This window comes from Burkholderia sp. Tr-20390, assembly GCF_017104595.1.
GTDB lineage: Bacteria > Pseudomonadota > Gammaproteobacteria > Burkholderiales > Burkholderiaceae > Burkholderia.
The window spans coordinates 1-57,671 of the sequence record NZ_JAAGPC010000014.1; the positions used below are offsets into that span (position 1 = coordinate 1).

Annotated in this window: 49 protein-coding genes (1 of these 49 running past the window's edge); 16 read left to right on the forward strand and 33 right to left on the reverse strand. The window is 64.5% G+C overall.

The genetic code is table 11. From position 1 onward, the window contains the following. The 7 genes from G3N98_RS06400 to G3N98_RS06430 all read right to left on the reverse strand — a co-directional run. On the reverse strand, positions 1-878 hold an 878-nt coding region (locus G3N98_RS06400), incomplete at its 3' end, for a protein-glutamate O-methyltransferase CheR (protein WP_206147660.1). Further along, positions 875-1,387, reverse strand: coding sequence for a chemotaxis protein CheW (locus G3N98_RS06405; RefSeq protein ID WP_089432330.1), 513 nt, complete (start codon positions 1,385-1,387; stop codon positions 875-877). The genes G3N98_RS06405 and G3N98_RS06400, both read right to left, overlap by 4 nt. Beyond that, entirely contained in the window at positions 1,384-3,060 is a 1,677-nt protein-coding gene (locus tag G3N98_RS06410; protein ID WP_089432329.1) for a methyl-accepting chemotaxis protein, read from the reverse strand. The genes G3N98_RS06405 and G3N98_RS06410 overlap by 4 nt, the downstream gene beginning before the upstream one ends. 124 nt (positions 3,061-3,184) lie before the next feature. Beyond that, positions 3,185-4,318 carry a hybrid sensor histidine kinase/response regulator gene (locus tag G3N98_RS06415; protein ID WP_206147661.1) on the reverse strand — a complete coding sequence of 378 codons (1,134 nt, stop codon included), beginning with the start codon at positions 4,316-4,318 and terminating at the stop codon, positions 3,185-3,187. 479 nt (positions 4,319-4,797) lie between these two features. Continuing rightward, positions 4,798-6,381, reverse strand: a complete 1,584-nt coding sequence (locus tag G3N98_RS06420; protein WP_089428076.1) for a Na+/H+ antiporter — start codon at positions 6,379-6,381, stop codon at positions 4,798-4,800. A 243-nt stretch (positions 6,382-6,624) separates the two neighbouring features. Beyond that, a complete protein-coding gene (locus tag G3N98_RS06425; protein WP_206147662.1) occupies positions 6,625-8,058 on the reverse strand; it encodes an aldehyde dehydrogenase family protein in 1,434 nt (477 codons plus the stop codon). A 29-nt stretch (positions 8,059-8,087) separates the two neighbouring features. Beyond that, on the reverse strand, positions 8,088-9,728 hold the full coding sequence (locus G3N98_RS06430) for an acetolactate synthase large subunit (protein WP_089428078.1): 1,641 nt from the start codon (positions 9,726-9,728) through the stop codon (positions 8,088-8,090). Positions 9,729-10,079: 351 nt separating this feature from the next. On the opposite strand from G3N98_RS06430, the gene G3N98_RS06435 reads away from it, so the two are divergent. Together G3N98_RS06435 and G3N98_RS06440 are read left to right on the forward strand one after the other, a co-directional pair. Beyond that, entirely contained in the window at positions 10,080-10,397 is a 318-nt protein-coding gene (locus G3N98_RS06435; protein ID WP_206147663.1) for a type II toxin-antitoxin system RelE/ParE family toxin, read from the forward strand. A 3-nt stretch (positions 10,398-10,400) separates the two neighbouring features. After that, positions 10,401-10,700, forward strand: a complete 300-nt coding sequence (locus G3N98_RS06440; RefSeq protein ID WP_021157290.1) for an addiction module antidote protein — start codon at positions 10,401-10,403, stop codon at positions 10,698-10,700. 48 nt (positions 10,701-10,748) lie between these two features. On the opposite strand, the gene G3N98_RS06445 is transcribed toward G3N98_RS06440, so the two are convergent. The 5 genes from G3N98_RS06445 to andAc all read right to left on the reverse strand — a co-directional run bounded on the left by G3N98_RS06445 (position 10,749) and on the right by andAc (position 15,537). Further along, positions 10,749-12,035, reverse strand: coding sequence for a DUF445 domain-containing protein (locus G3N98_RS06445; RefSeq protein WP_175236991.1), 1,287 nt, complete (start codon positions 12,033-12,035; stop codon positions 10,749-10,751). Between the two features lie 170 nt (positions 12,036-12,205). Further along, positions 12,206-13,426: an anthranilate 1,2-dioxygenase system ferredoxin--NAD(+) reductase gene (gene andAa / locus G3N98_RS06450; protein ID WP_206147664.1), complete on the reverse strand. Its 1,221-nt coding sequence runs from the start codon at positions 13,424-13,426 to the stop codon at positions 12,206-12,208. Next, on the reverse strand, positions 13,416-13,742 hold the full coding sequence (andAb, locus tag G3N98_RS06455; RefSeq protein WP_006479527.1) for an anthranilate 1,2-dioxygenase ferredoxin subunit AndAb: 327 nt from the start codon (positions 13,740-13,742) through the stop codon (positions 13,416-13,418). Before andAb ends, andAa begins: the two co-directional genes overlap by 11 nt. A 20-nt stretch (positions 13,743-13,762) precedes the next feature. Continuing rightward, complete coding sequence (andAd, locus tag G3N98_RS06460) at positions 13,763-14,248, reverse strand: anthranilate 1,2-dioxygenase small subunit AndAd (RefSeq protein WP_059521536.1); 486 nt, start codon at positions 14,246-14,248, stop codon at positions 13,763-13,765. A 17-nt stretch (positions 14,249-14,265) separates the two neighbouring features. Then, positions 14,266-15,537 (reverse strand): anthranilate 1,2-dioxygenase large subunit AndAc, encoded by a 1,272-nt coding sequence (andAc, locus tag G3N98_RS06465; protein ID WP_089443061.1) that lies wholly within the window; start codon positions 15,535-15,537, stop codon positions 14,266-14,268. A 213-nt stretch (positions 15,538-15,750) separates the two neighbouring features. On the opposite strand from andAc, the gene andR reads away from it, so the two are divergent. Next, positions 15,751-16,710 carry an anthranilate 1,2-dioxygenase regulatory protein AndR gene (andR, locus tag G3N98_RS06470; RefSeq protein WP_089474369.1) on the forward strand — a complete coding sequence of 320 codons (960 nt, stop codon included), beginning with the start codon at positions 15,751-15,753 and terminating at the stop codon, positions 16,708-16,710. Positions 16,711-16,860: 150 nt separating this feature from the next. On the opposite strand, the gene G3N98_RS06475 is transcribed toward andR, so the two are convergent. Next, positions 16,861-17,751: a LysR family transcriptional regulator gene (locus tag G3N98_RS06475; protein WP_206147665.1), complete on the reverse strand. Its 891-nt coding sequence runs from the start codon at positions 17,749-17,751 to the stop codon at positions 16,861-16,863. 91 nt (positions 17,752-17,842) lie between these two features. Here G3N98_RS06475 and G3N98_RS06480 point away from each other — a divergent pair, with 91 nt between their 5' ends. Genes G3N98_RS06480 through catC form a run of 3 tightly spaced genes read left to right on the forward strand, consistent with a single transcriptional unit; the run spans position 17,843 to position 20,243 of the window. After that, positions 17,843-18,976, forward strand: a complete 1,134-nt coding sequence (locus G3N98_RS06480; protein WP_089428086.1) for a muconate/chloromuconate family cycloisomerase — start codon at positions 17,843-17,845, stop codon at positions 18,974-18,976. A gap of 32 nt (positions 18,977-19,008) precedes the next feature. Then, positions 19,009-19,911: a catechol 1,2-dioxygenase gene (gene catA / locus G3N98_RS06485; protein ID WP_089428087.1), complete on the forward strand. Its 903-nt coding sequence runs from the start codon at positions 19,009-19,011 to the stop codon at positions 19,909-19,911. Between the two features lie 41 nt (positions 19,912-19,952). Then, positions 19,953-20,243: a muconolactone Delta-isomerase gene (gene catC, locus G3N98_RS06490; RefSeq protein ID WP_105830058.1), complete on the forward strand. Its 291-nt coding sequence runs from the start codon at positions 19,953-19,955 to the stop codon at positions 20,241-20,243. A 331-nt stretch (positions 20,244-20,574) separates the two neighbouring features. On the opposite strand, the gene G3N98_RS06495 is transcribed toward catC, so the two are convergent. The 15 genes from G3N98_RS06495 to tssB form a co-directional block, all read right to left on the reverse strand. Next, positions 20,575-20,889 (reverse strand): hypothetical protein, encoded by a 315-nt coding sequence (locus G3N98_RS06495; RefSeq protein WP_206147666.1) that lies wholly within the window; start codon positions 20,887-20,889, stop codon positions 20,575-20,577. 55 nt (positions 20,890-20,944) lie between these two features. After that, positions 20,945-21,475, reverse strand: coding sequence for a type VI secretion system lipoprotein TssJ (tssJ, locus tag G3N98_RS06500; RefSeq protein WP_206147667.1), 531 nt, complete (start codon positions 21,473-21,475; stop codon positions 20,945-20,947). A 13-nt stretch (positions 21,476-21,488) separates the two neighbouring features. After that, entirely contained in the window at positions 21,489-22,592 is a 1,104-nt protein-coding gene (gene tssG, locus G3N98_RS06505) for a type VI secretion system baseplate subunit TssG (RefSeq protein WP_241025785.1), read from the reverse strand. 17 nt (positions 22,593-22,609) lie between these two features. Next, positions 22,610-24,424: a type VI secretion system baseplate subunit TssF gene (gene tssF, locus G3N98_RS06510; protein ID WP_206147669.1), complete on the reverse strand. Its 1,815-nt coding sequence runs from the start codon at positions 24,422-24,424 to the stop codon at positions 22,610-22,612. Between the two features lie 9 nt (positions 24,425-24,433). Beyond that, on the reverse strand, positions 24,434-26,017 hold the full coding sequence (gene tssA / locus G3N98_RS06515) for a type VI secretion system protein TssA (protein ID WP_206147670.1): 1,584 nt from the start codon (positions 26,015-26,017) through the stop codon (positions 24,434-24,436). Positions 26,018-26,025: 8 nt separating this feature from the next. After that, positions 26,026-29,826, reverse strand: coding sequence for an ImcF-related family protein (locus tag G3N98_RS06520; protein WP_241025780.1), 3,801 nt, complete (start codon positions 29,824-29,826; stop codon positions 26,026-26,028). Next, the gene (locus G3N98_RS06525; RefSeq protein ID WP_241025781.1) at positions 29,792-31,093 is read right to left on the reverse strand and encodes a hypothetical protein; all 1,302 of its coding nucleotides are present in this window, start codon (positions 31,091-31,093) and stop codon (positions 29,792-29,794) included. Before G3N98_RS06525 ends, G3N98_RS06520 begins: the two co-directional genes overlap by 35 nt. 3 nt (positions 31,094-31,096) lie before the next feature. Further along, a complete protein-coding gene (locus tag G3N98_RS06530) occupies positions 31,097-31,354 on the reverse strand; it encodes a PAAR domain-containing protein (RefSeq protein ID WP_206147671.1) in 258 nt (85 codons plus the stop codon). Between the two features lie 61 nt (positions 31,355-31,415). Next, entirely contained in the window at positions 31,416-33,326 is a 1,911-nt protein-coding gene (locus G3N98_RS06535; RefSeq protein ID WP_346779072.1) for a hypothetical protein, read from the reverse strand. A 322-nt stretch (positions 33,327-33,648) separates the two neighbouring features. Continuing rightward, positions 33,649-34,440, reverse strand: a complete 792-nt coding sequence (locus tag G3N98_RS06540) for a DUF3304 domain-containing protein (RefSeq protein ID WP_124576231.1) — start codon at positions 34,438-34,440, stop codon at positions 33,649-33,651. A 123-nt stretch (positions 34,441-34,563) separates the two neighbouring features. Next, entirely contained in the window at positions 34,564-35,328 is a 765-nt protein-coding gene (locus tag G3N98_RS06545; RefSeq protein ID WP_206147673.1) for a hypothetical protein, read from the reverse strand. Further along, positions 35,321-36,313, reverse strand: coding sequence for a DUF4123 domain-containing protein (locus tag G3N98_RS06550; protein ID WP_206147674.1), 993 nt, complete (start codon positions 36,311-36,313; stop codon positions 35,321-35,323). The genes G3N98_RS06545 and G3N98_RS06550 overlap by 8 nt, the downstream gene beginning before the upstream one ends. After that, on the reverse strand, positions 36,313-38,664 hold the full coding sequence (gene vgrG / locus G3N98_RS06555; protein WP_206147675.1) for a type VI secretion system Vgr family protein: 2,352 nt from the start codon (positions 38,662-38,664) through the stop codon (positions 36,313-36,315). The genes G3N98_RS06550 and vgrG overlap by 1 nt, the downstream gene beginning before the upstream one ends. A 76-nt stretch (positions 38,665-38,740) precedes the next feature. Further along, a complete protein-coding gene (gene tssC / locus G3N98_RS06560; protein ID WP_206147676.1) occupies positions 38,741-40,291 on the reverse strand; it encodes a type VI secretion system contractile sheath large subunit in 1,551 nt (516 codons plus the stop codon). 73 nt (positions 40,292-40,364) lie between these two features. After that, entirely contained in the window at positions 40,365-40,877 is a 513-nt protein-coding gene (tssB, locus tag G3N98_RS06565) for a type VI secretion system contractile sheath small subunit (RefSeq protein WP_206147677.1), read from the reverse strand. A gap of 576 nt (positions 40,878-41,453) precedes the next feature. Here tssB and tssK point away from each other — a divergent pair. The 6 genes from tssK to tssE all read left to right on the forward strand — a co-directional run bounded on the left by tssK (position 41,454) and on the right by tssE (position 49,133). Then, positions 41,454-42,803 (forward strand): type VI secretion system baseplate subunit TssK, encoded by a 1,350-nt coding sequence (gene tssK, locus G3N98_RS06570; RefSeq protein WP_206147678.1) that lies wholly within the window; start codon positions 41,454-41,456, stop codon positions 42,801-42,803. After that, entirely contained in the window at positions 42,803-43,558 is a 756-nt protein-coding gene (locus G3N98_RS06575; protein ID WP_206147679.1) for a DotU family type IV/VI secretion system protein, read from the forward strand. Before tssK ends, G3N98_RS06575 begins: the two co-directional genes overlap by 1 nt. Next, on the forward strand, positions 43,555-45,333 hold the full coding sequence (locus tag G3N98_RS06580) for an OmpA family protein (RefSeq protein ID WP_346779073.1): 1,779 nt from the start codon (positions 43,555-43,557) through the stop codon (positions 45,331-45,333). The genes G3N98_RS06575 and G3N98_RS06580 overlap by 4 nt, the downstream gene beginning before the upstream one ends. Positions 45,334-45,427: 94 nt before the next feature. Continuing rightward, positions 45,428-45,913 carry an Hcp family type VI secretion system effector gene (locus G3N98_RS06585; RefSeq protein ID WP_006750272.1) on the forward strand — a complete coding sequence of 162 codons (486 nt, stop codon included), beginning with the start codon at positions 45,428-45,430 and terminating at the stop codon, positions 45,911-45,913. Positions 45,914-46,005: 92 nt separating this feature from the next. Further along, positions 46,006-48,714 (forward strand): type VI secretion system ATPase TssH, encoded by a 2,709-nt coding sequence (tssH, locus tag G3N98_RS06590; RefSeq protein ID WP_206147681.1) that lies wholly within the window; start codon positions 46,006-46,008, stop codon positions 48,712-48,714. Then, positions 48,711-49,133, forward strand: a complete 423-nt coding sequence (gene tssE / locus G3N98_RS06595; protein ID WP_206147682.1) for a type VI secretion system baseplate subunit TssE — start codon at positions 48,711-48,713, stop codon at positions 49,131-49,133. Before tssH ends, tssE begins: the two co-directional genes overlap by 4 nt. A 10-nt stretch (positions 49,134-49,143) precedes the next feature. On the opposite strand, the gene G3N98_RS06600 is transcribed toward tssE, so the two are convergent. Further along, positions 49,144-49,929 carry an NAD(P)H-dependent oxidoreductase gene (locus tag G3N98_RS06600; RefSeq protein ID WP_206147683.1) on the reverse strand — a complete coding sequence of 262 codons (786 nt, stop codon included), beginning with the start codon at positions 49,927-49,929 and terminating at the stop codon, positions 49,144-49,146. A gap of 86 nt (positions 49,930-50,015) precedes the next feature. Between G3N98_RS06600 and G3N98_RS06605 the strand changes: the two genes are divergently transcribed. Together G3N98_RS06605 and G3N98_RS06610 are read left to right on the forward strand one after the other, a co-directional pair. Further along, positions 50,016-50,909, forward strand: a complete 894-nt coding sequence (locus G3N98_RS06605; protein WP_089474367.1) for a LysR family transcriptional regulator — start codon at positions 50,016-50,018, stop codon at positions 50,907-50,909. Between the two features lie 164 nt (positions 50,910-51,073). Next, entirely contained in the window at positions 51,074-51,478 is a 405-nt protein-coding gene (locus G3N98_RS06610) for a DUF2471 family protein (protein ID WP_039344831.1), read from the forward strand. Between the two features lie 195 nt (positions 51,479-51,673). Here G3N98_RS06610 and G3N98_RS06615 read toward each other — a convergent pair whose 3' ends face one another. After that, on the reverse strand, positions 51,674-53,707 hold the full coding sequence (locus G3N98_RS06615; RefSeq protein ID WP_206147684.1) for an NADPH-dependent 2,4-dienoyl-CoA reductase: 2,034 nt from the start codon (positions 53,705-53,707) through the stop codon (positions 51,674-51,676). A gap of 85 nt (positions 53,708-53,792) precedes the next feature. Here G3N98_RS06615 and G3N98_RS06620 point away from each other — a divergent pair, with 85 nt between their 5' ends. Further along, positions 53,793-54,893, forward strand: coding sequence for an AraC family transcriptional regulator (locus G3N98_RS06620; protein WP_206147685.1), 1,101 nt, complete (start codon positions 53,793-53,795; stop codon positions 54,891-54,893). Here the strand turns inward: G3N98_RS06620 and G3N98_RS06625 are convergent. Then, the gene (locus G3N98_RS06625; RefSeq protein WP_206147686.1) at positions 54,890-55,780 is read right to left on the reverse strand and encodes a LysR substrate-binding domain-containing protein; all 891 of its coding nucleotides are present in this window, start codon (positions 55,778-55,780) and stop codon (positions 54,890-54,892) included. The two genes, G3N98_RS06620 and G3N98_RS06625, sit on opposite strands and share 4 nt — an antisense overlap. Before the next feature lie 155 nt (positions 55,781-55,935). On the opposite strand from G3N98_RS06625, the gene G3N98_RS06630 reads away from it, so the two are divergent. Then, positions 55,936-56,355 (forward strand): ester cyclase, encoded by a 420-nt coding sequence (locus tag G3N98_RS06630; protein ID WP_175236986.1) that lies wholly within the window; start codon positions 55,936-55,938, stop codon positions 56,353-56,355. A gap of 49 nt (positions 56,356-56,404) precedes the next feature. On the opposite strand, the gene G3N98_RS06635 is transcribed toward G3N98_RS06630, so the two are convergent. Beyond that, a complete protein-coding gene (locus tag G3N98_RS06635; RefSeq protein ID WP_206147687.1) occupies positions 56,405-56,869 on the reverse strand; it encodes a DUF126 domain-containing protein in 465 nt (154 codons plus the stop codon). Next, positions 56,862-57,671 carry the 3' portion of an aconitase X gene (locus G3N98_RS06640; protein ID WP_206147688.1) on the reverse strand. The gene runs 438 nt beyond the window's last position, so the window shows 810 of its 1,248 coding nt (coding positions 439-1,248); its start codon lies off the right edge, out of view — the gene reads right to left on this strand; it ends in the stop codon at positions 56,862-56,864. The genes G3N98_RS06635 and G3N98_RS06640 overlap by 8 nt, the downstream gene beginning before the upstream one ends.

Consider the following 57,671-nt stretch of genomic DNA (forward strand, 5'->3'; position numbering starts at 1 on the left):
GCCGCCGGCCGGGCCGCGTATACATCGCCCGCCGCCGCGGCGGGCTCGCGATGAAACGCGAACGCCAGCGGCACGCGCGCCGAGCGCATCCCGTGCCGCATCGCGACGCCCGTTTCCGCCGGCCCGACGAACAGCATGCCGTCGTCGGCCAGACGCGCGTCGAGCGAGCGGATCACGCGATCCTGCGCGTCGCGATCGAAGTAGATCAGCACGTTGCGGCAGAACACGAAATCGTAGCGAATGCCGGTATCCACGGCCGGTTCGACGAGGTTCGACTGACTGAACTGCACGCACGCGCGCACGCGCTCGTCGAGCAGCCAGCCATCGCGGGTCGGCGTGAAGTGCCGCGCGCGAAACTCCGTCGCGGTGCCGCGGAACGCATTGCGCCCGTAGCAGCCGAGCCGCGCCTGCTCGATCGCGCGCGTGCTGAGGTCGATCGCGTCGATCGTGAAGCTGGCCGGGTCGAGCCCCGCGTCGAGCAGCGCCATCGCCGCCGAATACGGCTCCTCGCCCGTCGAGCACGGCGCGCTCAGCACGCGGATCACCCGGCCGGGCAGCGCGGCGAGCCGCTCCGTCGCGAGCCGCGCGAGCGTCGCGAAGGCCTCGCGGTCGCGGAAAAACCAGGTCTCGGGCACGACGAACAGCTCGATCAGCGCACGCCGCTCGTCGGCCGATGCGTTGAGCTGCTGCCAGTAGGCGTCGAGCGCGTCCTGCGTGACGGGCGGCCGCGCCGCCGACGGCAGGCGCTCGCCGTCCGCCTGCAGCGCGTGCACGCGTTCCGTCAGCGCGCGGATCAGGAAATCGTTGCCGAGCGAATCGGGGTCGATGCCGGTCTCGCGCAGCAGCCAGCCGCGAAATCGCGATTCGGACTCTTTCATGCGGACTCTCCTCCGTGGCCCGGCAGGCCGTCGAACAGATACAGGCGCGCGACGTCGTCGACCAGGTCGGATACCGATACCTGCTGCACGACGCCATCGGGCGTATTCGCGACGGGCCCGAGCCAGCGCGTGCGTGCGGTCGAGATGCCGCTCGAGCGGAACGCCGCGCGGTCGATCCGCATCGTCTGCGTCGCGCGCTCGACGATCAGCCCGATCGTGCGCTCACCGCCCGCTTCGTCCGCGCGGTAGCGGACCATCACGAGCCGCGTCGAGCGCAGCGCATGGGCGCGGCGCCCGAGCGCCAGCATCGGCACGTCGATCACCGGCACCGGCTGGCCGCCGCGCATCAGCAGCCCGGCGATCCAGTCGGGTGCGCCGGGCACGGCCTTCGTGACCGCGAGCGGCAGCACCTCGTCGATGCCGGCTGCGTCGAGCGCATAGCGCCCGCCATCGAGCTCGAACATCAGGAACAGCGCGTGGGCGCCGTTCTGCGGGTCGGCGCGCGTCACGCGTCGACCTTGAAGCGCGACACGCTGGTGCGCAACTGGTTCGCGACGAGCGTCAGGTCGTCGATCGCCTGCGACGACTGGCGCAGCGACTCGGCCGTCTGTTGCGCAGCCTCCGACAGCTGCGACAGCGCCTGCGTGATCTGCTCGGCGCCGTTCGCCTGCGTCTGCATCCCTTCGTTGACCATCTGGAAGCGCGGCGCGAGCGTCTGCACCTCGGCGATGATCTGCGACAGCTGCCCGCCGACCTGCTGCACGTCGAGCATCCCGCGGCGCACCTCCTCGGAGAACTTGTCCATCCCCATCACCCCCGCCGACACCGCCGACTGGATTTCCTTCACCGTCTGCTCGATGTCGTAGGTCGCCACCGCCGTCTGGTCGGCGAGGCGGCGGATCTCGGTCGCGACGACCGCGAAGCCGCGGCCGTATTCGCCGGCCTTCTCGGCCTCGATCGCCGCGTTCAGCGACAGCAGGTTGGTCTGGTCGGCCACCTTGGTGATCGTCGCGACCACCTGGTTGATGTTCAGCGCCTTCTCGTTGAGGATCGCGAGCTTCGCGTTCACCGAACCGGCCGCGTCCATCACGCTGCGCATCGTCTCGCCCATCCGCGTGAGCCCGCTCTGGCTCACGCCCGCGAGCGTCGCCGACTGCTCGGCCACGCCGGCCACCTCGTTCATCGTGCGCAGCAGGTCGCGCGACGTCGCGAAGATCTCGCGCGAGGTCGCGCCGATCTCGGTCGTCGTGGCCGCGGTTTCGTTCGCGGTCGCCTGCTGCTCGCGCGACGTCGCCGCGATCTCGGCCACCGACGTCGTCACCTGCAGCGACGATTGCTGCGCGCGGGCGACGAGCTCGGTCAGCTCGTCGGCCATCCGGTTGAAGCCCGTCTCGAGCGTGCCGAATTCGTCGCGGCGGCGCAGGTCGAGGCGGCGCGTCAGGTTGCCGGTGCGCATCACGTCGTGCACCTCGACGAGCCGCGCCATCGGGACGGTGACCGAGCGGTACAGCAGGTAGCCGAGCCCGAGCGCGGACAGCAGCATGATCGTCAGCGCGCCGACGAGCACGACTTCCGTGTCCTGCACGGATTCGCGGATCAGCTTCGCGGACTGCTCGGCGAACTTGCGGTTTTCCTGCACCAGCACGTTCGCGTTGCGCACGACCTCGGTCCACGCGGGCAGCACTTTCGCGTACGCGGCGACGGCCTCCTCGCGCGACACGCGGCTCTTCTGCACGGCGTCGTTCAGCAGCGGCACGTAGTGGTCGAACGCGCCGCGGAACGCCGCGAAGCGCTGCCGGTCGTCGTCGCGGAACGTCGTGCTCTGATAATCGACCGACAACGCCTCGACTTCCTTCAGCGCATCGGCGATTTTCGCGAGATCGCGATGCACGCTGTCGGGATCGGTTTCGACGAACGTCGCCTGCTGCAGCAGCATGAACGATTCGTTGACCGAACCGCGCAGCGACGACGCAAGGTAGACGCCCGGCAGCGAGTCGCGCTCGATGCTGACGGCTTCGCTGTTGATCGCGCGCAGTCGCTCGTAGGACACGCCGGCTGTCACCAGCATCAGCACGAACAGCACGCCGAAGCTGAGCAGGATGCGATTGCCGAGCGTCAGCCGGGCAGCGCCGATCGTCGGATGCAGGCTTTCATTGGTCGCGCGGGGCGTCACGGTGGCCATGTTCGTTATGGGCTTTATAAAATCAGCGTTGAAAAAATCCACGCCCGCCGGCGCGCCGGACGGCGCGCCACGAGCACATCAGGGTCTCTCGGGCAGCGCGGCGCCGGCAGGCCGCGCCGCGACATCACCGCTCCGCTTGCGCCGGCAGCCGAAGCGCGACCATGAAGCCGCGCGCCGTATTGCGCATCAGGATCTGGCCGCGATGCCGCGCCGCCGTCGCGCGGACGAACGCGAGCCCGAGGCCGAAGCCGCCGCGCGCCGCGCCGTGCGCGGATTCGAGCTGCACGAACGACTCGGTCGCGGCCGTGCGCTGCTCCGGCGCGATTCCCGCGCCGGTGTCCTCGACACCGATCAGCCAGGCGCCGTCCTCGCTGGCCAGCGTGCAGTGCACGTCCGTGCCGGCCGGGCCGTACTTCAGCCCGTTGTCGATCAGGTTCGCGACCGCGCGCGTCAGCATCATGCGGTCGCCCATCGTCACGCATTCGGTATCGGGCACGTGCGCGGCGACCCGGCTACCCAGCCCGGCCGCCTTCTCCCACAGCTGGTCGACGGCGTCGAGCACGATCTCGTTGAGACTCACGACCTCGTGCGCGCGGCGCTCCGACTGCGCGCGGGTCAGGTGGATGAAGCCGTCGGCCAGCGCGAGCGCGCGCCGTGCATGGCCCGCAATGCGCTCCATGATCGCCGGCATCTCGCCGTGCTCGGTCCGGTAGACGTCGAGCAGCGCGAGGATCGACGTCTGCGGCGAACGCATGTCGTGCGACAGGAAATCGAGCGCCTCGTCGCGCTGCCGGGACATCAGGTAAGAATTCGAGTGATAGCGGATGCGGGCAGCCAGCTCCATCGCGTCGGGGAGCTTCACCAGATAGTCGTTCGCGCCGGCGATGAACGCCTCGCGCTTGACGATCGGCTCCTCCTTCGCGGACAGCACGATGATCGGCACGCGAGCGGTGCCGGCGTCCGCGCGCCACGCGCGGACCAGATCGAGGCCGTCGATCTCCGGCATCACGAGATCCTGCAGGATGACCGTCGGCTTCACGTCGCGCGCGACCGCCATCGCCCGGTGCGCGTCGGTGCACACGTGCAGGTCGATGTCATGTTCGCTGCGCAGCGCGCGGCGGATCACCTCGCCGACGAACGGTTGATCGTCGACGAGCAGGACCGATAACCCCGATTCAAGACAATCCGAGGCATTATCACCGCTCGATTCTTTCATAAATACAGTTTCAAACGCCGATTCTCCAATCGATTCTTTCATAGGAGTTGTTTATCAGACTTGGACGCTATCTTAATTCAGCGGTTGAAAACCCCGCCTGATTCCGCCGACTTGGCCTGTCGGCACCGCCTTGCAGGGTTTCGGACGCCGATTTCTCCCCGTTGGCGGCCGTATTACCTCCGCATCCTTTCTCTCAATAAACATAACCGGCTGATTCTAAATGAAATTAGAACACAGCATCTATCTCAATCCGGTTTAGTTTTGCCAAATATGCAGAAACAGACGGAAACAGTTAAATCGGATCATTTCCGGATTCGAAACACGATAACGTTTGCGAGACCCGCGCGATAAGGCTTGCATGCGCTGCAAGGCTGGCTGCCGCCGCATTTGAGGGCCGGATGAATATCAGCCAATCGGGGGCGCTCGAAAGAAAAAAAGCGCGCCGGGCAACGATCGGCCGGGCGCGCTTCGGGCCGGCTGACGCCGGCCGCTCGATGGCGATGTGACGGAGGTGTGCGGCCTTACCCGCGCGCGTGCTGCGCGGACACTTCCTGCAGGTCGAGGTCGCGTTCGAGCGCGTGCAGCATCTCGTCGTGGATGCGCCCCGAACGGTGCAGGCGCAACAGTTCCGCGCGCCCGGCCCGGATCGCGGCCAGCACGACGTCGTAGTGCGCGGCACGCACTTCAGCCGGATACGTCGGCTCGTTCTTCGCCCTTTCCGTCAATTCCGCGCGATACGTGTACTGCTCGAGCAGGCGCGGATGGATCACGACCCCGTTCTCGTCGCGCACGAGCGGCTGGATCGCCGCAAGCTGCGCCGCCTCGACGTATGCCCACGTCTGCGGCTCGGTCAGGTGGTGCGACGCGCGTTCTTCACGCTGCGGCAGGCGCAACAGCCGGATCAGCGGCCCGATCGTCGTGCCCTGCAGCAGCACGGTGACGAGGATCACCGCGAACGACGCGACCAGGATCACGTCGCGGCCGGGCATCGCCTCGGGCAGCGACAGCGCGATCGCCAGCGTGACGACGCCGCGCATCCCGGCCCAGCTCATGATCGTCGCGGCCTTCCAGTCGGGCGCTTCGCCGCGCCGCGCGATCCCGCGCACCGGCCACTTCAGCGCCTCGACCGCGTAGATCCACACGAAGCGCGACACGATCACCGCCGCCAGCACCGCGAGCATCGGCGGCACCATCGTGGCGAGCACCTGCTCGAAACCGCCGAGCCGGTGGATCGCGCCGCGCAACGACAGCCCGATCAGCACGAACACCATCGCTTCGAGCAGGAACACGATGACCTGCCAGAACGCGGTGCCGCGCGTGCGCACCGCCGCCGAGAACACCTCGTGCTGATGCCAGCCAACGATCATGCCGGCCGTGACGGTGGCGATCACGCCGGACACTTCGACCATTTCCCCGGCGATATACGCGATCCAGCCGGCGATCACCGCGACGGTGATCACGAGATAGTCGTCGTCGAGCAGCTTCAGGAACCACACGACGAGCTTGCCGACCACGAAGCCGACCACCACGCCGCCGAGCCCGAGCTCCGCAAAACCCACGACCGCGTGGCCGAGGCTGAAGGTGCCCGACAGCGCCGCGACGACCGCGAAGCGGAACAGCACGAGGCCGGCCGCATCGTTCAGCAGGCTTTCGCCTTCGAGCAGCACCATCAGCCGGCGCGGCAGCGCGACGCGCTCGAGCACGGCCTTCGCCGCCACGGCGTCGGGCGGCGACACGATCGCCCCAAGTGCGAAGCACGCGGCCCACGGCAGCGACGGCGCCACCCAGTGCACGGCAAAGCCGACCGCGAACGTCGTGAACACGACCGCGCCGATCGCGAGCAGCAGGATGCCGCCCACGTTGCGCTTGAACTCCTCCCACACCGAGAAGTACGCGCCGTCCATCAGCAGCGGCGGCAGGAACACCAGCAACACCAGTTCCGGATCGAGATTGATCGGCGGCAGGCCGGGAATGAACGCGATGCCGATGCCGCCGATCAGCAGCGCGGCCGCGGGCGGCAACCGTAGCCGCTTGGCGATGCATTCGAGCGCGACGATCGCGAGAAATGACAACAAAACCAGCTTGAATGCCGAGACGGGGGACATGAATCGACCTCGTGAAGAATGAATTCGCGCGTTCCGGTGTCGTACCCCGGTCGGCAGTTTCGCGCGATTACATCACGAGGCGAGGCCCGTAGTCGAGCGCGTTCGAGCCGCCCGCCGTGCGAGGCGGTCACGATGCGGGCCCGGCGCCGGCCCAATGCGTGCGGCGCCATGAAAAACGGCACGCGGGCCGGCCCGATCGCCCGCCCGCGTGCCGTCGCGGCACCCGCGCCGCCTGCCCGCTCGTTACCGGCGCCGCACGACCATCAGTCGCGGCTCGGTCATGTCCTCGATCGCGTAGCGGATCCCTTCGCGGCCGAGGCCCGAATCCTTCACGCCGCCGTACGGCATGTTGTCGACGCGGAACGACGGCACGTCGTTGATCACGACGCCGCCGACCTCCAGCTCGTCCCACGCGCGCTGCGCATGCGCGAGCGAATCGGTGAACACGCCGGCCTGCAGCCCGAAGTCGCTGTCGTTCACGCGCGCGAGCGCGTCGTCGAACCGGTCGAACTTCTCGAGGATCGCGACCGGGCCGAATGCCTCCTTCCGGTACAGGTCCTGCTCGTACCCGACGTTTTCCAGCAGCGTTGCCTCGAACATCGCGCCATCGACCTTGCCGCCCGCGACGATCTTCGCGCCCGCCGCGACGGCCGCGTCCATCCAGCCCGACAGCCGGCGCGATTCGGATTCGGAGATCATCGGGCCGACGAACGTCGACGGATCCTTCGGGTCGCCCATCTTCAGCGAGCGCGTCTTCGCGATCAGCTTGTCGCGCAGCGCGTCGTACAGGTCGGCATGCACGAGGATCCGCTGCACGCCGATGCAGCTCTGGCCCGACTGGTAATACGCGCCGAACGCAAGGCGCTCGACCACGTAGTCGAGCTGGTCGCGCTGATCCACATCGACGATCGCGGCCGCGTTGCCGCCGAGTTCCAGCACGACTTTCTTCTTGCCAGCCTTCTCCTTCAACGCCCAGCCGACGGCCGGCGAACCCGTGAACGACAGCAGCTTGAACCGCTCGTCGGTCGTGAACAGGTCGGCGCCGTCGCGATGCGCGGGCAGCACCGAGAATGCGCCCTTCGGCAAGTCGGTTTCCGCGAGCACTTCGCCAATGATCAGCGCGCCGATCGGCGTGCGGCTCGCCGGCTTCAGCACGAACGGACAGCCGGCCGCGAGCGCGGGCGCGACCTTGTGCGCCGCGAGATTCAGCGGGAAGTTGAACGGCGAGATGAACGAGCACGGGCCGATCGGCACGCGCTTCGTGTAGCCCGTATAGCCCTGCGCACGCGCGGAGATCTCGAGGTTGATGATCTCGCCGTCGATACGCACCGATTCCTCGGACGCCACACGGAACGTATCGATCAAGCGCGTCACTTCGCCCTTCGAATCGTTGATCGGCTTGCCGGCCTCGATGCACAGCGCCTCGGCCAGCTCGTCGAAGCGCTCGCGAAAGCGCGCGACGCAATGGTCGAGCACGGCCTGACGCTGGTAGGCCGGCAACTCGCGCATCGGCTTCGCGGCATCGACCGCCGCGCCGATCGCCGCGTCGATGGCCTTCGCATCGGCCAGCGCGACGCGTGTCGCGACCTTGCCGCTGAACTTGTCCGTCACGTCCAGATCGGTGTTCGCGTAGACGGCTTCGTTGGCGAGGTAGTACGGATAGGTTTCCTTCAACATGGAACGACTCCTTCCTGTGAACGTGGCATTCAGAGTTGCGCCGACAGGCGCTTGATCTCGCGGTTCAGCACGCGCTCGTTGTCCGAATAGTCGATCGGCACGTCGATCACGTGCACGCCCGGCGACGAGAAACACTCGCGCAGCAGCGGTTCGAGATCGTCGGCCGATTCGACGCGATGCCCGTGCGCACCGTAGCTTTGCGCATACGCGACGAAATCGGGGTTCTGCAGCGTCATCGCGAAATCGGGGAAATTCATGTTCTCCTGCTTCCAGCGGATCATCCCGAACGCGTCGTCGCGCAAGATCATCACGACGAGGTCGAGCTTCAGCCGCACCGCGGTTTCGAGCTCCTGCGAATTCATCATGAACCCGCCGTCGCCGCACACGGCGATCACCTTGCGCTGCGGATGCACGATCTTCGTCGCGATCGCCGACGGCAGCCCCGCCCCCATCGACGCGAGCGCGTTGTCGAGCAGCAGCGAATTCGGCTCGTGCGCGCGCCAGTAGCGCGCGAACCAGATCTTGTACATCCCGTTGTCGAGACAGACGATGCCGTCGACCGGCATCGCGTTGTACAGATCGTTGACGATCCGCACCGGATACATCGGGAAGCGCGAGTCGTGCTGCCCTTTCTGCAGATGCGCGTCGAAATGCTCCTTGATCATCCGGAAGCGCTCGAAATCCCAGTGCGATTGCGGCGTCACCGCTTCCTTCATCTGCCACACCGCGTTCGCGATGTCGCCGACCACCTCGATCTGCGGGAAATAAACAGGATCGACCTGCGCGCCGAGGAAGTTCACGTGGATCACGGTCTTGTCGTCGGTACGCATGAAGAACGGCGGCTTCTCGATCACGTCGTGGCCGACGTTGATGATGCAGTCCGCATGCTCGATCGCGCGGTGCACGAAATCGCCGTCGGACAGCGTCGCGTTGCCGAGCCACAGCGGATGCGTCTCGTCGATCACGCCCTTGCCCATCTGCGTCGTGAAGAACGGGATGCCTGTCTTGTCGACGAATTCGAGCAGCATCTTGCAGGTGGTCTTGCGGTTGCCGCCCGCGCCGATCATCAGGAGCGGATGGCGCGCGGCCTGGATCGCGTCGACCGCATGCGCGACCGCCTTCTCCTCGGCCACCGGCCGCCGGCTGTAGCTGCGCGGGATCGGCTTGCCGTCGCCCTCCTCGTGCGCGATGTCTTCCGGCAGCTCGAGGTGCGCGGCGCCCGGGCGCTCTTCCTCCGCGCGGCGGAACGCCTCGCGTATGGCCGACGGGATGTTGCCGATCGACACGATCTGCCGCGTGAACTTCGTGAGCGGCTGCATCATGTCGACCACGTCGACGATCTGGAAGTGGCCCTGCTTGCTGGACTTGATCGGCTTCTGCCCGGTGATCATCAGCATCGGCATGCCGCCGAGCTGCGCATAGGCGGCGGCCGTCACGAAGTTCGTCGCGCCGGGCCCGAGCGTGGCGATACACACGCCGGTGCGGCCCGTCAGGCGGCCGTAGGTGGCGGCCATGAACCCGGCCGCCTGCTCGTGCCGGGTCAGCACGAGCTTGATCTTCGATCGCCGCAGCGATTCGAGCAGATCGAGGTTTTCCTCGCCGGGAATGCCGAACACATACTCGACGCCTTCGGCTTCCAGCGCCTTCACGAACAGATCCGATGCTTTCATGGGGACTCTCGGTTGATGCCGCCTGCCCGGCCTACGGACACGCAGCGTTCAGAACGCGCGCCGGCCTACGGCACGCGGACGCTTTACCTACTGGACACAAACCACGGCACTGCCCGCCGCGCAGCACGCGCTGCATGGCGGCGCCTCCGGATACCGGAGGACAAACGGATCCGCCCGCGCGCGGCAAACACGCACGGGCGGCAAGGACGTTTTTGATTGTAGACGGATTCGGAAGATCCCGACTTCGGCCGAACGGCCATTTGGCACACAAGCAAAGCGCGTGGCCCTACTGTAGCGGCATCGAAATTCAACCCATCAAACATGTGAACCATGGTTGACACATTGCAATCCATGCCCTACAGTGCGCCTACGTTCAGCATCCGGACCACCGGCGTCTTCGACACCTGGTTTGCCGGCCTGCCGGATCGCGTCGCGAAGCGCCGCATCCAGGCACGCATCGACCGCCTCTCGATGGGCAATCCGGGCGACTGGAAGTCCGCCGGCTCGCCGGTCGTCGAGATGCGGATCGACCACGGCCCAGGCTATCGCATCTACTACGTTCGGCGCGGAACGATCTGGGTCATCCTGCTCTGCGGCGGCGATAAATCGACGCAACAGGCCGACATCCGCGCCGCGCACGCGATGCTCGCGCATCTCGACATGGAGTAACCGATGGACAAGATCAGCACCCGGCCCTGGGATTCGGCCGATCATCTGAAAACCGAAGACGACATGGCCGACTACTTCGAAGCGTGCCTGCAGGAAGCCGGCGACGATCCGGCCTTCATCGCGCATGCGCTCGGCGTGATTGCACGGGCACGCGGCATGTCGCAGGTCGCGCGCGATGCGGGCCTGTCGCGCGAAGGGCTGTACAAGGCGCTGTCGCACGACGGCAACCCGAGCTTCGGCACGATCCTGAAGGTCATCAAGGCGCTCGGCCTGCAGCTGCACGGCGCGAAAGCGCACGCATGACGCGCGGGCGCGGCCCGTCTCGCCCGCCGCGCGATACCTGTGGCCGTGTCAGTGCAGCCAGCCGGCCGCCCAGCGCGGCACCAGCGACACCAGATACAACCCGAGCCCGATCAGGCCGCCGACCAGCGTGCCGTTGATGCGGATGTATTGCAGGTCCTTGCCGATGTTCAGCTCGATCTGCCGCGACATCTCGCGCGCGTCCCAGTTGCGCACCGTGTCGCGGATGTGGCGCATCAGGAAATCCGCGAAATCCGGCGCCATCTCGTGCACGGCCTTCTCGACGTGCTCGTTCAGCGACGCACGCAATGCCGGGCTCTCCGCGAGCCGCGCACCGAGCCAGCCGCCGAGCATCGCGGCCTGCCGGTGCAGCGCCGAATCGGGGCGCGCGAGATCGGCCTTCAGCCACGCGCGCAACTGGTCCCACAGGTCGCGCACATAGTCGTTGAATGCAGCGCCGTCGCGGACATAGCGCTTGATCTCCTCGCCCTTCTCGATGAACGCGGGATCGTGCTTCAACCGCTCGGTCAAGCGCACGACCGTCCGGTCGAAACGTTGCCGCAGCTCATGCTCGGGATCGGCCGCCACGCCTTCCAGCACGCGGCTCACCGCGCTCGCGAGCATCCGCGCGCCGTTCTCGCCGAACCACTGCGTCGGCATGATCTTCTCGACCTTCGGGTACTGCGTCTTCAACCATTCGACGATGAAACCCGCGATCACCTCGCGGTTCTCCTCCTTGTCGAGCACGTCGACCACCTGTTCGATCGCGTCGTCGAGCAGCGCCTGGTGGCGGCCGTCCTTCGTCAGCGTGTCGAGGATCGCGCCGGCCGATTGCGACAGGTCGATCCGGTCGATCACCGCGCGAAACGCGTCGTGCACGAACGACTGGATCCGCGCGTCGTCGGTCATGTCGAGCGCGAAACTCATCAGCTTCGTCACGTAGCCGCCGAGCGCCTCGGTGTTCGCCGGCTCGCCGAGCCACGCGCCGAGTTTCTGCGCGGGATCGTGCTGGCGGATCTGCGCGGCGAGTGCGTCGGGGCCGAGGAATTTCTCGCGCACGAACACCGCGAGGTTGTCGGCGATCTTGTCCTTGTTCTTCGGAATGATCTCGGTGTGGCGCGACACGAACGGGATCGGCACGCGGCGAAACAGCGCGACGACCGCGAACCAGTCGGCGAGCGCACCGACCATCGCGGCCTCGGCCACGGCCTTGACGCCGTCGACCCACGGGCCGCGCGGCAGCAGGATCGTCGTGACGAACACCGCGACGGCGGCCAGCAGCAGCCACAGCGCGCGGCGCTTGCTGCGTTTCAGTTCGAGAGCTTTGTCTGGCGTCATGGGCAACGGGTCGGGCGAACGATGCCGCTAATATGCACCGGTTGCGGGGCTGCCGACAAACATTGCGGCACCCTTTGCGCGGGCAGCGCCCCGCCAGAGCCGACCGGCGGAGCGCGCACGGCGCCGGCCGGCATCGCTGCCGCATGCCGGCCCGGACGACCCAGCGCCCGCTACATGAACGTCTTCAGGTTCACCGCCGGATCCGCAAGCTTCACCGGCTCCGGCACCGCCCCCGCCGCGATCAACCGGCGCGATGCGCCGATGTCACGCCCCAGGTTCGCCGCCGCCACCGCGACGATCCTGCCGTCATTCCCCAGGCCGAACACCGTGAACGGCCCGTTCGCCGGATCGCCGCGCACGACGATCGTGCGCTCGCTGCCGAACAGCCCGAGCATCTGCAGGTTGCAGTCGTACTGATCGGACCACAGCCACGGCAGCTCGGCATAGGTCTCGTCGGCGCCGAGCAGGTTCGCGGCCGCAACCGCCGGCTGGTTTTCGGCCACCTGCCACGATTCGATCCGCACGTGACGCCCGAGCAGCGGATTGAAGTGCATCGTCACCTCGCCCGCCGCGAAGACCGCGGGATCGACCGTGCGGCAGCCCGCGTCGACGCGAATCCCGTTGTCGACCTCGAGCCCGGCCGCCTGCGCGACCTCGACATTCGGCACCACACCGATGCCGACCACGACGAGGTCGGCCGGCACGTCGCCGTGATCGGTCTCGACGATCGCGCCGCCGCCCGGTGCGCGACGGATCGCGCGCGGCAGCGTCGCCATCTGGAAGACCACGCCGCGCGCATCGTGCAACCGATGCGCATACGCACCGACCACTTCCGGCAACGCACGCTGCAGCAGGCGCGGCGCCGGATCGATCACCGTCACGTCACACCCGAGCTGGCGCGCCGCCGCCGCGACCTCCAGCCCGATGAACCCGCCGCCGAGCACCGCCACGCGGCGGCCCGGCGCAAGCTGCGCGCGCAACGCACGTGCATCGTCGACCGTGCGGACGTAATGCGGCGTGACGCCTGCATCGATCTCACCACCGAACATGCGCACCCGCGAACCCGTCGCGAGCACGAGCCGCGCATAAGCCAGCGTCGTGCCGTCGTCGAGCCGCACGCGCTGCGCATCGCGCTCGATCGCATCGACACGCGTCCCCAGCCGCAACTCGATGCGCTGCGCGTCGTACCAGGCCGCATCGCGCACGAACGCACGCTGCTCGCCGCCGTCCGTCAACAGCGCATCCTTCGACAGCGCAGGCCGGTCGTACGGCAGCGCGCGCTCCGCGCCGATCATCACGATGCGCGCCGCCGGGTCGCGCTCGCGCAGCGCTTCGGCCGTGCGCCGCGCAGCATGCCCGGCGCCGACGATCACGAACGGATCAGCCGACATTGACTTCCACCTGCCCGTCGACGATCCGGATCGGATAGGTCCGCACCGGCTCCGTGATCGGCGCGCATTTCGGCGCGCCGGTGCGGATGTCGATCAGCCCCTGGTGCAGCGGGCATTCGACGCAGCCGTCCTCCACGTAGCCTTCGGACAGCCGCGCATGGCCGTGCGTGCAGAGGTCGTGCATCGCGAACAGTTCGTCGCCGATCCGGAACACGGCGATCGGTTTCTGGCCGGCGACGCGCGCGGCCGGTTCGTCTTCGGAGAATTCGTCGAAGGCGCCGAGCGGATGCCACTCGGCGAGCGTTGCTTCGGTCATGTCGGTTCCTTGCTTCCGTATCAGATCGGGGTGGCGAGCAGCGTCTGCACGCGCGACGTGTCGTAGATCACCCGCTTGGTCTTGTAGCGCAGCCCGTCCGGCGTGCGCACGACCGTGTCGTAGTACTTGCCGGCCTGGTACACGTTCGACTCGCCGTTGCTGCGCGTCTGCACGACGACGTAGTTGCTCTCGGTGTCGATCTCGCCGTCGCGTTCCGCGACGATCGTCAGGCCCGATGTCATGTGCCGGTACGTATGCTCTTCGTAGATGTTCGCGTGCCGCAGCGACACCACGCGGTCGCGCAGCATCCGCTGGTTCGTGCAGTGGACGATCCCGACCGGCAGCCCGAGGTCGGCGTTCTCCTTTGGCACGATTTCGTACGTGCAGTCCTCGGTGAACATCGTCGGCCACGCTTCGAGCCGGTTGTTGTCGAGGTGCCCGATATAGCGGTTCTGGAGCATGTAAATCTCGAACCACGTCTTCATGTCTTCCGTCAGGTTTTCCATCGTTCCGCGCTCCCGCTTCAATAGCCCATCAGCTTCTGGTAGCCGACCCAGAACTTGCGGATCAGGCTTTCGGTGATCACCGTGTCCTGCTGGTCCGGATTGCCGCGCGACATCTCGATCACCGACGTCGCGTCGCCGTCGCGCACCGTGCCGCGCTGCACGAGCTCGGTCGCCTCCGTGTCCTCCATCGAGATGTAGCCGGCCGGCCCGACGAGGTTCGCCTGCTTGATGCGCAGCGCGCGCAGCTCCGGCGTATCGTCCGCGTAGCCGAAGAAGTGGAAGATCAGTTCGAAGTTGTCCGGGCCTTTCGGCAGGATCTGCCGCGCGACCAGCGTGTTGTGGATCTGCTGGATCACGAGCTGCGGGAAGATCGGCTGGATATGGTTCGTGCAGTCCTCGTCGTATTCCGACACGAGGTCGAGAATCGATTCGTCTTCCAGATGAAAGCCTTCGTCGAACGAACGAATGTTCTGCTGCTTGTAGGCGGCCGACGTGTCGTCGCCCGTCTTCGTCACCGTGATGATGCTGTGCAGCCCGTGGTTCGCATCCGGAATCGAGCGCGCCTTCATCCCGACGCGGAAGATGTTGAAGGTCGTATGGAACAGGTGCAGCATGCTCGCGTGATACGGGTCCTTCACGTTCTCCATGTACAGCTTCCAGTTCGACTTCGAATACTGGCGGGTACAGCCGAGATACTCGATCGGCTTGTGGAAGATCCGGTCGATCCACGGGCGCATCTGCTCGCCGAGATAGTCGGGCAGCGGCATCACGTCGTCGCTGAAGGTGGCGAACACGAGCCCGCGATAGCTGTCGACGCGCAGCTTGCGCAGCCCGTGCTGCTTCGGGTCGAAGTCGGCCGGCATCCCGGACATCCCCTTCTGGCCGCGCCGAAACGGCACGCCGAGCAGGTTGCCGGAATTGTCGAAGCTCCACTGGTGATAGACGCAGGTGTGCGAGCTCGCATTGCCGCGCGACTTGCGGCACACCTGTGCGCCGCGGTGCGCGCAGCGGTTCACCCACGCGGAAAGCGTGCCGTCCTCGGTGCGCGTGACGACCACCGGCGTGTCGCCGACGAACGTGCTCTTGAAGTCGCCGGCGTTCGGGATTTCCGCTTCCAGCGCGACGAAGTTCCACGTCGGGCCGCGGAAGATGCGTTCCTGCTCGCGATCGTAGACCGCGCGCGAGCTGAACACCTTGTACGGCACGCGCGAGCCGTCGTCGTGCGGAAAGCTCACGTCGGACGCGTCGTCGCGCGCGGCGAAAACGACGGGCGATTCTGTCTGCTCCATGTCGGACTCCTTGTCGATCCGTTGCGTTGAATGCATGGAGCCGATTTTTGAAAAGCTAATATTCGCCGTCTATCCGGAAAGTGCGATTGCGGCGGCGCAATATCCACTTTCGGCGGATTTCTGCGCTAGCATGACGGCACACACGACCCGGCGCACGATCGCGACCCATTGATCGGATCGAAGCGCACGCCGTCCACACCAAGGCTGATGCCCATGTCCCCAACGTCGTTCGAGCCGCTCGCGCTGCGCGCGCACCGGCTGTTCGAATCCCGCGATCTCGACGAGACGCGCGAGCGGATCTCGCGCGTGATGCAGCCGCATGCGCTGCTGCCGAACGGCCGCACGCGGGGCGCGTCGCACATGGATTTCGTCCGGCTCGGCGGGCTCGGGATCGGCACGATCGCGTTCGGCGACGCGATGCGCGTGCAGGTCGACGCGGTCGACGGCTACTATCTGCTGATGTTCTGCCTGTCCGGCCAGGCCGAGGTGCGCGCGATGGGGCGGCAGCTCGGCGTCGACGGCCAGACCGGCGTGCTGTGTGCGCCCGGCGAACGCTTCGACGCGGTGCTGTCGGCCGATTGCGAGCAGTTCGTGCTGCGCATCGACGCGGCGACCGTCGGCTCGCTGACCGGCGACCCGCGCGCGACGCTCGATCCCGTGCTGCACGTCAGCGACGCCGCGCTCGCCGCGTGGCGCCAGCAACTGATGCTCGTCGCGCGCTCGCCCGAACTGCTCGAACGCGCGAACGCGAACCCGCGCGTCGCCTCCCAGCTCGAGCACCTGCTGATCGACCTGCTGATCGAAGGCCACCCGCCGTCCGTGCTGCAGGCGTCGCACCGCGACCCGGCGCCGGGTTTCGTGCGGCGCGCGCAGGAATTCGTGAATGCGCACTACGCGCAGCCGCTGCAGCTCGCCGATATCGTCCAGGCCGCCAACGTGCCGGAACGGACGCTGCGCGACGCGTTCCTGCAGTTCCGCGGGATGAGCCCGATGCAATACCTGCGCGCGACGCGGCTCGACCACGCGCGCGAGCTGCTGCGCGGCGCGATATCCGACCGGCGGATCGCCGATGTCGCGCTCGATTGCGGGTTTACGCACCTGGGGCGGTTCGCGATCGCGTATCGGGAAAAGTTCGGGGAATCGCCGTCGGAAACGCTCGACGGGAAGCGGTAACGTCGTCGCACATGCTCGCGCGGCCGGGGGCTTGCGTAACCGCCGAAACACTCGCGCCACAGCGCATGACATCGCGGCGCCCTCCCCCCATCTGCCAGTGTTTGCCGAAACAGACCGTTAGTTGCAATTCGAAGAAGTTAATGACAATCGTCAACCCGCCGGGACGATCATCTCCCGCGCAATCGCACAGAAGGCGGCCGTCACCGCGCTTTCGCCGTGCAGCCGGCGGCTCATGATGATCGGCGACGTCGCGGCCGGCTCCGGCAACCGCCGGTAGACCACGCCCTTCACGCGCACGCCCTCCACGCTCTCCGGCACCAGCGACACGCCGACCTGCGCGGCCACGAGCCCGAGCGCCGTTTGCAGCTCGCGCACCTCGTGAACGGCCGCCGGCACCAGCGCGCCGTCGCGCAGCGCCGAGAGCTGCTGATCGGCGAAGCTCGGCCGCGGCGTGCTCGGATAGACGATCAGCGTCTCGTTCGCGATGTCCGCGAGCGTCAGCGGCCGGGCCGGATCGGCGAGCCGATGCCCGACCGGCAGCGCCGCGATCAGCTTTTCCTCGATCAGCGCCTCGCGCACCAGCTGGTCGTCGTCGAAGCGCAGCCGGCCGAAGCCTACGTCGATCCGCCCGCCTTTCAACGCGCCGAGCTGTTCGAGCGTGAACATTTCGATCAGCGACAACTCGACGTCCGGCTGCGCCTCGCGAAACGCGCGGATCACGTCCGGCAGCGCGCCATACAGCGTCGACGGCACGAACCCGATCACGATCCGCTCCGACAACTGCGCGAGCCGCCGCGTCAGCGGGCCGAGCTCGTCGGCCTGGTCGACGAGGCGCTTCGCCTGCGCATAGAACACGCGCCCCGCATCCGTCAGTTTCAGCGGCCGCGCGCCGCGCTCGAACAGCGGCAGCCCGATCTCGTCCTCGATCGCCTGGAGCTGGCGGCTGAGCGGCGGCTGCGTCATGTGCAGCCGCTCTGCCGCCCGCGTGATGTTCATTTCCTCGGCGACGGCGATGAAGTAGCGGAGCTGACGCAATTCCATTTCATGCCTCAAAGGTATGGAAGTAGTCGGAAAGAGTGTTGGACGACGCGGGGCGGGAATTCCTACCATGTGCACCAACAGGAGGAATCGCATGATAGCAACTGCCGCCACCATCGAACGCATCGAGACCCTGCTCGTCGACGTGCCAACGATCCGGCCCCACAAACTGTCGGTCGCCACGATGAATTGCCAGACCCTCGTGCTGGTGCGTGTTCGATGCACGGACGGTATCGAAGGCGTCGGCGAGGCGACGACCATCGGCGGTCTCGCATACGGCGAGGAGAGCCCCGAAAGCATCAAGGTCAACATCGACACCTACTTCGCACCGCTGCTGCAAGGCATGGACGCGACTCGCCCGGGCGCTGCGCTGGCGCGCGCCCGCAAGCTGTTCCAGGGCAACCGCTTCGCGAAGTGCGCGATCGAGACCGCGCTGTTCGACGCGCAGGCGCGCCGCCTCGGCGTGCCGCTGTCCGAGCTGTTCGGCGGCCGCCGGACCGATGCTGTCGATGTTGCATGGACGCTCGCGAGCGGCGACACGCAGCGTGATATCGCGGAAGCCGAAGCGATGCTCGACGCGCGCCGCCACCGCGCGTTCAAGCTGAAGATCGGCTCGAACGCGGTGGCCGACGACGTCGCGCACGTGATCGCGATCAAGCGCGCGCTCGGCGAGCGCGGCGACGTGCGTGTCGACGTGAACCAGGCATGGAGTGAAACCGACGCAATCTGGGCCGGCGCGCGCTTGGCGGAAGCCGGCGTGAGCCTGGTCGAGCAGCCGATCGCCGCGACCAACCGCGCGGGGCTGAAACGCCTCACGCAACTGGCGCAAGTGCCGATCATGGCCGACGAGGCGCTGCACGGCCCCGTCGATGCATTCGCGCTCGCGCAGGATCGCGCGGCCGACGTGTTCGCGGTGAAGATCGCGCAATCGGGCGGCCTGCAGGGTGCGGCGAGCGTCGCGTCGATCGCGGCGGCGGCGGGCATCGAACTGTACGGCGGCACGATGCTCGAGGGCGCGGCCGGCACGATGGCGTCCGCGCAGCTGTTCAGCACGTTCGACTCGCTGAAATGGGGCACCGAGCTGTTCGGCCCGCTGCTGCTCACCGAGGAAATCCTCGTCGAGCCGCTGCGCTACGCGGATTTCAAGCTGCACCTGCCGGCAGCGCCCGGCCTCGGCATCACCTTCGACTGGGCCCGCATCGAACGGATGCGACGCGACGCCCGCTGATCCCCACACGACAACCGAAACCGGAGACACAGATGAACAAGCAAGCCATCGACGCACTGCTGAAGACCTTCGACGACGCCGCCGAGAAGCCGGGCAACCCGCGCGTGCGCGCGATCGTCAACCGGATCGTGAAGGACATCTGCTACACGATCGAGGACTTCGACGTGCAGCCGAGCGAATTCTGGACGGCGCTGAACTACCTGAACGAAGCCGGCCGCGAATTCGGGCTGATCGCCGCGGGCCTCGGCCTCGAGCGCTTCCTCGACGTGCGCATGGACGAAGCCGAGGAAAAGGCCGGCATCCAGGGCGGCACGCCGCGCACGATCGAAGGACCGCTGTATGTCGCCGGTGCGCCGGAATCGGTCGGCCATGCGCGTCTCGACGACGGCACCGATCCGGGCCAGACGCTGATCATGCGCGGCCAGGTGCTCGGCCAGGACGGCGCGCCGATCGCGAACGCACTGGTCGAGGTATGGCACGCGAACCATCTCGGCAATTACTCGTACTTCGATCAGTCGCAGCCCGCGTTCAACCTGCGCCGCTCGATCCGCACCGACGCCGAAGGCCGCTACAGCTTCCGCAGCGTGCTGCCGGTGGGCTACAGCGTGCCGCCGGGCAGCAAGACCGAGCAATTGCTCGACCAGCTCGGCCGCCACGGCCATCGTCCGGCGCACATTCACTTCTTCGTTTCGGCGGACGGTTATCGTAAGCTGACGACGCAGATCAACATCGATGGCGATCCGCATCTGTGGGACGACTTCGCCTTCGCGACGCGCGACGGGTTGATCCCGCCGGTGAAGCAGGCCGAAGGCGCGGAAGGCAAGCCGTATGGCGTCGACGGGCAGTTCGCGCTGATCGATTTCGATTTCTCGCTGCTCAAGGACAAGCAGGACGTGCCGGGCAGCGAAGTCGAGCGGGCCCGCGCGCAGGCGTGAGGCCTTCCGATTCGACGAACCGACAACGCAAGGAGTGCAGGATGCTGTTTCATGTGGAAATGACCGTCCGTCTGCCGACGGACATGGATCCGGTCAAGGCGGCCACGCTGAAGGCCGAAGAAAAGGCGATGTGCCAGCGGTTGATGAACGAAGGGACCTGGCGGCATCTGTGGCGGATCGCCGGGCAGTATGCGAACGTCAGTATTTTCGATGTGGAAAGCGTGCAGCAGCTGCATGACGTGCTGAGCCAGCTGCCGCTATTTCCGTATATGGAGATGGAAGTGCGGGCGCTGTGCCGGCATCCTTCTTCGGTGCGGGAAGATGATCGGTAAGCGGAGCTGCCAGCGCAGGTAGCCGCATCGCGGCCTCAGCTAAACGCTAAACGGGCAACCCGCAGTTTCATCCGGGGTCGCCCGCTTCATGCTGTGATTCACAGGTGCGGAGCGTATCGCAGCGCTCGCCCGTTGCCCAACACCATTTCGCGACTTCTGCGTACTCACCCTGTCGATAACTTGGTAGATGCACAACTTCGCGATGCGTCGTGCGACGGTCGCCTACATCGGCGTCTCGCCAAGATCGTCGATGTTCTTTCTGCCGCTACCGTTCATGACGCACGTGAAAACATCCTTCAACTGCGGCATCGACGCCACACCACCTGTGTTGTCAAGCTAACAGATACATCGCCGAGATCGCAAGCGCGACCATTGCCAAACAATGAAGCGCCAATCCTTGGACAGCAACCTCAAGACTGAATGACCTTCGACGTCTTACAAGTCGAACTAGCGCAGCAATGGCCCACACAAAAGAATAAGAGAAAGCACCAAAAATTATGAAAATGTCTCCTATTCCGACTGCCAAATCATTCCATCCACCTTGGTGCACTGCAGTGTGGTTCCATAAAATCGCAGCAACGACTACGAACACTTCAATACCAAAGGCGTATACCCAGTATTTCGGAGTTCTTTCTTTTCCGTTCATTCAACTCAACCTCATTTACAGCAGTTCAATCACGTCGACGAGCCAGCGTCTCTCGTCACCTTTCCCTCTTTTTTGACACATTCTCACTGCCAAGCAGAAGTTGATCGGTCAAGTCGATGCTCAACGGTCTATCCGGGCTTAATTTCGTCTTTTCCATTACGTATTTCCATCCGTCACCATTGCCTGGATTACGAAAGAACGCAATTACCGCGACGTATTTCGTATCGGCCTGCATTGGCTGCGATAGACTTGCTGACGCTGCGGGATTCAGCACGACCGCCATCGCGGCACGAATATCCTGTGCAAGCACTATCTTGTCGTTCTTCAGCAGATCGTCGTACGAAGCCGCATCGAACGCCCTGCGATCCTTCAGTTGATAGACGCGCACGGCAACCGACGTGGGCCGTCCTACGTCGTCCGGATTCAATGCGGCACGCGCAGTCAGATCGACATCAAGCACCTTCACCTGCTTGAAAAACACGGCACGATACGCATTCGACGATGCATCCGACACGGATTGCCACGCACCGCAACCTGACAGCAGCAACACGGCAGCGGCAGTGGCCGCACTCATTCGATAGAACATAAACACTCCGGAATCAGATCGTGCGCGGCACGAGGTGCGGATTGGGTCGCGGCGCGGGCAACGCCTCATAGACACCCAAGGCGATGTCGATCAGTCGTTCATCGACTGACGGCAACACCGTCGTCCAGCCGAGACGCGGTGCCGGGCTGGCACGCTCGCTCCCGACAGCCGGCTTCGGCACGAATCGTGACGACACTTTCATCCGCAAATGCACATCGGCCTTGATGCCGACATACAGCTGGATGAATGCGATCACCTCCCGATGCAACCATGCGCCCGGTAACAGATCCTGGGCCTGCTGCGCATCGGCAGGCCGCAACGTCAAACGCACCGCCCGGCTGCGATACGCGAGACGCCTGCCGAGCACGTAACCACCACCGAGCCCGCTGCGTTTCCCGTCCGACAACCCATCCTTATCCGGCTTCACCGACGTCAGCGGTTTCGGTCGCCCGGTACTCGTCGTCACTGCCCAGAATTCGTCGACGCGAACATCAGCGCCCGGCGCGGCGAGCGCCACCACGCGGGCCAGCCCTTCCGATGTACGCGTCCGCTGAATCAACAGCCCCAGCAACGCAAGCATCCGCGAGTTCGGCAGGCCTGCCCGCGAAGGCTTGTCGCCCCACCCGAATCCCGCCAGACACAACAGGTTTTGCGAATAATCGTCGACACCGCCGGCCCGGAAGCGCTCCGGATAACGATATTTCTTCCACGCGCGATAAAGCAGCGTCACCATCCGGTGGTTGAACGGATCGAGAAACGCCTCGACCGCTTCGTGCCCTTCCTCCCGCAACACGATCTCGTCGATCATGTGTGACGGCATGGCCGCATCGACGCCATAGAGACCCATGAAAGTCGTGCGTACGGTCGGCGGCGCATCGAGGTGCTCGTCGTCGAATTCGACAGCGGCCACCTCACCCGCCGGAAAACCCAATCGGGGGCGCGGCCGGAATCGCACCGGCTCATGCTCCGGCGTATCACATGTGCCGAGGCCGGGGCGTCCGGGCGCACATGCCTCCAGCAGACGACAGAACTGCATGAATGTCATCCTCGGCGCCCGCTCGAACAGCTTCACGGCCACCGCCGGCAGGCTTTTCGGTTCAACGGCTTCAGCACTCATCCGATCGATCGAACGACTCATAGCGCTGCCCTCTGAGCCTTGCTGCGCGGCCATTCCGTCCGCGAGCGGGACGGCAGGCTGACGATCGCCAGCTTCGTGAACAGATTGATCTCGGCATACGCACCAAAGAACCGGTGCAGCAACTCACCGAACAGCATCACGTCGCCTTCACCGGAAAACGTATGTGCATCGAGCGTGACTTCGATCAAGACACCTCTCTCGACCGCTCCCCCAGACACCTCCTCGATCATTTCCTGCGACACGTGCAGGATGCCGGCGAGCCGCCGCCGGTTCAGCTCTTCGTTCGTCCAGTCGTACAGCGCCAAAGCGCCGCGCAACACCTCCGCGTTCATCATCGACAGGAAGTTCGGCGCAAGCTGCGACAGCACGCGCCACTGGAAGCGATCTTCGGTCGGCGGATACAGCGGTAACGTCGGCGATACGAGATTGCGCACACCCGCGACGTTCGGCGTGCTGGCCGCCAATTCGTCGAGACTCGCTTCGCGCAACCCCTTGCGCGGCAGCAGCCCGTTCGTGCCTGTCACACGCAGCGACAGGCTTTCCTCGGGCAGCGTGTCCATCGTTTCCCACGCGTGGCCGCCGAGAATCACCCACATTTCGTGCAGCCCCGACACACCCGAGCGCACGCGCGTGTGGAAATAGCGTTCCGGCGCCTCATGTCGCAACATACCGCCGCGGTGCCGGAACGTCGCGAACGGCACATATTCGTATCGCTCGGCCGAGTCGTGATCGAACGTCGCGATCGCGTCGACCGAATACGTCTCGACATGCTCGCCCTGATGGCCGGCCGGTACCACGCGATATTCGGTTTCGTGATGGTCGATTTCGATCGGCTCGGCGTCCAGTTCGAACAGGTTGATGACCGGCGAACAGAACAACCGCACGTTCTCCGCGTTGAAACGCTGGTCCGACGGATATGCGTCCTTCAGGAGGATTTCCAACTCGAAGCGAGTCGATTTCTCGGGCAGTGTCGAGATATCCAGTCCGCATAGATCGACGAACAGGAATTTCTCACGGAACGTGAAGTATTCGAGCAGCAGCTGATATCCGGAGAACGCCGCATCGGCCTTGGGCCACAGCCGTTCTTCCGTCGAAAAACCCGCCGGCTCGATCGTCACGCCGGTGAGCGCCACCGGTTCGCCGTCACGGACTTCCGGGACACGCCAGTCAATCGCATCGACCTGACGCGTCAACGCAAGATGCATCGCGAACGCGGTCGGCAGGTCCGCATTCAAATGCAACCGAAGCCGCGACAGGTCCGTTTCGCTGCGCAGTGCGGAACCGTGCAGCAAGAAACCGAGACGAATCACCGAGCGACCGTCGTGGCGCACGGCCGGTCCGGCATGCGTGATCGACACCGGCTGCAGCGCAACGGCCTGCGTCGTCCGGTACAGACATTGCACCGTCCGCGGCGTCACGCCTTCCGCGCCGCCCGGCGACGGCACATTGATCGGTGCGGACCGCACCGGCACGCCGGCTGGCACGACTTCCGTCTTCTGCAGTTTCTCCGCGAACGGCGTCAACTCGACGATCGACAGCGACGGAATCATCCGCAGATAATGCGGCCACAACAGGCTGACGAGCCCTTCGGTCAGTTCGGGCAACTCGTCGTCTAGTTTCTGCCTGAGCCGACCCGTCAGGAAAGCAAAGCCCTCGAAAAGACGTTCTACGTACGGATCGCGATCGCCGACTCGGTCCAGATTGAGCAGGCGCGCCCGGTCAGGGTGTGCCTTCGCGAATTCCTTGCCGGACTCGCGCAGATAACGCATTTCCGCTTCGTAGTAGCGCAGGATGGGATCGTTGTTGTCCATGGGAATCCGTTATGAAAGGGTCAGTGCGCGCGCGGGATCGAGTACCGCGAGTTCCGCATGCAGTTCGCCGATACGGCGGGCGAGCGCCGGCTTGTCGGCATCCTTGCGGCTGCTCATCGCTTTCAATGCATTGACCAGTTGATGCTTGACCTCGAACGTCAGCGCCGGCTCCCAGCGCATCAGCGGCAACGAGCGGGACATTCCGTCGAGTTCGGCAAGCAGGGCGAGCGCCGCATCGTGACGGCCGGCATGATCGGCCAACCGGGCCATCACGAGCCGCTGCAAGTAGCGATGTCGATCGGTTTTCATGCCGGGCAATGCTTCGAGCCAGGCAAAAGCCGTCTCGATGCCCTCGCGGGCAGCCAGCTCACGCGCCTGGGTTTCGATCTCCGGCCAGTCGCCGGCTGCATCGCTCTTGCTATCCGCGGAAACTGGCAGCGGCGCCACCGTCTCGCCGGCCTCCAGATCACGTACGACCGCGTGCCGGGCAATCCATTCGAGTGTGGTGTCGTGGGCAAACGGCGTGCCGTCGCTGAACGCCAACCGTTCGATGCCCGGCAATCGTTCGAGAAACAACGCAAAGTCGGCACGCAGCAACGCCCGCCATACGTTGTATGGCGCTCCGACGTGATCGAGCGCCACATGCTGAAAGTACTGCAGATCGAACCACAAGTGATTCACGCCTTCCATGAAGGCCCCTTCGACACGCTCCAGCAACTCGTGCCAGTGCTTCTGCAGCACGAGGCGCTTCATCTGCTGCCGCAACTCGGCGCGTGGCGGCGCCAGACGCGTGTGCGACGCGGCGTCTGCAGGCGGCACGTCGTGCAAGGTGTCCCATCGAACGCTTCGTACGAGGCGTACCGACGGCAAGTAGCCGTTTTCCTGATCCCGGAGCCACGCCGACATCGCGCGTGCCTGATCGAGCAAATCGCGTGTGGACGCAATTGAGCCGGCCGACGTTTTGCCCGGAGCGGTCGCTGCCGGCATGGCCATGCCGGAATCGATGCTGCGTGCCGGCGCTTCCCTTTTCTCGAAGCGAGAAACGAGTGGCTGCAGGTTCGGACGGGCAGCATCTGGCCACGCGGCCGTATGCGCCACGAGTACGTCGAGCGCGGCCAACGTGCGCTCGAGATCGACCGGCACGAAGTCGGCACGACTCTCCAGCGTTTCGATCACGCGCGCAGTCGCCAGCATTTCAAGCGCGGCCTTCTTGGCTTCGTGACGGACGGGCAAAGCCGCTTCGCCAAACCGGTCGACGAGTGCAGCGGCCAGCTCAAGTCCGTCGGCGAACCCGGCCGGGCCGTCCTGCCGCAGGCGTGCGAACGCGTAGTAGCCGGCGAGGCGTAAATCCTTGCCGGTCTCCTTGAGCAGGTGTTCGCATGCGCGGACGATCAGCCCGTCATCGATTCCGGAGAGTTTGCCGGCTTCGTCCTTCAGTTCGAAGAACGCGTCTTCATAGCCCGGATCGCGTCCGCATGCGTGTTCGCCGGGTATCGGCGCGACCCACGCGGCCCAGGTATTCGTTCGTGCCCGCTGAAGCGAATCGATGCGGGGACCGCCGACGAGTGTCTTCACAAAATTGGCAAGCGTCATGGCAGATCTCAAAATGCGAATGCGTCGCCCAACAGGCTGAGGGCGTGTCCGAACGGACTGGAGGAGGATTCGGAACGTCCCGACGTGGTCGCCAAGGGCGAAATCGCAACCTTCGGCACGGCCGTTTGTTTCGCCGCCCCAGGTTCAGCGGTTCGCGTTGTCGCCTGAGCAAGTTCGAGCGTGGCGCGTTGACCGGATGCCTGCGCTGTCGTCTCCGGCATGGCCTCGTCCGGCGAGGGGCGCCCACCCGGAAGCCCCGGCGGCAGCGGAACAGCCGCATGCTTCGCAGCAGCGACCGCCGACGCCGGCAACGGTGGCGGGCCGATCGTCGAAACCCGCGGCCCCGCGTTCTGCGATCCCGTCACGAAAACGCGTGTCGGCAACGTGAAATTCCGCAACTGGAGAACGTCCAGCGGACCGCCGCCGGCTTCGCTGCGTAATTGCACCTTGAGCGGAATGCCCTGGCTCGTGTCGGGCGTCCAGGTCAGCAGATAGCGGGCGTTATCCTGCTGTGCGACCTTCGCGCGCTCCAGCAGCCGGATTAGACCGAAGCGTCCCTGCGAATCGAGTGCGGTGCGCAACCCGCCCTGCTCCGTCTGCCATTCGATATGCGACAGGTTCTCGAGCGACTGCCCCGGCCATTCGAACGGTGTCCATTCCTGCCTCTGGTTGAAATAATGCAGTTCGCGGCCGGACAGCACGAATCTCATGTCGGTGACACCCGGCGTCGGCTCGGCCCGCAGTTCGTAACGCACACGTGCGTCGCCCGACGGGAACAGGACCGTCGACGTGCGCGTGAGCTTGTTCAACCCGTTGAGGAACGCCGGATCGATCGTCAATGCGCCGGAATCGGTACCTTGCGAAGCGACCCATCGGTCGCCCTGCCGTTCGACGACCCCGGCCAGTTGCGATGTCACGAACTGCGCGATCACACCACTATCCGGACGCATGAAGCGCGCCATCTCGGGCAGCGACGCGTCGTTGTCGGAATCCGCGAATGGATAACGGCCACCGAACGTCTTGTTCCAGTCGGCGAGGATCGCGGTGCGCCAGATCTCGTTCAGGCTCGAAGCGGCCGGTTGCACGATGACTTGCCAGGACTGGTCGAACGGTGCGCGGAACAGTGCGCCGAATCCGGACCACTGCTCACCGAGGCTCGCGGCGACACGGCTCGCGTAATCGCGGCTGTCGGCGATATCGGATGTCTTGCCCTGTAGCACGGATTGCGCGGCCAGACGCGCGATCGCGTCCGGATCCGGACTGGAGACGATCTGCGATGTCTTCAGGCGCATCGCCGTGATCCGCTCCAGATAGCGTGCCAGACTCAGGTCGCCGGTTGCTGCCGGCGATGCGTTCCCCTTGCCGCCGGATGGCGCTCCGGAAGCGAGATCGCTGCCGGTCAAACGCAGGATTGGGCCGAATGCGGCGGCAAGCGGTGCAAGCTGAGGTTTTGCCTGCTTCGATGGGTCCTTTTCGTCCGTGCCGACCAGTTGCTGTGCCTTGCTGATCAGCGTGTCGGACAGCGACTGCGCGTTGGCTCCCGTTCCAGACTGATACACGATCGCATTCATCAACGCGACGAGCGGCGAGCGTTGCGGATCGCCCAGCAGCGTCAACTGGTCGGCCGTGGCCGACAGCGTCGGGGCGGGTTGCCAGCGCAGGCTGTTGAGGAAGAGCGCCCATGCCCGCGCATAGTCGTCGAAATAGCGCTGGCGCAGTTCGGCTTTCAATGTCGAGGGTGACGCGTTGGCAACCTTGGTGTCGGAAAGCACCCAGTCGCTTGCTACGTCGCGTTGCTCGCCGGCTTCGTCGATTGCCCTGGAGATCCGCTCTTCCCACGCCGCGCGCGTAAATACGCCCGGTACGGTCGCGGTCGTGCCGAACAGGCCGCGGCTCGTTGCGCTGCCCGCAGAGGATTGCGTTGCGGCGTCGCCGAGCAGCGTCGCGAGTGATAGCGGCGGGTATTTCGGTGATGCTTCGTCGATGATCTGCTGGTAGATCGCGTCGCCAGAGTGCTGGATACCCCGGACACCGATGATCGTCTGGCGGGTAGACGCGATCAGGTTGCTATCCAGACCAATCGCCAACGCGGCCTGACTGGATGCAGCGCCACGTCCAACGTGGTTGGCGAAGAACGCGATCGCTTGCTGACGCAGGTCTTCCCAGCGGCCCTTCGACAGCTGCGAATGAGTCGGGCGTTCGGGTGCAGACGTCGCGACAAGTTGCGGAATCAGGAATGCAGCTACTGCCCGCTCGGGTTTGGCGAGCATCATGTAGGTCTTGAGCGTATCGTAAGCGGCCTGTACCTGAGCATCGCCGCCGCTGGCGATTTCCGCGTCGGACAGCGACGCAAGCTGATGCAGCCTCGCGTCGAGCTTCTGGCGAATCGGGCCGACGAGGATGCGGTTCGCGGCACCGGCGTAGTAAGGCCAAAGGGCGTCGAGCAGCGCGTCGTCGCGGTTCAAGCCGAAACGGGCGATCAAAGGCGCACCGGTAAGCTGGCGGATTTCGAGCGTATCCATTTGCCGGCCGAGGTCGGTAAGCGTTTGCAGCGACTGCGTTGGGTTCAGTGGCCCGGTGAGCTTCGCAGCCGTATCCGTTGCGCTTCCGATCGTTGTACGGTTGGCGAAACCGGACAGCAACGTGCCGGCAAACCAGCAGCCGATCAGGGCCGTCGTCATCCAGGCTGCGGTGGTCGACAGTGAAAAACCAACGCGGCGGCCGTGGACCTTGCGGCTGTGGTCGGCGATGGTTTGCCAGAGGGTTCGGTGTTGAGGGTTGAGCGTCGGGTCGCCATCATTCGAATCGCCACTCGGCAGATCGAAATCCGGAGACTTCGGCGGCCGCTCTTTGAATAACGGCGCAAACATCACCCCGTGAAGCGTATGCCTCGAAATAGAGGATTCAGCGGTTCGGTGTAGCAGGTCAGATAGCGCTCCGCGCAGCCTCGAAACATGTTGCGCCAGCTCGGCAGGGTAACGATCGTCGGCATTCACTGCGAGGCGCGCGACACTAATGTCCGAAAGATTGTCGACGAGATTGCGCAGCGATTCGTCAATCATCTCCCCGCTCATGCGTGTGTTCGCCCATGTGACGCCCATCGCTTCATCCGGGCCGGCCCGGTCGCTGCCGAAATCCGTCACATCCAGCAGATACGTCGGTGCGGCCCAACGTAACATGCGCGCGTGGCGAGCAAGCCGTGCAGCGAGTTCGTCCACGTCAAACGACGCATCGCCGGAACTCCGGTGACGAGTGACGGCGACAATCGCGTCGATCGGACGACGACGGCGCAGACGACGAATCTGATCGAGCCATTCCGTGTCGAGTTTGTCGTCAATTTGCCGCGCATACAACACGACCGTATTGCCGAGAATCGCGTAGCCGGTATCGGCCAACCCCGGCGCGAGCCGCCTGACGAGCGGATAGTCGCCGGCGACAAGCACCCAGCGATCGCGATGACGCCATCGCCAGCCATGCCGCTCGCTCTGGACCTGCTTCAACGATTCGGCTCGCGTCGCGGCATTAACCTTCGAATCGCTTCCCGACGGAGCAACCGTGCGACGCGTGTGATCCTCGACCCACTTCTTCACCGCGCGCCAGCCATTCGCCGGCCGAGACGAATCGCTGAAGCTGAAGATCAACAAGAGTGCCACGAATATGGCGCACAAAATGACGAGCGCCAATCCTCGATCCGCCTCGGTTATCCCAACCAAGTGCGGTCGCGTCCATACGATCAGCCCAGGAAGGACGACAAAAACAAAGGCCCCGAACAGGTCAAGTTTGAATATCCGGTTCATGCGGAAGTACATGTGTTGTTGATGCGTTATCCATGTTCGTCACGACAGCGATGAACACATGGTTTTCGTCGCACTGCGCGACCAGTTGCGGCTTTGGCACTTGACCGGCGACGTACGTTGCACAAGCTGCGGCAAGCCATCCGGCTGAGGCCCCCGCCTTGCCGACGATTCGATCGAGTTCAAACTCCGGCACCGCTTCGTCGTTTTCACCTTCCGGATTGCCAGTGCGTAACGCCGTGCGCAAGGAACCGGCCGTTCGGCTGTCGAATCCGCTCGTCCACAGCGCTCCGATGTCGTCCGGCGCGGTACCGCCCCAACGAAGCCCATAGGTCAGTGCATGGCCAGGATCGTCATTCTCGGCTCGCCGGGGACGGTGGATTGCAGCGATCGGTCGCAATTCGAAGCGCGATGCAAGGCCCTCGGAAACCAACAACAATCCAACCCCAGCCTCAGCTGAACCAGGCGCCGGCGGCTCGGCAATCACTGTGTTGAGCGCCACGGAAACGAGTAACACCGCATGCTGATGCAATGGCCCGTTCCGATCGTCAAGCCAGGCATCGACCGTCATCAGATCGAGCGATTCGGGCGCACGGTCCGCTCTGGCGAAGCGCAACGTGTGACGCCTCCATTCTTCCCGCCATTGCTCGACCACGTCGGACTCTCCGACATAGCCGGAAATGTCGAGCAAAACGCGCAGTGGCAGATCCGCAGGAAGCGCGTTCAAGGTTTCATGCAAGTCGTCGATGAGTCGCTCGTACAACCATTCAAGAACCTCATCCTGACGTTCCGCATCGTCAGCGGCCAGGCGGGCTTCAATCGGCTCGAACCATCTTGCGGAAACCGATTCGTTTGCTTGTCGCTCCGAAGCTTTTGCACACAACTTCATCGCGCCATCGACGATCGGGGCGATACCATTGTCCGTATCGTCTGCGGTTACACGTGCAGCCGCTGCCAGGGCGAGCATCGGCACGCTCTCTCGCGCAAAAGCCTGCGCGTTGTACTTCCTGCTTGCATCGTTCCAGGCTTGGACTTTCGCGCGTTCGAGTTCGTATGCCCGATAGCGCCGGGAGACGACGAAGGCGGAAAAACCCGTCGGATATACGGACACGCATATCCAGAACCACGGCGTGCGAGTCGGCTCATCCTTCGGCCAGAGCAACAGCACAGCCAATACCCCGACCGCCGTGAGCACGATGAACACCGCAGCCCAGAGAACCCGCGACGGCGACTCATCAGGAACCGGCTTCTCCGGCGGGAGGGACGAGAAATCCAGTGCCATTGCTTAACGGCGCCCGCTGTTCGGAAGAGAAGAAATCAAACGGCAACCGCACGCGCACAAGTCATCGTGCTGGGCGACTTCGCGACCCTCATCGAATGCGCCCGAGGTCGCGGTCGCGATATGGTTGTCGCCGTGCCGCGGACAGGTCACCGGATCGTGGAGCCGAGCAAGCGGACGCCCCGTGAAAAAGCGTGTCGCCGAGCCAGCCGTTACGTGGCCTCCGCCGGTATGGCTGTCTCCGACGCGAATGATGCCCGCCATATGTATCCCCGAAATAAAGTGACATCGCCACTGCAGTTCGACAGCAAGCGATTGATGTTGGTTACAGGCGCCCTGGCACCCGGGCGGCAGGCTTCATCGCCTCGCTCGCCTGCCTGACGCGCTCGCCGTGCCTCTCGTCGCGCTTGCGCTTCTTGTCCTCTTCGACGTAATCGCTGGTTCCGAACGTGTCGATCGCTCGTGTCTGGAAGTACAGGTTCGACGACAGCACGTGGTCGTGCCAGCTCGTCAGCATCGTGTCGTGAACCAGCAGGTCGAACAGCGCCATGACTTTGGGCGGCAGCGGGTTCTTGCCGCTCAGGCCCATCTTCCATGCCTGGATCAGCGCCTCCTCTTCCGGCGTCATCATCAAGGCCTCGATCATCGATGCGCTGAACTCAGGATCTGCGTCCCACGGCAGTGATCCGTCTTGAGCCTTTTCACGGATAAGATCTGCTGATTTTTGCAGCCCGGCTTGCCGGGATTCGCGTCGCATCAGCTCTTCGGATTCGCTTTGGATGCGATCCCAGACGCCTACCGAAGGGCGATTCTTCTCGACACCTGCGTCGCGATTAGAAAGCATCTCAGGCAGAACCGAATCCTGCCAGCGAGCCAAAGCTTTGTTGAGCGTCACGCTATCGACCGGCGGTCGCTGGTTGCGCAGTGCGATATACGCTGCCTCAGCGTCGTTGTGTTCCTTCAGCCTCTCCCGGTGCCGCGCGGCGAGATCGTCGAAGCGACTCGTCACGGTTGCGCGAAACGCAGGGGACTGGTAGCGAACCGCCATCCAACGCAGAAACACCTGCATATGGTCGAGAAAATTCAGGCGTGCGACGTAGGGAACCATCTGACGGTAGGCGGCGATTAGTTCTCCGACTTTGTAGGTGGATTTTCCGTCGCGGATGGGGTTTGCGAGGGTGAATCGCTGAAATGCATCGGGTTTAAATTTAGCCAAATCTTCCATGGTGTCCATGACGACACCATGCGATACCGCTTCATTGAGCATGTCGCGCAACGCGACGCGCTGAAGTTCCGCGCGTGCTCCAAGCGTTCCTGGAGGCGCTCCGCCGGTGATGTCTTCACTCGTTCCCGGATAGAGATATTGAAGGCCGCGCGTGTTCTCGAGGCTATCGAGCCGCTGATAGAAGCGCAACTCGTGGGCCGCCGCAAAATGCACGCATCGTTGCACAGACGCCGGTACCGCTAGAGCGCGATCTCCGTAGTTCTGTTTGAGCAGGCCGAGAATCGGCACGATCCCCAGCAGCTTGTTCTCCTCCATCAACGACGATACGGCGTCGAGCAGCCCCATGAATTTGATTTCGATCGGAATCGCCGTCTGGTTCGAATCCTTCGGATCGACAAAGGCCAGCGTCGTCTCGCTCGGACGCTTGTAGCGCTGGGTCAGTTCATTCGCCAGCGCGCGGGCGAGAACACAACCGCGATCGGCGCCGAAGATCGAAACCTGGATCCGCTGGACTTTAGACATTTTCTGCCTGACGTCGTCGATTGATATCTCGAACTGCTTCATCGCGGCCGCCAGCCGATCATCGACGCCCGTTCCGAAAATTCGCGCGACAGCGCGGTTGTCACGAAACCATGGAATCGAATCGATCACCACGCCGAAGAACACCGACTTGGCGGCGCTTTGCGCGATGGACGGAAAATTCTTCTTCGCATCGTAAAGAACCGCGCGCGTGGCAGCACGACCGCGTCGAAGCCAGCGATTGTCACGCTGAAGTTGCAACACGCGGCCGATATTGCGCGGCACGGATTCGACGGAATTGACCAGGTCTTTGAAAGACTGCACGACCGGCCGAAACGAAAACTCCTTGAGACCCTTCTTGAATCCGTCGGTGATAGTGTCTTGCGGGTTGATAGGAAGCCGTTTCACGCCGGTTACGCCCTCGCCGACGCTGACTGCGATTGAAGCGGCTGCATCGGCGCCCTGCTTTCCGAGCTTGAATGCTGCAGACACGATTTGCCCCTCTCGAGCCTCCTTATTCAGCTCCGTTCCGAGTCCAGAATAGTAGAGTCGATACCAAAATTGGTTAGGCTCCTCTCTCCGACGTCGGTCCTTGTTTTCACGATGAGCCTCCCAGAGCCGACAAATATTTGAGTATCGAGAAGTCGTCTTATTGTCGTAGTCTCGATGACGGCCGAATCCATCGAAGAAAAAACCCACGTGCATGACGGCACCGCAAGGAATGCAGCCATCTTGCGGGTACGCCTTCCGTTTCTCCCCAATTGCTGCACGTACCTCCGGTGGAGTCCGGTCCGCCGGATCGAGCATGTGCTTGTCAGCCATGTTGCCCTCTCGAAGTATCTCGTTCAAAGCGACCCTTCTTGATCTCTTGCACAACCGGATCCGGCAATCTCTGCATCGCGGCACCGAAGGCACCTGGCCGGCCTTTCGTTTCCTTCAGGATCCGTTGCACCGCTGGATGCTCATCGAATTTCGGATTAACGATCTGCCTGTAGTACACGTACTGCTCCAAATCTGTCGTGTCGGCCAGGCGATACTTCAACCAGCCTTGCGCCGCGATACGCGCCGTGCGTCGATAGGCGACGGCCATGTCGGCATCGTCCGGGTTCGCCGCCTTCCCATATTTGGTTTGAAGCCAGTAATCGATTTCCGTGTAGTCGATCCTCGTCCCGCTCATGTCGTTCCGAATCTCGAACTCGATGTGATCGTCCGGATAAAAGTGCACGGCCAGCACGTCCTCCCCCGCCCCACCTTTGACTTCTGTCGGTGGAAACTTCACCTTGGTCGTCTTGCGGATCTTCTTGATCGGCGCGTACAGATCTTTAATCGCTTCATCCGCGTCGTAGACTTCCCACTCAACCGTGAACTCCGTCCCCTTCAGCTTGTAGCAGCAGCTCAGACTTCCCGCGCCCGTACCCGGCGGCAAATCTCCCCCGCCACCCGCTCTGTTGCCATACTTGTCGCGAATCGTGAACTCGCTCAGATTGAACGGCGTGTAGTTGAGCCCCATGATGCTGACACCACGGTAGGTCGGCTCGGAGGAAAATGCATCGCAACCGGCCAACATCAATGCGGCAGCGAGGAAGACGACAACTCGTTTAATCATTGACGAAACACCTAAAATTTAAGAACACAATCCGACGTAACACGCGGACTCCGACTCACGAACACGGTCTGACGATCAAGATGAACGTCCTTTCGAATAGCGAATTTCGAGTCGTGTCGATGTCTAATCAAAGCGACCTCTCTTGATCTCTTGCACGACGGTATCTGGCAAGCTCTGCATCGCAGCACCAAAGGCGCCTGGCTTGCCGCTCGTCTCCTTCAGGATCCGTTGCACCGCTGGATGCTCATCGAATTTCGGATTGACGATCTGCCAGTAGTACACGTACTGCACGAGATCTGTCGTATCGGTCAGGCGATACTTCAACCAGCCTTGCGCCGCGATACGCGCCGTGCGTCGATAGGCGACGGCCATGTCGGCATCGTCAGGGTTCGCCGCCTTCCCGTATTTGGTCTGAAACAAGTGGTCCACTTTTGTATACGCGATCCTCGTCCCGCTCATGTCGTTCCGAATCTCGAACTCGATGTGATCGTCCGGATAAAAGTGCACGGCCAGCACGTCCTCCCCCGCCCCGCCTTTGATTTTTGTCGGCGGAAACTTCACCTCGGTCGTCTTGTGGATCGTCTTGATCGGCGCGTACGGATCCTTCATGAACTCATCCTGGTCATATATCTCCCGCTCGACCGTGAATTCCGTCCCCTTCAGCTTGTAGCAGCAACTCAGTCTTCCCGCGCCCGTACCCGGCGGCAAATCCCCCCCTCCACCCGCTCTGTTGCCATACTTGTCGCGAATCGTGAACTCGCTCAGATTGAACGGCGTGTAGTTGAGCCCCATGATGCTGACACCACGGTAGGTCGGCTCGGAAGAAAATGCATCGCAGCCAGTCAGTGCCAGTGCGAGGACCAACAGGATGAAAAACCGACTAGTCACGCGACATTCCTCCAGCCTCCTCCGAATCCGACGCGATGCGAGCCGTCTCCCGCAATACCTCCGCGTCGATATCACTCAATGCGTCCCGAAACGTCTGCTCACCGCTCATCGCGCGATCCAACCTGCCCCGGATCACCGGATGCTCATCGAACCGCGGCGAAATAACGACGCCCTTTGAAACGTAGTTCAAGAGATCGTCATCGTCGGCTATACGGTATCGACCAGCACGTTCGAGCTGTTCCGAAATACGCTCGTAGAGCGCCCGATCCGTAAAATCGTCGAGCATCGCGCCATACATCGCGCGCAACTGCATCGCAAGCTTGTCGGCACGGCCGAGATGCAGCAACGTCATGTGCTGCTCGATCGTCATCACCTGCTCTGCGTCGACGACTGCATCGGCGACACCGGCATCGTTGCGCCAGACGATCTCGTTCGACTCACGATCGCGATGCCATACCTCGACACATGGCGACAGAAACGCCTGAGCCTGTTCTGAGCTCCAGACTCCTCGTAACCGGACAAGAATCCGGTTATCGTAGAAATGCAGAAAGTACGCGCGGTTGTCGGGCGTCGAGTAACGGCAGAACGAGCGAAAATGCGCGGCCAGAGACCGAATGGGAAATGGAGACCATATCCACGTCAGCATGTGCCGTCCGCTCGACTCTCTCCAAAGTCGCCGGACAAGCCGGCTGCCGAGGTCGCGCGAATCGTCGAATGCAAAGCGATCGATCCCGATCAGATACGGGGCGATGTCCGTATAGGTCTCGAGAACACTGTCGCCCCACAGCGACTCCCATTCGAGCCGCGGCACCTGGGCAAGCAGTTTGTCGAGCCCCGGATTGGCGCGCGCATCGGCGAGCAGATACAGGTACGCCGCAACGCCGTCCGCATCGAACGTGTCGAATTGCGCTACCAATCGATCACGCCATGCCTCCCACGGCGCGTCCGACTCTCGGGTTGGGGCCGCACGTCCGGTTCCGGCCATCAAGCGACCTCCGTCATCGCTTCGACACCACGGTGCGCATCCAGCAGACACTCCTTGCATGGCCCAATGGGCATAATCGGCAAACGGGCCGAATGCGAAGCAGGGCCGGTCCAGTGGAAATTTCCGCACTTGAGCGTGATATCCCCCGGGCACCCTAGCTCGATGTTGCCGCCATCGATCTTGAGATAGGCACCACCACTTGTCAGGGTCAGCGCACCGCGCGAGGCCGCGAGGATCGCACCATCGCTGCTCGTGAAGTTCATGTCCTTCGATGCCGACAGCGCCATCGCACCCGTGCGGGCCTGGACGACGACATCCTGTTTGGCCGCGGTGACCCGTACCCCCTGCGCCTGTGCGAAGAGCGATACCTGCCTTCCCGCCGCAACGGTGAAGTTCCGCATGATTCCCACGTCGAAATTCCCGCCGGCCGTCGCGATCAGATTCCGGTCCGCATTGACCTGCAAATGCTCGCCGGACGTGAGGCCGATACCTGACGGTGCGCTCGCCAGAATAGCGGCACGCTTCAAACCATCCAGCGCTTCCGCATAGAACGACTTCTGCTGCTGCAACTCGGCGACGGTCGCCTCTGCCGCTCGTACCGCCTCGGAAAGCGACTCCATGCGATCGATTGCCCGCTGCAACTGCGCCTGCGCGTCCTTCATGTCGAGCTGGTGCCCCGAGGCTCCAATCTGCGCCTCGGTACTCAACAACATGCCCTTCGGGCCGCGCGCCGCAAGATGCCCGTCGGTACGCAGCTCGGCCCCTTGACCGCGTTCGTTACGGGCACCGTCGACCATGTGCCCCAGATTCAGTTCACTGGTCTGAGTTGGCGTCGTGAGATGAATATGCTCGACACCTTCCTTATCCTCCATCCGCAACTCATTCTGCGCAGCCGTCCGAATAAGGTTCCGCGTATGGTTCAGGTTGTTGACCAGATCCGGATGCACACTGTCATGCATCGCCCCGATGATCACCGGCCGGTTCGGATCGCCATCCGTATGGACGACCGCCACCTCCGCCCCGTCGATCAACGGAAAGTGATGCCCGTAGTTGTCGCCGCTGTAAGGCTTCGCGAACCGCACCGGCCGACTCGTCCCACCCGGGCTCCATTCATCGAGATCGAACGGCAGCTTGATCGCGTACCAGCCCTGTTCGGTCAGATACGCATACTTGTAGTTGCCCGGCGACGTAATCCGCGCCGGCAGAATCCCGTCGACCACCGGCCGCGAAACCGATGCCACCGGTGTACGCCATACACGATCCGACGGAATCCCCTCGAACGCCACCCAATACGACTCATTCCGCCCGCCGTGTGATTCGACCGACGTGACGAACACCCCGTGCTTCGCGTCGACCGGATTCGGCTCGACCCGCATCACCTCGCCGGCTTCGAGCCAGAATGGATTGCCCGTCCCCTTGAACGTAATCTGCCCGGCCAGATACGCCTCATGCCGAAGCCGGGCAATCTGCTTGCCCTCTTCGGGCGTCTCGTAGTGCTCGCCCCAGCGGTAATCGACGGCATTCGTCGTCTTGTCGTCGCGCGCCGTGTTTTCCTCGACCAGCAGCGATACCCCGGCCTGCCGATGGTTGTAGTCATGCAGCCGTACGGCCTCCGGCACACGCTTCATCTCTCGCCCGAGCATCTTGATCGCATCGGCGCCGACACTTTCGAGCCCCGAGTCACGCCGATACGGCACCGTGCGCTGCTTGCGCGCATACGCGTCCAGATCGTCGCCGAACACGACCACCGCGCGATCCTTCTTCTGCTCCCAGCGAAACCAGATCCCCGCTTCCGCACAAATCCGCTGAATGAAGGCGAACGTCGTCTCGTGATATTGCGTCACGTACTCGCGACGCTTGTACTGCCCGCGCAACTGGAACTGGAAATCGACACCCGCGCGATACCCGTAATGCCGCAGCGTGTCGGTCACGATCTCCTCGACCGACTGCTTCTGAAACAGCCGGCTGGTCACGCCACGATCGAGATCCGCCAGCGTCGGTTCCAGCACGACCCGGTAGCGCGTTTCGTCCGCCGACGTCTCAAGCTCGTCGAACTGTGTGATGACACCGTGAACCGTATAAGCCATCGGTTTCGCACTGAACTGCGCCGCATTCTCTCCGAACATCTTCCGCAGGTAATCCATGTCCGGATCGACCGGATCGGCAATGAACTTTGCCGGCCGCCCCAACACCTGGTTCATCGGAATCCCCGCTGTCGGGCTTGTGAATTCGATCTCGTATCGATAAAGCTGGCTCACGCGGTCCAGCCCGGTGAACTTCAGGATCGAGAAAGGCGCCGGATGCGGCGCCAGCTTCAATTCATAAGCCTGCGTAGGCAAAATCATCGACATCGACTCTCTCGGTTGCGCAACCACACGCCGCCGGGACAACAATCGTCACCCCGGCGGATCCTGCTCAAACGTCAGATCAGTTCTTGGCCTTCGGCATCTGCGACACGAGCGACAGCCCGATATCCATCCCTTCGACCTGGAAGTGCGGGACGATGAACAACTTGATCCGGAAGAAGCCCGGGTTGTCCTCGATATCCTCGACCGTGACCTTCGCCTCACGGAGCGGATGCGACGCCTGCAACTCGTCGCCCGGATCCTTCATCTCGGTCACGAGCCCCTTGATCCAGTTGTTCAGCTCGAGCTCGAGCAGACGACGATCCTTGGTCGTGCCGATGTTCTCGCGCTGGATCAGCTTCAGGTAGTGCGCGATGCGCGACAGCAGGAAGATGTACGGCAGCCGCGCGTTGATGCGGCTGTTCGCGGTCGCTTCCTTGGTCTCGTACAGGGCCGGCTTCTGCGCCGAGTTCGCGGAGAAGAAGCACGCAAAGTCGTGGTTCTTGTAGAACGACAACGGAATGAAACCGAGATTCGCGAACTCGAACTCGCGCGTTTCCGGGATCAGCACTTCGGTCGGGATCTTCGGCTGGTAGCCGGTGCCGAGGTCGTACAGGTGGACGGGCAGATCCTCGACCTTGCCGCCCGCCTGCGGCCCGCGGATCTGCACGCACCAGCCGTTGCTCACGAAGCTGCGCACCATGTTCGCCGCGAACGCGAACGACGCATTCATCCACAGGTACTTGTCGTGATCGGGGCCCTTGACGGCCTCCTCGTAGTTGAACGCCCGCACCGGCGCCGTGTCCTTGCCGTACGGCAGACGGCCGAGCACGCGCGGCATCGTCAGGCCCACGTAACGCGCGTCGTCGGTATCGCGGAAGCTCTTCCACTTGATGTATTCGGCGCGATCGAAGTAGTTGCCGATGTCCTGAATCGCCGCGACTTCCTCCATCGACTGCTTGCCGAAGAACGCCGGCCCGACCGAGCCGATGAACGGCATGTGCGCCGCGGCCGCCACCTTCGAGATGTTGCGCAGCAGTGCGACGTCCATCGGCGAATTCGCGAACTCGAAGTCGCTAATCATCGCGCTGATCGGCTGGCCCCCCGGCGTGTCGTATTCCTCGATGTACGTCAGGCGGTACAAGCCGCTCTGGATGAGTTCCGGCGTATCCTCGAAGTCGCGCTGCAGCGCATCCTTCGACACGTCCAGCACTTCGATGCGCGCGTTCTTGCGGAAATCGGTGCGGCTCACGAGCATCTTCAGGCCGCGCCAGCGCGCTTCGAGCGCCTGGAATTCCGACTTATGCATCACGGCGTCGAGCTGGCGGCCGATCTGCCGGTCGATCTGGCCGATATGGAAGTCGAGCAGCGATTTGTCGAGGCGGTCCACCGGCTGGCTCGCCTTCGCGACGAGTTCGAGGAACGCGCCCATCCCGCGCGCGATCCGCTCGTCGGCCGATGCCTCGGACAGCATGTCGTTGTCGCGGAACGCCTCGAGCGGGCGCGCCTCGCTGATGGGCTTCAGGTTGATCTTGCTGCACAGCGACGCATAGACGCTGTCGATATCCCCGTGCGGGGCGTCCAGCACGACGGTCTCGGTCGCGCCGCTCTGCTGGGTTTCAGTGGGTTTCATCTCGGGTCCTGTCTGCGATCGAATCGCTACGATGTTGCGGAATGCGCTGAACGCGCGTTTTGCCCAGCGGCGTTCACGCATGCCCTTCCGGCTGCGTCGCGGCGGTCGCGATCTGTGCGAGCTCGCCGCGCAGCTTCGCGGACAGGCGATCGTCCTTCAGCACCTTCTCGAACTCGCGGCGGAACGTGCCGTTGTCGAGCAGATTCGATTTCAGGTCGCGCAGCAGATTGCGCATCGCGAGAAGCGCCTGGAGTTCGGGAATCTGGCGCGCCACCTGCTCGGGCTCGAAATCCTCGATCGACCGGAACGACAGGTTGACGGGCAGTTCCGAACCGTCGCCGGCCAGCGTGTTGTCCGCGGCGATCTTGAGATCCGGCGCGTAGTCGGCCAGCACCGCATCGAAGTTGTTCTTGTCGATGCTTACCTTCTTGCGCTCGGCCAGCGGCGCCTGTTCGCGCCCGGCGCTGAAGTCGCCCGCCACCAGCAGCTTCAGGGGCAGCTCGACCTTCTTCTGCGCCCCGCCCGTATGCAGATCGAGGGTGATCGACACCCGGCTCTTCGGGATCTCTCGCTGAAAGCTATCCAATTCGTTCTCCTTATCTCAGGAAGCTTGAAGACTCCGCGACACGCACCCACGACCACGGATGCTCCGTCGTCCGCATCGCCCATGCCGAACCCCGCAACGTGCATCGACGGACGACCGAGTCGGATATTCGCGGCCCGATATCCGACTCAGGCGGCAGAAAATATCACGGCCTTTATCGACGAGTAAACCCGAAACGCAAAAAATCGGAAATTAACGACGCGGCAATTTTTCGATCATAAGACTTGTCCTATTCCCATGCGATCTATCAACGCACGCCACGGCGCCTTGACGCCACCCACAAACGATATCCAACTAATCCTTAAATTTTTCCTATGCCCATGATTTTTATACAATAAATTTCACAAAAAAACCAAGCCGAATCTTAATAAAACAAATGCACATCATGATTCGATACATAAAAACCAAATCCACCCCATCAATCTCACAATAAACTCCCATTTATCTCAAATTAACCGAAACTATTTCCAACAAATTCTAATAGACCGGGGTATACGAAATCGCAAAACGATGTATAGAATCGGCACCTCATAATTCCTGGATCATTACAACCACACCATGCGGATCGAAAAGCCGCTCTGGCATGAAGGGCTGATTCTCACGCAGCAGCATTTCCAGCAGCAGGAACGCTGGAACGGGTTCGCGCTGCAACAACTGGCTTCGGCGATTGCCGTTGAGCCGTGGGGGACGCTGAACGTCGACGTCGACGAAGAGGCTCTCGCCGCCGGTCGCCTGAAGCTCACTCGGCTGCAATTGCGTTTCCCCGACGGCACGCCGATCGACACGACCGTCGCCGATGCGTTGCCGCCCGCGCGCGACCTGACCAGCGAAATTCCTGTCGATGCCCAGACCATCGACGTGCTGGCCGCGCTCGCGCTGCCCGATGCGAACGGCAACAACTGCCGCTTCGACGAAACGGCGCTGGCCCGCCCGCGGCGCGCGTATCGCGAATTCGTCAAGGTGACAGACCTGAACGGCGCAAGCGAAACCGAAATCGCCGCCGAGCGCCACGCCGTCCGGTTGCTGTTCGGCTTCGAGTCGCACGCGGACGACACGGCATGCGCGATCGCACGACTGATACGGACGACGAGCGGACAGTTCCAGGTCGATCGCCGATATGTCCCGCCTTGCCTGACGTTATCCGGTCACGCGCTGCATATCGAGCGCGTCCAACGGATCGCCGATATCCTCGCCGCCAAAAGCGCGATCCTCGGTGCACGCCGCAGCGAGCGCATCGAGCAGGTGGCCGAATACGGCGTCGCCGACGTCCAGCTTTTCTGGCTCCTGAACTGCATTCATCAGGCCTGGCCGCAACTGCGCTTCCTGGCGTCGCACCCGGGGCAGCCGACCGATCGCCTGTACCAGGTACTCACCCAGTTGGCCGGCTCGCTGACCACGTTCTCGACGCGCGTCTCGCTGACCGATATTCCCCCTTACGATCATGCGAGCGCCCATGACGTGTTCACGACGCTCGAATCGCTGATGCGCGATCTGCTCGACGCGATCATCCCGTCACGGGTCGTCTCGATCGGGCTCTCGCATACGACGCCGACCACCTGGGTCGGTCAGTTCCGCGACGAACGCATCGTCGAAGGGGCCGCGGACTGGTATCTGTCCGTCAACGCCGCACTGCCGGCATTCGAGCTCGTCGAACAGTTCCCGCGCCTGTGCAAGATCGGCGCACCGGACGACGTCGAACACATCGTCAATTCCGCCGTTGCGGGAATTCCGCTCAAGGCTGTGCAGCGGGTGCCCGGCGCCATTCCGGTCCGGCTGGACAACCACTATTTCGCGCTCGATGCGCACGACGCCGCGCATGCGAGGATGCTCGCCGCACGCGCCTGCCAGATCTATCTGCCGGCGTCGGTTCCCGACGCGTCGATCGAACTCTATGCGGTGCTGCGCTGATGAACACCCTCGTCTCTACGCGTCACGAAGCCGCGCTGCTTGCGCGGGAGCCGTCGTCCGGTCACTCGCCTCGCGCGTCGATACGTGCGCTGCTGCGCGATACGGCGCTGCTCGTCTCTCATCTGTCGAACGGCGGTCAGGTCGACAACCATGAAAACCTGCGTCGGCAATGCCTCCGGCTCGTCGCCCAGTTCTCGACAGCGCTCGATGCGCAAGGGATTGCCGCTGACGTACGGGACGATGCCGTCATCGCCCAGTGCGGGCTGATCGACGAAGCCGCCCTGCGGTATCTGCCGGCCGCCAGCAAGGGGGACTGGGAGTCCCGACCGTTGCAGGTCGACCGATTCGGCACGCACGACGCCGGCACGCGCATTTACGAGCGACTCGAGTTCCGGATGCGCGAACCCGCACCGAACGTCGACTTGCTCGAATGCTACGCGGCCGTTCTCGGCCTGGGATTCCGCGGCCGCTACGCCGCCCGCTCGGGCGCATCGGCAGACGCGCACGACGGCGAAGCGAAACGTCAGGCACTGATCGCCGCACTGGTGGCGCAGATAGATCAGTTGCGGCCGGCCACGCGGCCGGGCTTCGTCACCGATCGCTCGAACACGCGTCTGATCGACCGTCTCAGAAGCCTGTCGCCATGGGCGATCGCGGGAACGGCCTGCGTGATCGCGATACTCGTCTGGTTCGCGTGGGATCGCATCCTCGATGCGGAACTGGCACAACTCGTTCAGAAAGTGAAACGGCCGTGACTTCGGACACCACACTCCCACCTGCCGCCACCCACACCGATTCCGATGCGGCACGCGCGGCCCTGTCGGGCCTGGGCTATCCGCTACGCTCGGTCGTGACGCTGTCCGCGGCGCTGACGCTGGCCGTCATCGGAGGGGTGATGCCCGTCGATCGCGGCGTCATGTTGGGATGGGTGGCATTCGTCGTCGCACTCTCCGTGCTGATCCTCTGGCGGCATTCGCGCAGATTGACGCGGGCTCGCGAACGGAACGTACACGTGATCGCGCAGCTCGGCGCAGCGACCGCCGACCTGCCCGTCGCTCTGCGCACGAGAATGCCGCTCGCCCTCGTCACCGGTGACGGCCTGCCTGCCTTGTTCGATCGCGATACGGCACGCTCGCGCTTCGTCCATGTTGGCGACGGTGCAATCTGGTTACGCGCAGACCGGCCCCAGGATCTTCCCCGGCTCGCCGTCGCGGTCCGCCAGTGGCGCGACGGCCATGCGCCGGATTGCGTCGTGCTGTCGGTCGCGCCGGGCCTTCATGCGAACGACGATACGCTGTCGCAGTCGCTGCGTGTGATCCGTCAGGCCGTTGCGGATGCGTCTCGCATGCTCGGCACGTCGCTGCCGGGCTACGTCGCCCTCTATCAGCGACTCTCGAACGCGGATGCCGCGACGATGCCGGCGGCCGGCGAATCGGCGGCCCAGTGGTATGGCATGTCGACGGGATCGGCAATCGTCGATCTGCACCACTTCGACGCCGCAATCGACGCAGCCGAGTCGGATGCGTTCCATGCCGACGGAAGCCAGGCGGTCGCGGCGCGTGCCGCCGGAATCGCGTCGATGATCGGATGGAGCCGCCGTATCGTGTTCGACCCGCTGACGGATCGACGCCAGCCCGCCTCGCCCTGGCCGCTGTTCGGCGCCGGCTGGATCGACCATGGCCCGGCAACGGGCCCCGGCAAACCGTGGGAACGTGAAGTACGCGGCCAGACGGGTATCGCTCCCGCTGCACTGCCTGCGTCGCCGCTGCCCTGGCCCTTGCCGCAGCCGCTGATCGACGCGACGCCACGCCGGTCGTGGCGATCGCCGCGCATCACCGCCGTCGCGCACGTCATTGCGATCGTTGCCTGTGCTGCGATCGCCGCCATCTGCTGCGCCGCGAAGAACAACGAGGCGCTGATGGCTCGCATCGGCGAGCACCTCGAACGCTTCAACGGTATCCCTGCCATGCAGGACGCGGCAAAACGCGACGCGCTCCGGGTCCTTGCGTCGGATCGCGATCAGCTCGACCGGTACGCGCGTGTCGGCGTTCCGCTCCGGCTGTCGTTCGGCACTTATCACGGTGCACCGCTGCTGCCGGTCCTCAACGAAGCCATCGCCTCGTATGAACCGCCCCCACCGCCGCCCGCCGTCGTCACGCTGGACAGCATGTCGCTGTTCGACAGTGGCAAAGCGCAGCTCAAGACGGGCACCACGCGCGCGATGGTCGATTCGCTCGCACTGATCAAGGCGCATCACGGCAAGCGCGTGCTCGTCGCCGGCTATGCGGACGATCAGGGCCGGCCCGATCGCAATCTGAAGCTGTCGATCGATCGTGCGTCGGCCGTGCGCGACTGGCTTGTCGAGGCATCCGGCATCCCACCGACACAGTTCGCGATCCAGGGCTATGGCGATACACGACCGGTCGCGGATAACGCCACACCGGAGGGGCGAGCAAAGAATCGTCGGGTCGAAATCACGCTCGTGCCCGATACACCGGTGCCTGCCGTCCCGACCGGTGCCGCGAAGTAATACGCGTTTGGGTTCCCGAGGCGGCCGCCTCGGGTTTGTCAACGCCGGAATCCGATTCCGGCGATTCGTAGTACGAAGAAGAAGGAGTGAACAAATGGCAATTCCGGCCTACATGTGGCTCAAGGACGACGGCGGTGCGGACATCAAGGGTTCGGTGACCGTCCAGGATCGCGAGGGCAGCGTCGAACTGGTTGCGTTCGATCACGGCGTGCACATTCCAACCGACGGCAATACGGGCAAGCTGACCGGCACGCGCGTGCACAAGCCGATCACGCTGACGAAGGAGACGGACGCGTCGACGCCCTATCTGTACAAGGCCGTGACGAGCGGCCAGACGCTGAAGTCGGTCGAGATCAAGTGGTACCGGATCGACGACGCGGGCAAGGAGAAGGAATACTTCAACACGAAACTCGACAACGTGAAGATCGTCGCGGTGAAGCCAAAGATGCTCGACATCAAGAACCCCGACTACGAGAAGCACAACCATCTCGAAGACGTGGAACTGCGTTACGAGACGATCACGTGGTCCTACAAGGACGGCAACATCATCCACAAGGACACCTGGAACGAACGTTCCTGATGGACTGAACAGCTGGCGGATTCCGTCGCTCGCGCGGCGGGAATTCCGCCGCTCCCGGCAACCGCCCTCCCCCCTCCTGACCCGCTACCGACATGACGCCGCCGCTCCGGGACGCTTCCCATCTCATTCGCTGCCTCAATCCCCACTGCACGCGTGCGCTCGAAGCCGCCGCGAGTCTTTGCCAGACCCGGCTCGCCGACGAAATCGCGGTCGAACACTGGGTGTTGAAGCTGATCGAGGCGGACGATGGCGACATTCCCGCGCTGCTGCGCCACTACGATCTCGACATCGATGCCGTCTGGGAGGCAATGATCGAGGTGATCGACCGCGTTCCACGCACGTTGCGCGGCATGCCGGCGCTGTCGCGACAGCTCGCCACCGTGATCGAGGATGCGTGGGTGCATGCGATGGCCGACGATCGCGCCGGCACCATTCGCTCCGGACATCTGCTGCAGGCCATCGTCGATGCGCCGCACGTGCTGCGAACGCAGCGTGCGTGGCCACTGCTGTCGGTCTCCAGCGTGCAGATCCAGCGCGTGCTGCCGCGGCTTGGACGACGGTCGTGCGAAAACGCCGGCGACGACCCCATACCAGCGCGCGAAACCGACTCGGCCGGCGATCTGCCCGCCGACGGCACGACGCCGTCGGCCACCTCCCCGCAACACACCCCAGCGCGCACGGTCGAACCTGACGCGCTCGCTCGCTTCGCACTCGACCTGACCGAAAAAGCGCGTCGTGGCGAGATCGATCCTGTCTTCGGCCGCGACCGGGAGATCAGGCAGATGATCGACGTGCTCGCACGGCGCCGCAAGAACAATCCGATCCTCGTCGGCGAGCCCGGCGTAGGCAAGACCGCGCTGGTCGAAGGGCTCGCATTGCGCGTAGTCGAAGGCAGCGTGCCGGAAACGATCCGGGATACGCGCATCCTGACGCTCGATCTCGGCTTGCTGCAAGCCGGTGCGGGCGTGAAAGGCGAATTCGAACAACGGCTGAAGAACGTCATCGACGAAGTGCGGACTTCGGCCACGCCGATCCTGCTGTTCATCGACGAAGCGCACACGTTGATCGGCGCAGGCAACGCCGCCGGCGGCGCCGACGCGGCCAACCTGCTGAAGCCGGCGCTCGCGCGCGGCGAATTGCGCACGATCGCGGCCACCACGTGGGCCGAATACAAGGAATACTTCGAACGCGATGCCGCGCTCGAACGACGTTTCCAGGTGATCAAGGTCGACGAACCGGACGACGATACGGCCTGCGTGATGCTGCGCGGGCTTGCGAGCCGATATGCAAAGCATCACGACGTCCACATCCGCGACGAAGCGATCGTCGCGGCCGTGCGGCTGTCGCGCCGCTACATTCCAGCCCGGCAACTGCCGGACAAAGCCGTCGACCTGATCGATACGGCCGCCGCGCGCGTGAGGATGGCGCTCAACGTACCGCCTGCGGAACTGCAGCAGGCGCGCGCCGCACTGGAGGCGCTCGAACTGGAGCGCGCCGCACTCGATGCGGACGCCGGCGCCGGGATCGTCGACATCGCCGAACGACGAACCGCGATCGACAGGGAACACGAAGACATGCGCGGCACCGCCGATGCGCTGCTCGGCCAGTACACGCGGGAACAAGAACTCGTCGGCAACTTGCGCGCCCTCCGTGGCTCAACCGATCAGGCGCCCGACCCGGCAGCCGTTTCCAACGCGCTCGACGCGTTATCGACCGCTCAGGGCAAAGCCCCCATGATCTTCGCCGACGTCGATGCGCAATCCATCGCGCGAGTCGTCGCCGAATGGACGGGCGTGCCGGTCGGCAATCTCGTCGAGGACGAGTTGCGCAGCCTGCTCGCGCTCGAAGCGGCGCTCGCCACACGCGTGGTCGGACAGGATGAGGCGATCGGCGCGCTGGCCGAGAGCCTGCGCACGGCCAAGGCGGGCCTGAAGAGCGAACATGCGCCACTCGGCGTGTTCCTGCTGGCAGGGCCGTCCGGTGTCGGCAAGACTGAAACCGCGCTGGCGCTCGCCGACCTGCTGTTCGGCGGCGAAGCCGCACTGACGACGATCAATCTGTCCGAGTATCAGGAAGCGCACACGGTGTCGCAGCTCAAGGGCTCGCCGCCCGGCTACGTCGGCTATGGACGCGGCGGCGTGCTGACCGAAGCGGTACGCCAGCGCCCGTACTGCGTCGTCCTGCTGGACGAAGTCGAAAAAGCGCATCGCGATGTGCTCGACATCTTCTATCAGGTGTTCGACCGTGGCACGATGCGCGACGGCGAGGGGCGCGAGATCGATTTCCGCAACTGCGTGATCGTGATGACGTCCAATCTCGGCAGTGCAGAAATCGACGACGCGACAGCCGACGGCGCGTCGATTACGCAGGCAGGCCTGCGAGAAGCCATTCACTCACAACTGATCGCGCACTTCCAGCCGGCGCTGCTCGCACGCTTCCAGACACTCGTCTACCGGCCGCTCGACGCCGCCGCGCTCGCGTCGATCGTGCGCATCAAGCTGGGCAAGATTGCCCGGCGCCTCCATCGGCAACATGCCGTGACACTGACGTACGCCAACGACCTGATCGAATCGATCGCGCAACGCTGCGTGTCGCGGCAATCCGGCGCACGCAGCGTCGACGCGTTCCTCAATCAACGCGTGCTGCCGGTTGTCTCGCACGAACTGCTTGCCCGGATGGCTGAAGGGGTCACGCCGAGTGAAATCCTGCTGTCGGCAGCGCCCGACGGTACGATGACAATCGATTTCACCGACGTACCGCGGGCCATCAATGAAGGCGCAGGCCAACGGAGCCATCGATGACCGCCGGCCCGTCCCTCTACGACATGCTGCTTGGCCAGATCGGCGGCGAACCGATCGGCGCATACGACGACCGCACACTCGAATGCCTGAGCGTTCAGCAGAACGTGCGCCGCATTCTCAACACGCGGGCAGGCGCGCTGAAACACCTGCCCGACTATGGCCTACCTGACCTGACGAACATCTACAAGGCTCTGCCCGCGTCGTCGCATTTGCTCAAGCAGCAGATGGAGGCGACGCTGCTGAAGTACGAGCCACGCATTCGCGCGATCGACGTCGGAATCGTCGATAACCGCGATCCGGGCATCCTCGTCAGCTTCGAGATGACCTGCCACCTGAAGAACGCGGGGCTCGTGCGTTTCGGCACTTACTTTGACCCGCCCGGTCGCCTGCGCATCGAACGGTACGTCGCCCGCTCATGATCACGCGCGATCAGCCCTCGTGCGCCAGATGCACCGCAAACCCCAACTTCCCCGGCACGATTTCTTCCTTCAGCGTCAACGCCGGAATGTCGTAATCGCCCGCGTTCTGCCTGCGGAACGGAATCGGCTGCGTGCTCCACAGTTCATCCAGGCGCTTGCCGAGCGCCGCACGCGTTTCGTCGAAGCGCACGTCGTTCATCTTCCCCGTCCGGTAGATCACGAACGGCGGCAGCACGTCGAAGCCCGGGTAATACAGCATCCCGTGCTGGATCGGGAACAGCACGTCGTCGATCGGCCCGTTGATGCCGCGCGGGCTGTAATGCGACTCCCACCCGCCCGCCGTGACGATCACCATCGCGCGCTTGCCGGCAAGCGAACCTTCGCCATAGCGATCGCCCCAGTGCGTATCGGAATGCTCGCCCACGCCGTAAGCGAAGCCGCACGCATACACGCGCTCGAACCAGCCCTTCATGATCGCCGGCATCGAGAACCACCACAGCGGGAACTGCAGGATCACCGCATCGGCCCACCGCAGCTTGTCCTGCTCGCGCACGATGTCTTCGCGCTGCGTGCCGGTTGCAAACGCGTGCTTCGAGTCGTTCGACGGGTCGAAACGCGCGTCCGGCGCACGCCCGGTCAAGTCGTCCGCGTCGAACGCCGCCTTCCAGTTCATCGCATACAGGTCGGTCACCTGCACCGTGTGGCCGGCCGCTTCGAGATGGGCGACGGAGAAGTCGCGCAATGCGCCGTTCAGCGAACGCGGTTCAGGATGGGCATAGACGATCAGCACATTCATGTTCGGTACTCCGTTGATTGAATGACTGCAGGATGCCGCCGCCAACGGTATATTTGAAATGAATTCCTGATATTCCAGGTATAGCCATGAACAATCTCAGACGACTCGATCTCAATCTGCTCGTCACGCTCGACGTGCTGCTCGCCGAGCACAACGTCACGCGCGCGGCCGAGAAACTGAACATGTCGCAGCCGTCGGTGAGCGTGCAATTGCAGAAGCTGCGCGACGTGTTCGGCGATCCGCTGCTGCTGCCGGGGCCGCGCGGAATGCGGCCGACCGCACGCGCGGAAGCGCTGCGCGAACCGTTGCGCGATGCGCTCGAAGCAGTCGAGCGCGCGGTCATTCCGGCCACGCCGTTCGATCCCGCGACCGCGACGAACACGTGGCGCGTGGCCGCGACCGACTACGGCGAATCGACGATCGTGCTGCCCGCGCTGAACACGCTGCGTTCGGCCGCGCCCGCCACGCGCCTCGCCGTGGTCGAGCTGGTACCGCCGCGCATCGAGCAGGATACCGAACGAAACGGCATCGATCTCGTCTTCCATATGACCGAAGCGTCGCCGCCCGGGATGCGGCGCTTGCCGCTGTTCGCCGAGCGTTACGTGCTCATCGGCCGTGCCGGGCACCCGAAGCTGAAGCGGCGCCCGACGCTCGCGCAGTTCGGCACGCTCGAGCACGTGATCGTGTCGCCCGACGGCGGCGGCTTCTTCGGCGTGACGGACGAAGCGCTCGCGAAGGTGGGCGCCACGCGGCGCGTCGTGCTGTCGGTGCCGCATTTCCTGTTCGTGCTGTCGGCCGTGGCGAGCACCGATCTCGTCGCAATGGTGCCCGAGCGGCTGGTGCGCGACGTGCCCGCGCTGCGCGTGGTGGCAGCGCCCGTCGACGTGCCCGGCTATGAAATGTCGATGCTGTGGCACGAACGCGTGCATCGCGATCCGGCGCATCGGTGGTTGCGGGAGACGATCGCGGCAGCGGTGTAGATCGGTCGCGTGCCCGGGGCGGCCGCCCGCTTCGATCGCCGTCGCACGAAATCCTTCATCCGGGGCTTGAAACCGCGCCAAACACTGTATATATTTACAGTGCTTTTGCACCATTTGACCCGAATTCCGTCATTCACAGACGAACGGACTTTTGTGAGGCGACCATGTTCCAGGCATCCGCATTCGATCCCGAGCAACCCGGCTTCAACCCCGTCCACTTCGAGCGCGCCGCGCAGCGGGCGGTCGTCGATCTGCAGCGAGTCGCGGGCGGCCCCGCGCAGCGGGCGCTCGGCCTGCGGCGCCGCACCCATCCCGCGGCCGTGCGCACGATGAGCTGGCAGGCGCTGCTGAACGTCGAAGAGCTGGCATTCTCGAATGCCGGCTTCCTGAGCCGCAATGATCCGGCCGTCGTCGACGCGTTCATCCGGCTGCGCGACAGCCGCCTGGTCGCCGCGGATGTCGAGGAGCCGGTCGACTGGCGCCGCGACGATGATGACCTCCCGGCCATCTACCTGATCGTCAAGGCGATGCTGGAAGCGGAAGAGGAAGAACGGGCCGAAGCGGCCTGAGCCGTGTGATGGCCAATCGCCGTCACGGTCTGTCAGGGTAGCGCCGCCACGTTGCGTGGCGACGCGGCCGGCGTTGCGGCTCGTTTCAGTCCTGCGCCAGCGAATCGGGGCGGCAGACGGCGAGCCACGCATCGCCGCGCTGGCGGATCACCGCCACGCGGCGCACCTTCAAGGGGCCGTCGCAGCGACCGCCCGTTACAGCCGCGCGGCGAGCCGTGAGCCCTGATCGATCGCGCGCTTCGCGTCGAGTTCGGCGGCCAGCTCCGCGCCGCCGATCAGGTGCACCGAGCGCCCGGCCGCCTGCAGCGGCGCGAGCAACGCGCGCTGCGGCTCCTGCCCCGTGCAGAGCACGATCGTGTCGGCTTCGATCAGCTCGTGATCGGTGCGCTGCTCGCCGTATGACACGTGCAGCCCACGCGCGTCGATCTGTTCATAGTTCACGCCGCCGATCATCTTCACCTGCTTCATCTTCAGCGTCGCGCGGTGAATCCAGCCGGTCGTCTTGCCGAGCCCCTTGCCGAGCGGCGCGGCCTTGCGCTGCAGCAGCGTCACTTCGCGCGCCGGCGCCGTCACCTGTGCCCGCGTCACGCCGCCACGCGTCGCGGCCGGGTCGGTCACGCCCCACTCGGCCTTCCACTCTTCCAGGTCGAGCGCCGGCGATTCGCCTTCCTGCACCAGGTACTCGGCGACATCGAAGCCGATCCCGCCCGCCCCGACCACCGCGACACGCCGGCCGACCGGCTGCCGGCCCGCGAGCACGTCGATGTAGCTGAGCACGTTCGGCCCGTCCTGCCCCGGGATCTTCGGGTCGCGCGGCGCGACGCCGGTCGCGAGCACGATCTCGTCGTAGCCGCCCGCGATCAGGTCGCTCGCATCGACGCGGCGGTTCAGGTGCAGGTTCACGCCGGTCAGCTCGACCTGGCGGCCGAAGTAGCTCAGCGCTTCGTGAAACTCTTCCTTGCCGGGAATCCGCTTCGCCATGTTGAACTGGCCGCCGATCTCGGCCGCGCCGTCGAACAGGTCGACCTGATGGCCGCGCTGCGCGAGCACGGTCGAGCATGCGAGCCCGGCCGGCCCCGCGCCGACCACCGCGATGCGTTTCGGCTGCGCGGCGGGCGTGTATTTCAGTTCCGTCTCGTGGCACGCGCGCGGGTTCAGCAGGCACGACGCGATCTGGTTCTTGAACGCGTGATCGAGGCACGCCTGGTTGCAGCCGATGCAGGTATTGATCTCGTCGGCACGGCCCTGCGCGGCCTTGACCACGAACTCGGCATCCGCGAGCAGCGGGCGCGCCATCGACACCATGTCCGCGCAGCCGTCCGCGAGGATCTGCTCGGCCACTTCGGGACGGTTGATGCGGTTGGTCGTCACGAGCGGAATGCCGACCTCGCCCTTCATCTTCTTCGTCACCCACGCGAACGCGCCGCGCGGCACCGACGTCGCGATCGTCGGCACCCGCGCCTCGTGCCAGCCGATCCCCGTGTTGATGATGGTCGCGCCCGCCCGCTCGACGGCCTTCGCGAGCTGCACGGTTTCGCTCCAGTCGCTGCCGTCCGGAATCAGGTCGAGCATCGACAGCCGGTAGATCAGGATGAAATCGCGGCCGACCGCTTCGCGCGTGCGCTCGATGATCTCGATCGGCAGCCGGATGCGGTTCTCGTACGAACCGCCCCACTGGTCGGTGCGCTTGTTCGTATGCATCGAGATGAACTGGTTGATCAGGTAGCCTTCGGAGCCCATGATCTCGACGCCGTCATACCCGGCTTCCCGCGCGAGCTTCGCGCAGCGGACGAACGCGCGGATTTGCCGCTCGACGCCGCGCGCGCTCAGTTCGTGCGGCGCGAACGGCGAGATCGGCGACTTGATCTTCGACGGCGCGACCGCGAACGGGTGATAGCCGTAGCGTCCCGTATGCAGGATCTGCAGCGCGATCTTGCCGTCCTCCGCGTGCACGGCCTCCGTGATCTCGCGATGCCGCCGCGCGGCAGCCGACGTCATCAGCGTGCCGCCGAACGGCTTGGTCCAGCCGGCCACGTTCGGCGCGAAGCCGCCCGTCACGATCAGGCCGACGCCGCCGCGGGCGCGTTCGGCGAAATATTCGGCGAGCCGCGGCAACGTCTTGCGGCTGTCCTCGAGGCCCGTGTGCATCGAGCCCATCAACACGCGGTTCTTCAGCGTCGTGAAGCCGAGATCGAGCGGGGCGAGCAGGTGGGGAAAGGTCGTGGTCATAATGAGCGTGCCGATTCGTGCCAGTAAGCGATGCGTGACATCGTAGGCGTGCGCCGCCTTGAACGTGAGGGGGCAAACAGCCATAATGCTTGTCATTTCCGGCCAAGACGACATGACTTCCCCTCTCGCCAAGGACCGCCTCGGGCTGCGCCGGCCGACGATTCCGGTCGCCTATACGCGCCTGCTGCTGCAGGCGCTGGCCGCGCGCGGGGTCGATCTGGCCGCCGTGCGCGCCGGCACGGGCCTGCGCGATGCGGTATTGGCCGAACCGGACGCGCGCGTCGCGCCGTCGCAATGGGGGCGGCTCGTGCTGAATGCGATCGAGATCGGCGGCGATCCGGGCATCGGGCTCGCGTTCGGGCTGCTGCTGAAGCCGACCGTGCACGGCTTTCTCGGCTACGCGACGCTGACCGCGCGGGACATCCGGGAAGCGCTCGCCGTCACGCAGCGCTACTTCCGGATGCGCAATCGCCAATATCGGCTGACCTATGCAGAAGACGAACGCGGCGCGACGCTCGAACTGCACGGCGTGCAGGCCAGCCCCGTGCTGCAGCATCACGTGATGTTCGAATTCGTGTTGACCGGGCTCGCGCAGAACATTTCGCAATGGGCCGGACGCGAGTCGCCGCCGATCAAGCTGCAATTCGCGTGGCCGGAGCCGCCTTATTTCGCGCGCTATCGCGATCAATTGCCACCGGTCGAATTCGGCTGCGCCGCCAACGCGCTGTGGATCACGCGCGACGTGCTCGACTGGCCGCTGCCGCTCGCCGACGAAGTCGCGCACCGGCAGGCGCTCGTGCAGGTGGAGCGCGAGTATGCGCAGGTGCGCCAGGAGGAAGGCGATCTCGTCGAACGGGTGCGCGCGGAGCTGGCACGCGGGGCCGGCGACTACCCGGGGCCGGAGACGCTCGCCGACGCGCTGCTCGTATCCACACGCACGCTGCGGCGCCGGCTCGAGGAAGCCGGTTCGAGCTATCGGCAATTGCTCGATGAAGCGCGGTTTCATGACGCGAAGCAGTTGCTTGCCGCGTCGGATCTCGACCTGAAGACGATCGCCGAGCGGCTGCAATTCACCGACCCGGCGAACTTCACGCGCGCGTTCCGGCGCTGGGCCGGGCAGACGCCGAGTGCGTATCGTGAAGCGGCTGCCGGGTTGACGGGACAGAAGCCGGACAGCGCACGCTAATCCGATTCGATCGTCGCATCCAGGCTCGTCGACGCACGCGCCGTCAGGACTTCGACGAACATCCCGACGAGCGGCTCGACGACGGGCTGCGTGGCCGGGCCCTCACCGATCACGGCGACTTCGGACGCGGGCAGCGCCGGCCATTGCGCGGACGTCGGCAGGATCTTCATGCCGGGCTGCAGGAACGACTTGCCCAGCGCGGTGACGCCCAACCCACCCGCCACCGCGGCCTGCACGCCGGCCAGATTGCTGGCCGTGCAGCCCACCGACCATTCGCGGCGTGCCGCATCCAGGCTTTCGGTCATCACTTCGCGATAGGCGCAAGGCGGCGGCATCATGACGAGGCGCGCAGGGCGGCCCGGGTCGTTCCGGTAGTTTTTCGCGGCCAGCCACACCAGCGGCTCGCGCCAGATCACGCGGCCGCGCAGTGGCGCGCCTTCCTGCTTCTGCCGGGCGAAGACCACGTCGAGCAGGCCGGCCCGATGCGCGTCGGCGAGTTCCGGGCTCGATCCGGTGACGAGTTCCAGCTGAACGGCCGGGAAGCGCTCCCCGAAGCGCGCGAGGATGAGCGGCAATTGCGCGTGCACGAGATTTTCGGAGACGCCGAGCCGCAACCGCTCGACTCGCTGCGGCTCCCGCCATTCGCGCATGAACGCGTCGTACTGCGCCAGCAACCGCCGCCCGCCGGCAAGCACGCGCTCACCTTCCTGCGTCAGCCTCAGCGAGCGGCTCGTGCGCTCGAACACGCGCACGCCCAGCGCATCCTCGAGCCGCAACACTTTCTGGCTGACGGCCGATTGCGAACGGCCGACGACGTCGGCAGCCGCCGTGAAGCTGCCCGTCTCGGCCACGGCGACGAACGCGTGCAGCAAATCCAGATCCAGCATCGTGCCCCATCCATTCGATAATCTTCTAGATCCAAGAAAGATTATTCGTTTGTCTTCTTGTTCGCAAGTTCACACAATGACTGCGTGTCAGCCGGACTCGATCGCGAGTCGCGGCAGGCAACGGATCAATGACGCTGTTTCAACGGAGCAGGAAGATGAGCAAACGCAATTCGGTCGAGATCGTCGAGCACTTCTGGCGGGAAGTCTGGCAGGCGCGCAACCCCGACGCGGTGGACGCACTCGTCGCCGAGGATTTCGCGATCACGTCGGGGGGCGTGGTCATCCGCTCGCGCGCGGCATTCAAGGCGTGGGTCGCGACGTTCCTCGCGAGCATCGACGACTTCCGGTTCGACGTCGTCGAAACGTTCCAGAACGAAGCGGGCGACCGCGTCGCGAGCCGCTGGCGCGTGACGGGGAAGAACAACGGGTTCATGGGATCGGCGCCGTGCGGGTCGCCCATCGACATGACGGGCACGGCCGTCTGGCACGTGCGCGACGACGGGCTGCTTCAGCACAACTGGGTCGAACGCAATGCGCTCGAGGTGCACCGGAGCCTGAAGGGGGCGCAGTTGTAACGCTCGGGCGCGGCGAGCAAGCGCGCTCGCCGTGCCACGCGCGAATCGATCAGGCCGAACGCTCCGCGCCGCCCAGATCAATCCGCGCGCCGCCGTCACCCTCATCCGCTTCGATCCGCACCTCCCCCGTCGCGGCGACGATCGCGTCGTACACGTCGTCGGTCACGCACACCACCGGCACCGCGATCGCATACAGCTCGGCCGCCACGATCGCGCCGATCGAGATGATCAGGTCGCGCTCCTTCAGCACGATCGCGACCGGCCCCGTGCCGTTGCGCACGGCTTCCGCGAGCACGCTGCTGCTCGAACTCGAGCCCTTCGCGTGCGGCATCACCATCACCTTGCCGGCGAGGCTCGCGCCGGCCTGCGGATGGCCGCGATCGACGATCTTTCCGGCGCCCGAGTCGTAGCCGCCCCAGAAGCTGAGCGGCTTGTCGAGCACGAACGGGCGCGCGCATGCGCTGCCCGGCACGAGCGTGTCGCCCGTCATCATCTTCCCCGTGGCTTCAGTCACCGAATCGCACCTTTCCTTCGTACGCCGAACGCACGCATTCGCGCATGCTGCCGTACGCGACCGTCACGCCGATGTTCGCGGGCGCATACGACGCCCATTTCCCCGAATTGGTCATCACGAGCCCCGACAGTTGCTTCATCACCGGCGTGATGTACGTACAGGTATCGACGACGATCTGGATGCCGCGTGCCGCGAATTTCTCCGCGAGGCCGGCCTCCTCCAGTTCCCACAGGATGAACCGGCTCGTGTTCACGTAGAAATCGCAGGCCGGCTTGCCGTCGAACGCATCGAGCAAGGTATCGAGCGTGCGGAATTCGGCCAGCGAGAAATGCGGCGTGCCGAGCGCCACCGCGACAAGCGCATCGCCGGCCGCGCCGTGGTTCAGCGTGCGGCGAATCTCGTCGAGATCGGCCATCGCGACATCGACCGTGCGTTGCGCCGCTTGTCCGTGCAACGCGGCATCGAGCGTGGGGGCTTCAGGTGTCACGCCGACCGCATGGAACAGCGCGACAGCACCGCTCGACGCGGCGGCCGCGCCAAGTGCCTTGAGTTCGTCTTCCGTGGTGTCCGCCGGCAGCCCGACGATCGCCGGCACGACCGCGCCCGCGATCCTGCCGATCAGCAGCCCGAGTGCGGCGAAATAGATGTCGCGTGACAGCAGGCGACTGAAATCCGGTGCGTTGAACACGATCCGCGCCGCGCGATTCGCTTCGACATGCAGCCCCGCATACGGCGCACGCCCGGTGATCGCCGCGGCCAGGTCGAGAAAATCGCCGTACCGGCTCGTCCGCGCGCCGAGCAC

Excerpts from the sequence above, each read along its gene's own strand:
- G3N98_RS06445 (WP_175236991.1), bottom strand. The coding sequence starts at position 12,035 with ATGACGCCAGACAAAGCTCTCGAACTGAAACGCAGCAAGCGCCGCGCG.
- andAa (WP_206147664.1), bottom strand. The coding sequence starts at position 13,426 with ATGTCGGCTGATCCGTTCGTGATCGTCGGCGCCGGGCATGCTGCGCGG.
- tssK (WP_206147678.1), top strand. The coding sequence starts at position 41,454 with ATGCGGATCGAAAAGCCGCTCTGGCATGAAGGGCTGATTCTCACGCAG.
- G3N98_RS06620 (WP_206147685.1), top strand. The coding sequence starts at position 53,793 with ATGCTTGTCATTTCCGGCCAAGACGACATGACTTCCCCTCTCGCCAAG.
- catA (WP_089428087.1), top strand. The coding sequence starts at position 19,009 with ATGAACAAGCAAGCCATCGACGCACTGCTGAAGACCTTCGACGACGCC.
- G3N98_RS06540 (WP_124576231.1), bottom strand. The coding sequence starts at position 34,440 with ATGATTAAACGAGTTGTCGTCTTCCTCGCTGCCGCATTGATGTTGGCC.
- G3N98_RS06625 (WP_206147686.1), bottom strand. The coding sequence starts at position 55,780 with ATGCTGGATCTGGATTTGCTGCACGCGTTCGTCGCCGTGGCCGAGACG.
- G3N98_RS06615 (WP_206147684.1), bottom strand. The coding sequence starts at position 53,707 with ATGACCACGACCTTTCCCCACCTGCTCGCCCCGCTCGATCTCGGCTTC.
- G3N98_RS06610 (WP_039344831.1), top strand. The coding sequence starts at position 51,074 with ATGTTCCAGGCATCCGCATTCGATCCCGAGCAACCCGGCTTCAACCCC.
- andR (WP_089474369.1), top strand. The coding sequence starts at position 15,751 with ATGTCCCCAACGTCGTTCGAGCCGCTCGCGCTGCGCGCGCACCGGCTG.
- tssE (WP_206147682.1), top strand. The coding sequence starts at position 48,711 with ATGACCGCCGGCCCGTCCCTCTACGACATGCTGCTTGGCCAGATCGGC.
- G3N98_RS06475 (WP_206147665.1), bottom strand. The coding sequence starts at position 17,751 with ATGGAATTGCGTCAGCTCCGCTACTTCATCGCCGTCGCCGAGGAAATG.
- G3N98_RS06575 (WP_206147679.1), top strand. The coding sequence starts at position 42,803 with ATGAACACCCTCGTCTCTACGCGTCACGAAGCCGCGCTGCTTGCGCGG.
- tssG (WP_241025785.1), bottom strand. The coding sequence starts at position 22,592 with ATGAGTGCTGAAGCCGTTGAACCGAAAAGCCTGCCGGCGGTGGCCGTG.
- G3N98_RS06600 (WP_206147683.1), bottom strand. The coding sequence starts at position 49,929 with ATGAATGTGCTGATCGTCTATGCCCATCCTGAACCGCGTTCGCTGAAC.
- G3N98_RS06480 (WP_089428086.1), top strand. The coding sequence starts at position 17,843 with ATGATAGCAACTGCCGCCACCATCGAACGCATCGAGACCCTGCTCGTC.
- G3N98_RS06430 (WP_089428078.1), bottom strand. The coding sequence starts at position 9,728 with ATGAAAGCATCGGATCTGTTCGTGAAGGCGCTGGAAGCCGAAGGCGTC.
- tssC (WP_206147676.1), bottom strand. The coding sequence starts at position 40,291 with ATGAAACCCACTGAAACCCAGCAGAGCGGCGCGACCGAGACCGTCGTG.
- G3N98_RS06495 (WP_206147666.1), bottom strand. The coding sequence starts at position 20,889 with ATGAACGGAAAAGAAAGAACTCCGAAATACTGGGTATACGCCTTTGGT.
- G3N98_RS06525 (WP_241025781.1), bottom strand. The coding sequence starts at position 31,093 with ATGGCACTGGATTTCTCGTCCCTCCCGCCGGAGAAGCCGGTTCCTGAT.
- G3N98_RS06410 (WP_089432329.1), bottom strand. The coding sequence starts at position 3,060 with ATGGCCACCGTGACGCCCCGCGCGACCAATGAAAGCCTGCATCCGACG.
- andAb (WP_006479527.1), bottom strand. The coding sequence starts at position 13,742 with ATGACCGAAGCAACGCTCGCCGAGTGGCATCCGCTCGGCGCCTTCGAC.
- tssH (WP_206147681.1), top strand. The coding sequence starts at position 46,006 with ATGACGCCGCCGCTCCGGGACGCTTCCCATCTCATTCGCTGCCTCAAT.
- G3N98_RS06550 (WP_206147674.1), bottom strand. The coding sequence starts at position 36,313 with ATGGCCGGAACCGGACGTGCGGCCCCAACCCGAGAGTCGGACGCGCCG.
- G3N98_RS06630 (WP_175236986.1), top strand. The coding sequence starts at position 55,936 with ATGAGCAAACGCAATTCGGTCGAGATCGTCGAGCACTTCTGGCGGGAA.
- catC (WP_105830058.1), top strand. The coding sequence starts at position 19,953 with ATGCTGTTTCATGTGGAAATGACCGTCCGTCTGCCGACGGACATGGAT.
- tssA (WP_206147670.1), bottom strand. The coding sequence starts at position 26,017 with ATGACGCTTGCCAATTTTGTGAAGACACTCGTCGGCGGTCCCCGCATC.
- G3N98_RS06420 (WP_089428076.1), bottom strand. The coding sequence starts at position 6,381 with ATGTCCCCCGTCTCGGCATTCAAGCTGGTTTTGTTGTCATTTCTCGCG.
- G3N98_RS06425 (WP_206147662.1), bottom strand. The coding sequence starts at position 8,058 with ATGTTGAAGGAAACCTATCCGTACTACCTCGCCAACGAAGCCGTCTAC.
- andAd (WP_059521536.1), bottom strand. The coding sequence starts at position 14,248 with ATGGAAAACCTGACGGAAGACATGAAGACGTGGTTCGAGATTTACATG.
- tssJ (WP_206147667.1), bottom strand. The coding sequence starts at position 21,475 with ATGTTCTATCGAATGAGTGCGGCCACTGCCGCTGCCGTGTTGCTGCTG.
- G3N98_RS06605 (WP_089474367.1), top strand. The coding sequence starts at position 50,016 with ATGAACAATCTCAGACGACTCGATCTCAATCTGCTCGTCACGCTCGAC.
- G3N98_RS06440 (WP_021157290.1), top strand. The coding sequence starts at position 10,401 with ATGGACAAGATCAGCACCCGGCCCTGGGATTCGGCCGATCATCTGAAA.
- vgrG (WP_206147675.1), bottom strand. The coding sequence starts at position 38,664 with ATGTCGATGATTTTGCCTACGCAGGCTTATGAATTGAAGCTGGCGCCG.
- G3N98_RS06585 (WP_006750272.1), top strand. The coding sequence starts at position 45,428 with ATGGCAATTCCGGCCTACATGTGGCTCAAGGACGACGGCGGTGCGGAC.
- G3N98_RS06520 (WP_241025780.1), bottom strand. The coding sequence starts at position 29,826 with ATGTACTTCCGCATGAACCGGATATTCAAACTTGACCTGTTCGGGGCC.
- G3N98_RS06415 (WP_206147661.1), bottom strand. The coding sequence starts at position 4,318 with ATGAAAGAATCGATTGGAGAATCGGCGTTTGAAACTGTATTTATGAAA.
- G3N98_RS06435 (WP_206147663.1), top strand. The coding sequence starts at position 10,080 with ATGCCCTACAGTGCGCCTACGTTCAGCATCCGGACCACCGGCGTCTTC.
- andAc (WP_089443061.1), bottom strand. The coding sequence starts at position 15,537 with ATGGAGCAGACAGAATCGCCCGTCGTTTTCGCCGCGCGCGACGACGCG.
- tssF (WP_206147669.1), bottom strand. The coding sequence starts at position 24,424 with ATGGACAACAACGATCCCATCCTGCGCTACTACGAAGCGGAAATGCGT.
- G3N98_RS06530 (WP_206147671.1), bottom strand. The coding sequence starts at position 31,354 with ATGGCGGGCATCATTCGCGTCGGAGACAGCCATACCGGCGGAGGCCAC.